The organism is Bacillus sp. B28, assembly GCF_029536185.1.
GTDB lineage: Bacteria > Bacillota > Bacilli > Bacillales > Bacillaceae > Bacillus > Bacillus halotolerans.
This window is the reverse complement of the sequence record NZ_CP120511.1, coordinates 1,092,186-1,149,454: the sequence shown is the minus strand read 5'-3', so window position 1 is coordinate 1,149,454 and position 57,269 is coordinate 1,092,186. Positions and strand designations below refer to the sequence as shown.

The following is a 57,269-nucleotide window of genomic DNA, read 5'->3' as shown; positions in this document are numbered from 1 at the left end:
TTACATCATCGCCTACGGCTGTCTGGCCTATATTCTTTCTTATTGGCTCCTGCCGGCGGTATGGTCCTATGCGAAACAGCATAAGCTGATGTCGCAGTCCGATTTTTTCATCAAAAAGTACAACAGCCCGCTGCTTGGCGTGCTCGTCTCACTTGTCGGCATCGCCGCGCTTATTCCTTATCTTGTGCTGCAGCTGAAAGGGCTTGGATTGATTGTATCGGAAACGTCTTACGGAAAAATTTCTCCTACTGCTGCCATTTGGATCGGCGTCATTTCAATCACAGTTTACGTTATGGTATCCGGCATCCACGGGTCCGCCTGGATATCCGTTGTCAAAGACATCATGATTTTGGCCGTCGTTTTATTCTTAGGCGTATATCTGCCGATTCATTACTACGGCGGATTTCAAGACATGTTTCAGCAGATTGAAAACGCAAATCCCGGTTTTATTACCCTGCCCGAAACAGGGCAAAGTGCTGCATGGTTCAGTTCAACCGTGCTGCTGACGGCGCTGGGCTTTTATATGTGGCCCCATACGTTTTCCGCTTCCTATTCAGCAGAAAACCCAAAAGTCTTTCGAAAAAACGCCATTATTATGCCTTTATACCAGCTGGTCCTTCTATTTGTCCTTTTCGTCGGCTTTGCGGCTATCCTGCAAGTTCCCGGTCTGAAAGGCGCAGACGCGGATTTATCACTTTTGAGACTGTCTCTTCAAACCTTTGATCCTTGGTTTGTCGGAGTCATTGGGGCAGCCGGACTGCTGACAGCGCTTGTGCCGGGTTCCATGATTTTAATGTCGGCCTCCACTTTGTTTGCCAAAAATGTTTATCAAGTGTTTGCTCCCCGCACGACGGAACAGCAGGTGTCATTATTGGCTAAATGTTTAGTGCCTGTGATTGCGCTGATTGCTGTGTACTTTACATTCAAAGGCGGGAACACAATCGTTACGCTTCTCCTTATGGGATACAGCCTCGTCACACAGCTATTTCCGGCCCTGCTGTTCAGCCTGTTCAAGCATAAGATCGTGACCAAACAAGGAGCCTTTGCCGGCATTATAACGGGAGTCGGAGCGGTTTCTTATATTACCGTTACAGAAACAACAATCGGCACTTTATTTCCGGCGCTGCCGCAAGCGGCGAAAGACTTAAACGTCGGCATTGTCGCTTTGCTGCTGAATGTTACGGTCATGATGGCGGTCAGTCTTATGACAAGAAAAACAAAAAGCGCAGCTGCTGATCAAGCCGCTTAAACAAAAAAAAAGCAATCTGGGCAACAGATTGCTTTTTTGATTAGCGTTCGCAGGCGATAAAATCTTTATCACGGTCGCTCTTTTTATTGGCATCATAAAGCGCCTTAGATACGTAAGGCTTGTACTTCGTTTTTCCGCCTTTATTTTTCACCTTGGACGTACGGGCTACCCCGCCTTTGTACACTTTGTTTAATTCCTTGCAGTTCTTATAAGTCTTTACCTTCGTTTTGGCTTCCGCCACATGGTCAGCTCCGTATGAAAAACCGAAAACGAGACCGAGTGAAAGCAAAAGCGCCGCGGCTTTTTTCATGACAATATACTCCCCCATACCCAATATTTAGTTGTTTTATAGCGATTTTATCATAATTCAATTCGGCATATTTTACAAGATAAATATGGAAGGAGCGGCAGTTTTTTTGCTTTCTTTGTCTTGCAGAGATGCAAACTGCCAAAACATGTTTTTCTCACTTTGCTCAAGGGTACACATACGAATGTACACCACACAAAAAGGAGCGTTAATGATGTCTGATACAAAACGAAACAATCCTTTAACAGCATTTTTTCACGATGAATTTCCTGAACAATACCAAGAACCGCCCGGCTTGCAGCAAAAAATGAAGCCGATTCCGGACTGCGGAGAAAAAAGCTATAAAGGAGCTGGCAAACTAAATGGCCGAAAAGCTCTTGTCACCGGCGGTGATTCCGGTATTGGCCGCGCTGCCGCCATCGCTTATGCCCGGGAAGGCGCCGATGTGGCAATTAACTATTTGCCCGCGGAACAGCCTGATGCAGAAGAAGTAAAGGAACTGATTGAAGCAGAAGGACGCAAGGCAGTCCTGATTCCAGGTGATCTGAGTGACGAATCGTTTTGTCACGATTTAGTCAAACAAGCGCATAACGAACTCGGCGGGCTGGATGTGTTAGCGCTCGTTGCCGGTAAACAGCAAGCAGTGCAAAACATCGAAGACCTTCCTACTGAACAAATCTATAAGACGTTTGAAGTGAACGTCTTCTCGCTATATTGGGTTGTTAAAGCGGCGCTTCCGTATTTGCCGGAGGGCGCGTCTATTATTACCACAACTTCAGTTGAAGGCTACAACCCAAGCCCGATGCTGTTAGATTACGCGGCGACGAAAAACGCCATTATCGGCTTTACCGTTGCGCTCGGAAAACAGCTGGCGCCCAAAGGCATCAGAGTGAACTCTGTTGCGCCAGGACCAATCTGGACTCCGCTGCAAATTTCCGGCGGACAGCCAACTGAAAACATTCCGAAATTCGGCAAAGGGACGCCGCCGTCACCATTAAACCGCGCGGGACAGCCGGCGGAACTGGCAGATGTTTATGTATTCTTAGCTTCAGAGAATTCAAGCTATGTGACATCTCAAATATACGGCATCACCGGCGGAATTCCGACGGCCTGATCGTTAGAAGGAGCTGCCCTGTTTGGTCAGCTCCTTTCTATTTTCTAATACCGCTCCCCAAGCTCACGCAAAATAAAATCATAAATCATCTTCGTCCGCTCTTCCTTCGGATACAGCATAAATTCCTGCCGTTTCGGGACACGGTGTTCGATTCTGTCCTGAAATTTGGTTCTGAGCCAGGCTGTCCGGTATACCTGATTCTCGAACGAATTGCAGGAGACCGGCAGTTCCATCTTTTTTCCGTTTGAAAACGTCACTTCCGTATCGTCGAATTCAGTCGGTTTGAATTCTTTTACATGCACATGGGAAATCCAGCCGCATTGGGGTCTAGTCGAAGAAAGTGTAGGGAATAAAAAGATTTGGTTCGAAGGGTCCACCATGATTGGCGGTTTGTGAGAAATTTTTGTCACTTCATAAGTTCCCGCTTTTCTTCCCGCGTAGCTTGATCCGAAAAATCGGCAGCTTCGGTCGACAATTTGCAGCGGCTTCATGCTGACGTAAAACATACAGTCTTTTTCAATGATTTTTGAACAGATTTTGCCGTCGATTTCTTCTGGCAAAACGGCAATTGTTGCGCTGTTTACTTCATACGATTCTAATGGTGTGTCAGTTTTCTGACTCATGTTATGTCCTCCATCCTTTTTCTGCAAAATTTATACTAATAATCTATCATCTGTGTTTATAAAACGACAGGATTTTTTAACAAATGAACTAAAATCATCTTTTATTTATATTTTTTAGTTCTATTTTACTATTAATAAAGCGATTTTACTTTACTGCATGATCTCAGATCACAGCATTTCGCAGGATATGTCGATAGATTGCCAAGTATTAGTTGTCTAAAGATTATAAAAATTTATTGATTTTTTCGACCGTTATCCATATACTATAAAAAAGGCATTGGGGGGATTCTTTATGAAAGAGAAAAAGTCGTACACTGAGCTCATGAAGTCCCGCAACACGCAAAAAACAAAAGAATTTGATGGAACAATGATGGATATTTACATTCAAATGGTGCTCGATGAATCCTTGTTTAAGCGTCGGTTGACCATGCTGACTGACCAAATCAACAAAGCCTTGGACGAAAAAGATAAAGATGCGTTTCTTACGCTCTCTAAAGAATATGCAGCGCTCAAACAGAGCGAATAAGCCAATCCTTAAGGATTGGCTTTTTTAATTACCCATTTACAATCGTTCCCCCGTTGACATGAATGGTCTGGCCGGTGACGTAAGTGGAATCATCGCTGGCAAGATATAAATAGCTCGGCGCCACTTCCACCGGCTGGCCCGGCCGTTCCATCGGCACATCCGAACCAAACACTTCCACATCTTTTGCAGCAAAGCTGGCCGGAATGAGCGGTGTCCAGATTGGCCCCGGCGCAACCGCATTGACTCGAATGCCTTGCTGAACAAGCGATTGGGAAAGGGATCTTGTAAATGTGACAATGGCTCCTTTCGTCGCTGAATAATCGATCAATGTTTTATTGCCTTTGTACGCGGTGATCGATGCTGTATTGATAATACTGCTTCCTTTTTTCAAATGAGGCAGCACAGCCTTCGTTAAATAAAACATAGAAAAAATGTTCGTCTGAAAGGTTCTGATCAGCTGGTGGCTAGTAATTTTTTCAATGCTCGGCTGCACATGCTGCTCAGCGGCATTATTAACCAAAATATCTATGGTTGGAAAAGCCTGGCTGGCCTGTCTTACCACTTCATTACAAAAAGCTTCATCTCCGACATCTCCTGCAATCAGCAGGCACTTCACCCCTTCTTTCTCTACATACTCCTTTGTTTCTTCGGCGTCCTGATGTTCATTAAAATATACAATGACCACATTCGCCCCTTCTTTTGCGAATAACACCGATACAGCACGTCCGATCCCGCTGTCTCCGCCTGTAATAATGGCCGTTTTGCCCGCTAGTTTTTTTGCCTTCTTCGGCTTATCAAATACCGGACGGGGATCCATCAGATATTCGAATCCCGGCTGCTGGTCCTGATGCTGCGGCGGCAATGTTTTCTTTTTCTCATTCGCCAATGCAATCACTCCTTTTCAACCCTATTATGGTATGACCAAAGCCTGCTTCCTATGTATGAAAAGATAGAAAATGGAAAAATTAAGAATAAGTGATATTGGAGGTACAATGGTTTGACTAATCAACCTTTTTCAAAAGAAGCTCCCGAAACATATTGGAGAACATCGGCGGACTTGCCTTCTTTTCCGGCGCTGCAAGAGGATACGGAATGTGATGTCACCATTATTGGAGGAGGCATTACAGGAATCACGACGGCCTACGAGCTGTCCAAAAGAGGCTTCCGAGTCGTTCTGATTGAAGCGAATCAGGTTCTCAATGGCACAACGGCCCACACAACGGCAAAAATTACAGCGCAGCACGACATGATTTATGATGAATTTATCCGCAATTTCGGACTGAACCACGCAAGGCTTTATTATGAAGCGAACCAGAATGCAATTGATTATATAAAAGGAATTGTTGATGAACTTCAGATCGATTGCGAATGGACCGAACAAGACGCTTACCTTTACACAGCAAGTGAAGATGCTGTACAAAAAATCCGCACTGAGCATGAGGCATACACAAAACTCGGGATTGAAAGGGATCTCATAAAAGATCTTCCGCTTCCCGTCGGCTCTAAGCTGGCGCTTGTGATGAAGAATCAGGCCCAATTTCACCCGCTTCACTTTTTAACCGCGCTCCTTGATCAGATCGTGCAAAAGGGCGGACGGATTTATGAAGAGACTGTTGCGCTTGATATTAAAAAAGGAGAAATGCCTGAAGTTGTTACAAAAAGCCGGCACGCCATTAAAAGCCGATTTATCGTATGCTGCTCCCATTTCCCTTTTTATGACGGGGGCGGATTATATGCAGCAAGAATGTATTCTGACAGATCCTATGTCCTCGCCGTCAAGCCGAAGATCGACTATCCTGAGGGCATGTATTTAAGTATAGACCAGCCGTCAGTTGCGCTTCGCTACACCATTGTAAACGGAGAAAAGCTGATTCTCTTCAGCGGAGTAAGCCATAAAACAGGCCAAGGCAAAGACATGTCGACCCATTACGAAACGCTGAGACAATTGGCAGAAAGCACAATTGGAATCGAAAGCATTCCCTATTACTGGTCCACACAGGATCTCGTGACCATCGATAAAATCCCATTCATCGGGCCTATGTCTGAAAACGAAGACAATATTCTCGTTGCGACCGGCTTCAAAAAATGGGGCATGACATCATCAGCTGTCGCAGCTCAGCTTTTGTCAGACCTTGTGGAGAAAAAAGACAATCCATATGAGAGCATTTTTACACCGTCTCGTTTCCATCTGAATCCCGGCTTGCAAAAGGTGATTTCTTACAATGCAGATGTGGCTAAGCATTTCATTAAAGGGAAGCTTGAAAAACCGGACGTCGAGTTTGAAGAGATCGCGCCAGGTGAAGGAAAAGCCGTCACCATTAACGGCAGACGCGCGGGGGCATTCAGAGATGAAACGGGCTGCCTGCATCTTGTTGATACAACCTGCACCCATTTAGGCTGTGAAGTGGAATGGAACGATGGAGAGCACACATGGGATTGTCCGTGCCACGGATCACGCTTTAAACCAACTGGCGAGGTAGTCGAAGGACCGGCCATCAAACCACTAAAACAAATTGACCTTGATTAAACCGTTCATATAACTGAACGGTTTTTTTATAAATAATTTCTATCTGCCGTCTTCATTCGTGCTTCCCTTGACCGATAAAAAAGAAAAAGGCTTAAAAAGCCAAAAGATAAAATTATATTTTCCCAAGGGGGATCACTGTATTGTTATTTAAAAAAGATAGAAAAAAAGAAACGGCTTATTTTTCAGATTCAAACGGCCAGCAAAAAAACCGCATTCAGCTCACAAACAAGTTCTCAGATGTGAAAAAACAGCTCAAAATGGTCAGGCTGGGAGATCCAGAGCTGCACGTGCTGCAAGAGCTGCAGCCCTTAATCCAAGAACACATTGTTTACATTGTTGACGCTTTCTATAAAAATCTTGATCATGAAAGCTCATTAATGGATATCATTAACGACCACAGCTCAGTTGACCGCTTAAAACAAACGTTAAAACGGCATATTCAGGAAATGTTTGCCGGTGTCATTGATGATGAATTTATTGAAAAACGAAATAAAATTGCTTCTATCCATTTACGAATCGGCCTTCTGCCAAAATGGTACATGGGGGCGTTTCAGGAATTGCTTCTATCAATGATTGACATTTATGAAAAGTCAATTACAGATCACCAGGAACTGCTGAAAGCAATCAAAGCGACAACTAAAATCTTGAACTTAGAACAGCAGCTTGTCCTTGAAGCATTTCAAGCTGAATACAACCAAACCCGCGATGAACAAGAAGAAAGAAAAAATCTTCTGCATCAGAGAATCCAAGAAACCTCCGGGTCGATCGCAAATCTGTTTTCAGAAACGAGCCGATCCGTTCAAGAGCTTGTTGACAAATCTGAAGGCATTTCCGAAGCATCCAAAGCCGGCACAGTGACATCCAGCACCGTTGAAGAAAAGTCGATCGGCGGGAAAAAAGAGCTTGAAATCCAGCAAAAACAGATGAACCAGATCGATACAAGCCTCGTCCAAATTGAAAAAGAAATGGTCAAGCTGGATGAAATCGCACAGCAAATTGAAAAAATCTTCGGCATCGTCACAGGCATCGCCGAACAAACGAATCTTCTGTCGCTAAACGCATCTATTGAATCAGCCCGTGCAGGCGAACACGGCAAAGGCTTTGCCGTTGTGGCAAATGAGGTGCGAAAGCTGTCTGAAGATACGAAAAAAACCGTTTCTACAGTGTCCGAGCTTGTGAACAACACCAATACACAAATCAACATCGTGTCGAAGCATATCAAAGACGTGAACGGGCTTGTTAGCGAAAGCAAAGAAAAAATGACACAAATTAACCGTTTATTCGATGAAATCGTTCACAGCATGAAAGTCAGCAAAGAACAATCAGGAAAAATTGACGTCGATCTGCAGGCCTTTCTTGGAGGGCTCCAGGAGGTCAGCCGCGCCGTTTCTCATGTGGCTGCTTCTGTTGATTCGCTTGTCATTCTTACAGAAGAATAATCATCAAAAACCGGCCGACCGCATGGCCGGTTTTTTTGCACGCATTTGTAAACTCTAATTAAAATTAAGTTGACATAAAAGCTGTCTGCATTTATTGTATAACCATATTTTATTCGTTAGTTGGAGGATTTCATATGAAATTACTAGACATGATGCACATTGCAATCTTTACTGCGCTGATGGCAGTGCTTGGTTTTATCCCCCCTCTTTTCTTATCCTTTACACCTGTTCCCATTACACTGCAGACGCTCGGTGTCATGCTGGCCGGCAGCATTCTCAGACCCAAAGCCGCTTTTTTAAGCCAGCTTGTCTTTTTGCTGCTCGTCGCCTTTGGAGCGCCGCTATTGCCCGGCGGCCGCGGAGGGTTTGGCGTTTTTTTCGGACCGAGCGCGGGTTTTCTGATTGCTTATCCGTTCGCCTCGTGGCTGATCAGCCTAACCGTTCACAGACTGCGTAAGGTGACAGTGTTCCGTCTCTTTTTCATTCATATTGTCTTTGGCATCATCTTTATTTACCTGCTGGGCATTCCTGTACAGGCTTTTATCATGCATATTGATCTGTTACAGGCCGGTTTTATAAGTCTTTCATTTGTGCCCGGCGATTTATTAAAAGCGGCAGCATCTGCGCTGCTTGCCATTAAGATCACCCAAGCCTTGTCTCTTTCTGATACGATGTATACAAAAGGAGGCTAACATTCTGTGACCATTACACATACTTATCTATCCTTTGCCAATAAAAATCCAAGCCGGATTGCGATCCAGACTGAATCTGAACATATTACATATCGGGATTGGAACCGGCTCGTCACCCAAACTGCCAATTGGCTGCGGGCGCAGCCAAACGTTCCAAAACGTGTAGCCATCCTGCTCCCAAACAGCCTTGCATTTTTACAGCTGTTTGCCGGAGCTGCCGCGGCCGGATGTACGGCGGTTCCCATTGATACACGCTGGAGTGCCGCTGAATGCGGTGAGCGGCTGGCATTAAGCGGTGCTGATTTTGTGGTGGCTTCATCTCTTTTTAAAAACAAACTGACAGATTGTCTGACACCCGTAGTTTGGCTGGAAGACTGTATGGCGCATATCGCTGAGGCATCCGCTGCCCCGGTCCCAGCCGTTGACCCGGAGCTTCCCTTTTATATGGGCTTTACGTCAGGCTCAACAGGCAAGCCGAAAGCATTTACGCGCTCTCATCGCTCTTGGGTTGAAAGCTTTCATTGTACAAAAACTGATTTTTTGGTCTCTTCAAATGACAAAGTTCTGATTCCGGGGACATTACTGTCCTCTCACTTTTTATACGGTGCTGTCAGCACTCTGTATCTCGGGGGAACCGTTTGTTTGCTTAAAAAATTCATTCCCGCTCAAACGAAGGAGTGGTTAACACAGAAATCCATCAGCGTACTCTATACCGTACCGACAATGACAGATGCCCTCGCCAACATTCACGCTTTCCCTGACAGCTCCGTTAACATCATTTCTTCGGGAGCGGACTGGCCGGCAGCATCCAAGGAGAAGCTTGCATCCAAATGGCCTCATTTGAAGCTGTATGATTTTTACGGCACATCTGAGCTTAGCTTTGTTGCGTATCTCTCACCAGAAGACAGCAAACGAAAACCTCATTCAGCGGGCCGCCCTTTTCATAATGTCCGCATAGAGATCCGCAGCGCCGCCGGGGACCTCTGTCAGCCGGGGGAAATCGGGAAAATATTCGTCAAAAGCCCGATGAAGTTCTCAGGCTATGTAAACAGCCGCACACCAGATCAACCGGAATGGATGACAGTAGATGACATGGGCTATGTTGATGAAGAGGGATTTCTGTACATAGCAGGACGGGAAAACGGAATGGTCGTATATGGCGGATTAAATATTTTCCCTGAAGAAGTTGAGCGCGTGCTTCTCTCCTGCCCAGAGGTTGAAAAAGCAGCTGTGGCGGGCATTCCGGACGAGTATTGGGGAGAAATCCCCGCGGCCGTCATTTGCGGGAATACAGATGCCAAAAAGCTGAAAGCCTGGTGCAAGCAGAAACTGGCATCCTACAAAATCCCGAAAAAATGGGTATTTACAGACAGTATGCCGGAAACAAGCAGCGGCAAAATTGCCCGTTCCAGCGTAAAAAAATGGCTGCGGGGTATGGTGGATTGAACGCGGTTATTGCAGATGCCAAACGAACGATTTTCGGAAAAGAAAACGGTCTGCTGAAGCAGTTTCTGCCGGAGGATTTGGCCGCTCCTCTCATCAGCTGTCTCAGCCGAAAGCTAGAGGATCCAATTGACGAGGTGATTTTGGGAAACGCCACTGGCAGAGGCGGCAACCTCGCCCGGCTGTCAGCACTTCAAGCTGGACTCCCTTTATCTGTTCCCGGCATGACGATTGACAGACAATGCGGCTCCGGGCTTGAAGCAGTGCGTTCCGCATGCAATCTTATCAAAGCGGGTGCCGGAAACATTTATATCGCAGGCGGCGCAGAAAGCAGCAGCCGATCACCTTTTTCAGAAAGAGCCCGCTTTTCGCCGGACACTGTTGGTGATCCCGATATGGGCATGGCGGCCGAATATACAGCAGCACGTTATGCCATCCCAAGAAGCATGCAGGACGAATACGCGCTTCTCAGCTATCAACGCAGCTGGAGTGCTCATACCGAAGGATTGTACCGTGAAGAGATTGTTCCTCTCGGGGAGTTGGAAACAGACGAAGCTTTTCTGAAAAGACGGCCGATGGAAGCGATCATTTCTCGTGCAAAGCCGGTGTTTGACACCAGCTCCGGAACGGTTACAGCCGCCAATAGCAGCGGCATTTCAGATGGAGCGGCTGCACTCCTTGTCATGGAAGAGAAAAAAGCTGCATCCCTCGGCTATAAACCTGTGCTGCGCTTTATCGGAAGCGCCGTTAGCGGCATTCATCCCAACTATCCGTCCGCCGCGCCGGTTGAAGCGATCAAAAAGCTTTTAGCTGCAAACGCATTGACAACTGACGATATCGGTTTATACGAAATCAACGAAGCCTTTGCCGTTAAAATATGTGTCTGCTCACAAGAACTTGGCATTCCCTATACGAGGATCAATGTGCGGGGCGGCGCATTAGCTCTCGGCCATCCTTACGGCGCTTCCGGGGCGGCACTGGTCACCAGATTGTTTTATGAGGCGCAGAGACGGACAGGCTGTCAATATGCTGTTGCCGCCATCGGAAGCGGCGGCGGAATCGGCATGGCTTTATTATTTGAGGTTTTGACATAGGCTTTTTCATAGGATGCATGCCTCTGATTTAGTATAATAGCGATAAGATCAAAGTCAGGAAGGGGATTTTATGACAGCCGTTTGCTTAGTAAGACACGGAGAAACCGATTGGAACCTGCAGCAAAAATGCCAAGGAAAAACAGATATCCCGCTGAACGCGACAGGCGAACGCCAAGCAAAAGAAACCGGAGAATACTTAAAAGATTTTTCTTGGGATATCATTGTCACCAGCCCGCTGAAAAGAGCCAGAAGAACCGCGGACATTATTAATGAATACCTCAATCTTCCTCTCGTCGAGATGGATGACTTTAAGGAGCGTGATTACGGGGACGCGGAGGGCATGCCGCTTGAAGAACGGACAAAGCGCTATCCGGACAAGAACTATCCAAACATGGAAACACTAAAAGAGCTCACGGACAGGCTGATGGGCGGATTGGTGAAAGTAAACCGCGCATATCCAAATCAAAAGGTGCTGATTGTCGCACACGGCGCAGCAATTCATGCACTGCTGACAGAGATTTCCGGCGGTGATGCCGAGCTTCAAAATACGCGCCTTGTCAATGCCTGCCTCAGTAACATTGAATTTGCAGAAGAAAAATGGAAAATTAAAGATTATAACATCAATAGCCACTTATCCGGTTTTATTCAATAAGAAAAGACAGGCGTTTGCCTGTCTTTTCTTATTTATTTTCTGCTGTCATATCATTTTGAAGCTCATCTAAAATCGCATTCGCTCCGTCCACACTGCGGCGCAGAGACCATACCTGACGGTCAACATGGTACACATGTCCGTTTTTCACTGCCTTCAGCTTCTTCCACAGAACATTTTTTTCGATCGGGCGTTTGCCGTCCGCGTCAATGTCGTCTGTTTTTCCTGTCATCAGTATGATTACATCCGGGTCTGTTTTCAGCAGCTGCTCAAGTGTCATTTTCATGTTCACAGAGTCGCCGCCATTACCGGTTTTTTTGTTATCGGACGTGCTGATCGCATATTGATAGCCGACTTGTGTTAAAAGTCTCGATGTGAAGAAATTTTCATCTCTGGCCATAATCGTATCATTTGTATTTCCAATCAAAAGCACAGATTGGCTGTTCGCACTGATCTTTCTCTTTGTTTCATTCACTTTTTCTTCATGCGCTGTCAGCTTTTTCTCCATTTCCTTCTCTTTGCCGACTGCTTTGGCAATGGTAAGAGAAGCGTCTATTGTATCCTGATAATCAGCATTTAAATTATGAAGCGCGACCGTCGGCGCGATTTTTTTCAGCTGATCATATATCTTCTTATGACGGGTCGTGTCTGCAATAATCAAATCCGGTTTTAGCGAAGCGATTTTTTCCATGCTTGGCTGTGACCGTGTGCCGACAGATGTGTAGCCGTCAATTTTTTTCAGTACATCCTTGTTGATCAGCTGCTTTGCTTTATTGTCATCCGCCACTCCAGCAGGCGTAATGCCGAGATCAAGCAAAGTGTCGATAAAGCCAAGCTCAAGCACAACGACCCGCTTCGGATGCTCAGGCACGTTCGTTTTCCCTAAATCATGTGTTACCGCTGCTTTATTTTCTTCACTGTTTTGATGGCCGGCTGAAGAAGAACAAGCCGCAGTCAAAACAGAAAGAAGTAAAACTGTAAGAATAATCAGTGTTTTTTTCATAACATTGCAGTCTCTCCTGTATGTAGTTTCTCAATTAAGATGTCCAAAAGATAGTATAACACGGAATGATAATCATTATCACTATTATTATTGAAAATCAGTATAGAAAGTTTCACATCGAAGGAACGTTTAAAATAACGAAGCATTGGATTCACTTGCATATTCTAGAATCAAACAAAAAAGCTTGCAGAAAAAGCATCGTGTTTTCTGCAAGCTGAAACTTCAATTTTACAGTTTTACAAGGACTCTTCCTTGAATGTGATTTTGCAAAATATCTTTTAACGCATCAGGTGCTTCTGTTAATGAGACTTCCTTGTCTATGATTGTCAGGAGCTGTTCAGGCTTAAGATCGGATGCCATGCGCTCCCAAACCGCCGCTCTAAGATCCATTGGACAATAGACTGAGTCTATGCCCAGCAGGCTGACTCCGCGAAGAATAAACGGATACACCGTTGCAGGAACCTCTCCCCCGCCCGTTAAACCGCTCACCGCGACAGATCCGCCGTATTGGATTTTGCTTAAAAGCGAGGCAAGCTGCTTCCCGCCGACAGGATCAACGGCTCCTTGCCATTGCTGCTTGGACAGCGCCTTACGTTTACCGTCATAGACATCTTCCCTGCTGATTACTTCATTAGCACCAAGCTGCTTCAAATAGTCAGTCGCCTCCCGGTTTCCTGTGCTTGCGACCACGTTATAGCCGCGTTTGCTGAGCATCGTTATTGCAATTCCGCCGACACCGCCGGTTGCTCCGGTGACAAGCACGCTCCCTTTTTCAGGTGAGAGTCCGTTCTGTTCAAGACGATGCACAGATAACGCCGCTGTAAACCCCGCCGTTCCGTACGCCATCGCTTCCTGCAGCGAAAGGTTCTTTGGCAAAGGCACCAGCCAGTCGCCAGGCACTGAAACATATTCGCTTAATCCGCCATGACGTGAGACACCAAGCTCATAGCTTGTCGCAATGACTTCATCCCCTTCGGCAAAACGCGGATCATTTGAAGAGACAACCGTGCCTGCAGCATCAATGCCTAAAATAAGCGGATATTCTCTGACAATATTGCCGCCCGCTTTTCCGGCCAAGCCGTCTTTGTAGTTGATGCCTGAATATGCTGTTTTAATCAGCACGCCGTCTTTCGGCAAATCCTCTGTTGATATGGTTTTGATATTGACTGAAACATCATCTGCATTTTTTTCTGCCAGCAATGCTTGAAATAACGTTGACATTCGGCACACTCCTTTTCATCTTTATCGTAACCGAACATCGGCCAAAAAACCAAATCATGAGACCTCTATTTTCACTTCTCCGGCACATTAAGGCTATAATGCACAAATGCGGTTTCCTCTTCATAGCCGTTTTGCTCATATAAACTTCTTGCCGTCCGGTTGTGATGTTCCGTCTGCAGCTTTACACATTTCGCTCCGTTTTCCGCGGCATAATCCTTTGCAGCGGAAAGCAGCCGCCGGCCAACTCCCTTTTTTCGTACAGAAGAAGCGACGAATAAATCATTTAATATGTAGATTCTTTTCATAGCCACGGAAGAAAAGGCTGGATAAAGCTGTGTAAAACCAATGAATTCCCCATTTTCTTCTGCGATAAAAATAACAGACTCTTCATTTTCCAGGCGTGCTTTCAAAAAAGCCTCCGCTCCTTCCAGATCCGACGCCTGCTTATAAAATTCCCGATACTGATGAAACAGCGGTGCTATAGCTGCCGCATCTGCTGGTAAAGCTTGACGAATGTTCATCTCGTTTCCTTCTCTCTATATGCTGTTAAGAATTATATTTTATATTTAATAGAATTTTCTGTAAACCATATTGATCAGAATACTTTTTTCAGCATGCTTGGAAAAAATATCACGATAATATCCATTGATCTCATAGAAAAACATGCAGGTCAATGGAACTGATTTATTCGACAGGTTTTTTTCTGGTCGCGGGAGGATTTAACCTGAAAAAATATGAAATTTCAACATAATGATTATTTACTCATGTCTATTTTCGTTCTTTTCTGTATGAATGCAGTTATTTCGAGTCTCTATAGAAATAACGAGAGATGATATACCTAAATAGAAATAAAACAATCTCAAAAAAATAGGTCTACTAAAATAGCATCCAATCTATTACAATAAATTCACAGAATAGTCTATTAATAGGCTGCTCTGAAATTGTAAAGGAGAGGGTAAAGAGTGAGAAGCAAAAAATTGTGGATCAGCTTATTGTTTGCGTTCACGCTAATCTTCACGATGGCATTCAGCAACATGTCTGCACAGGCTGCCGGAAAAAACAATGAAGAAAAGAAGTACATTGTCGGATTTAAACAGACAATGGGAGCTATGAGCACCGCCAAGAAAAAAGATGTTATTTCTGAAAAAGGCGGTAAAGTTCAAAAGCAATTTAAGTATGTAAATGCAGCCGCAGCAACATTGGATGACAAAGCTGTAAAAGAACTGAAAAAAGATCCGAGTGTTGCTTATGTGGAAGAAGATCATGTTGCACATGAATATGCGCAATCTGTTCCTTACGGCATTTCTCAAATTAAAGCGCCGGCTCTTCACTCTCAAGGCTACACAGGCTCTAATGTAAAAGTAGCTGTCATCGACAGCGGAATTGACTCTTCTCATCCTGACTTAAACGTTCGAGGCGGAGCAAGCTTCGTACCTTCTGAAACAAACCCATACCAAGACGGCAGTTCTCACGGCACGCATGTAGCCGGTACAGTTGCCGCTCTTAATAACACAATTGGTGTTCTGGGCGTAGCTCCTAGCGCATCGTTATATGCAGTCAAAGTGCTTGATTCTACTGGAAGCGGCCAATACAGCTGGATTATTAACGGTATTGAATGGGCAATTTCTAACAACATGGATGTCATCAACATGAGTCTTGGCGGACCTACTGGGTCTACAGCGTTGAAAACAGTAGTCGATAAAGCGGTTGCAAGCGGTATCGTCGTTGTTGCCGCAGCCGGAAACGAAGGAAGTTCAGGCAGCACAAGCACAGTCGGCTACCCTGCAAAATATCCTTCTACTATTGCAGTAGGCGCAGTAAACAGCAGCAACCAAAGAGCTTCTTTCTCAAGCGCAGGTTCTGAGCTTGACGTTATGGCTCCAGGCGTGTCGATCCAAAGCACACTTCCTGGCGGCACATACGGCTCTTATAACGGAACCTCAATGGCGACGCCTCACGTTGCCGGAGCAGCAGCTTTAATCCTTTCTAAACATCCGACTTGGTCAAATGCACAAGTCCGTGATCGTTTAGAAAGCACTGCGACAAATCTTGGCAGCTCTTTCTACTATGGAAAAGGGTTAATCAACGTACAAGCAGCTGCACAATAAGATTAAAGAGAAGCAGGTCACTCCATACCTGCTTCTTTTTTTATTGGTCGTCCTCCTGTTCTGAGGCGGGGTGTTCTGAGGTATTCTCTTCGGTTTCCGCATGTTGAATCCGTTCCATGATCGAAGGATGGCTCCCTCTGAAAAGTTTCACGAGAAAAGGCGGATCAACCTGGCTCAGCCCCGTAACAGCCAAATCTTGAAACGTTCTGACTGCGGCTTCGCTGTCCCCTGTCAGCTCAATTCCATATTGGTCAGCCTTATTTTCCTGATAACGGGAAACGGCATTAGAAAAAGGCGTAACAGCAAAGCTCAAAACAGACACGATAAGCAATAACAGCGGCAATGCCCCAAGATCACGCCGGCCCTCTACATGAAACAGATTGCGTGCAAAGTGTACCCCCCTCTTGTAAAGCTTATCAACCACATAAAATCCCGCTAGCGACACAATTAAATAGCCAGCCAATCCGATATACACGTGCTTCATGACATAATGGCCCATTTCGTGCCCCATAATAAAGAGAATTTCCGAATCATCAAGTTTATTCAGCGTCGTATCCCATAGAACAATCCGCTTATTAGCCCCAATTCCTGTCACATAGGCATTAAGCGCGTTTGTTTTCTCTGACATATTCACTTCATACACATGATCAGCCGGAATATCGGCTTCTTCGGCCAGAGCTAAAATTTTGCTTTCCAGCTCTTTGTTTTTGAGCGGATAAAAATCATTGTATAAAGGATCAATAATCACCGGCTGAATAAAAAACAGAAACAGCGAAAACGGCACTGTTAACAGCCAGGCGTAAAACCACCATTTTTTTTCATGCTTTTTGATCAGCCAATAAAACACCAGCACGCAAAGTGTAAAGATCGGAAAACTGATCCAAAAATCAATGACTTGATCTTTAGCCCAGCTGGAGGCTGTCTGCGTCGAAATATTGTAATCAAGCGATACCTGATAGCCTATCCAATCCAAAGGCAGTGTCACAAGAGCCGTGATCAGCGAAAGCACAAACACAAAACCGATGATCTGCAAAAAACGAAAACGCACAGCCGCTTCCATCCATTGCTTGATTTTCTTTGAAACACCGCTGATCAGCAATACAAAAAACAGAAACCAATCAAGAGGAATACTGATAAAAAATAAAAAGTTCTTCACGTCAGAATACTGTTCGGCGACAGCCAATTGAGACGGCTTCATGAAAGAAGCCGGGTCAGCCTGTGTTCCTTTCACGGCCTCCGGCACAGCGGAATCGCCGGACATAAAGAAATACCAATAGAAAAAAAGCCCATACAGCACATATGCAAGCCCTGCACCCGCAATCCACTTGCGCATATTCGCCTCACTCCTCACATCTAGACCCATTACTTCTATTGTAATCATAAATTCAATTTCTTAGAACCAAGCTGTGAGTTCGGACTTTTTCGCATGGAATCGCCCTTTGCTGGAGAAACTAGCAAATGTTTGGAGTGATGCAGATGAAAAAAATAGTAGCAGCCATCGTGGTTATCGGTCTTGTGTTTATTGCATTTTTCTACCTTTACAGCCGGTCAGGCGATGTATATCAATCGGTTGATGCGGAATTGATCACCCTGTCTTCAGACGGGCGGGAAAAGATTGAAATCGAAAAAAGACAGCACGTCAAAGATATGCTGGACATTATGAATCAGGGAAAACAGCTGAAAACGGAAAAAACATCAGCTCCTGATTACGAAGGCACGATTAAATTTCATAAAGACAGATTTGACTCATTCAGATTATGGATTGACGACAGCCAACAGGCCATTTTTTTGAAAGACGGCACGTATTACAAATTAACGCGAAACGATACCAAAGCGCTGCAAACGATCATTAAAAAAGAAGCAAAGGATTAACAATGAAAAAAGCGAAGCTCACTGGCTTCGCTTTTTTACATTAATGAGGCAGCATATCTTTCAGCGCCCGTCTGAGCATTTTGCCTGTCGCATTTTTCGGAATCTCATCAAGAAAGATGATCGCGGCAGGCCGTTTATATTTTGCCAGATGTTTTTCGCAATGCGCCATCATTTCTTCTTCTGTGACACCAGACCGTTTCGGTACGACATATCCCTTTACCGCTTCGCCGCTTTCAGCATCAGGCACGCCGATGACAACAGCCTCCTTTACGTCCGGGTGGCTGTACAGCACCTCTTCCACTTCACGCGGATACACATTGTAGCCGCCTACAATAATCATGTCTTTTTTCCGGTCAACAATGTAAAAATAACCGTCCTCATCCCGCCTTGCCAGGTCTCCCGTATAAAGCCACCCGTCCTTTAAAGCGTGCTTCGTTTCCATCGGCATATTATAATAGCCCTTCATCACATTGGGCCCTTTTACGATCAATTCGCCCACCTGGTGATCAGGGACCTCACGTCCGAGCGGATCAACGACCTTGTTTTCGACATGCAAAATACTTGTCCCGATGGAACCTGGTTTTCTCCCTCTGTCAAACGGGTTAAAGCATGTGACAGGCGATGCTTCCGAAAGCCCGTAGCCCTCCAAAATGGTAACGCCGAATTTCTCTTCAAATGCCGTAAGCAGCGCGACCGGCATGGCCGCACCACCCGAGATGCACAGGCGAATAGAAGAAAAATCATCTGCCTTGCCTTCTTCATGCTGGAATAAATAGTTATACATCGTAGGCACACCCGCAAAAATGGTTGCCTGCCGCTGCTTTACAAGCTTAAAAACAGAGGCGGGACTGAACTGCGGTTCAATCAGCACACATGCGCCGCTCATCAGCGGAGCATTCATGCAGACAGTTAAGCAAAAAACATGAAACATCGGAAGAGCGCAAACCACATTGTCTTTCTCATCCATTCCCAAATACCCGGCGACATCGTTTGCATTGCTGAACAAATTCTGGTGGGTCAGCATCGCGCCTTTCGGTTTTCCCGTTGTTCCTGACGTATATAAAATGACCGCAGTGTCATCAGGCACAAGCTCTGGATGGCGTGCATCACCGGGTGTCGGACGCAACATTTTTGTAAACGTTGTCATTTTCATTCTGACCTCGGGATCTGAAGCTTCCGGCTCAGTTTCTCCCGTCCGGCATAAAATGACGAGTTCGACCTTTGGCAAAGATTCGTGCATGCTTTCATAAATCGGCAAAAGCTGATCTACTCCTACGATTGCTTTGACATCGCCGTTTGTCAGCATATAGCCGATTTCTGTCGGCGTGTACGTCGGATTGATCGGCACCACCACAATACCGGCCTTTAATGCGCCGAAAAATGCGATGACAAAATCAGGCGAATTGCCAAGCAGCAAAGCAAGGTGATCCCCTTTTTCCATACCCGCTTCCTGAAGGCCGTCCGCAAAACGCTGAATATTGTCATTCAGATCCTTGTAAGTAATCACTTGATCCCTAAACCTGCATGCGATGCTGTCCGGCTTCTCAGATGCTGTCTCTTCTAATTTTGAAACCAGATTCATTCTCCCACCCCTTAAAGTGAATGAGTAGTCATTCATTGTTGAAGATAAGCTTTCCTTTTCATTATAGAGAAACACAAAAAAACACTCAAGAGCAAAAAGCCCCGAGTGTCAGTACTGTTATAGATTCTTCAAAGCTTCGGCAATCGGTGTATCTCCTTCAGTGAGATCAAAAGCCCGATTTTCCGTGTTGGTTTCATCTAAAGAGGCAATGACTGCTGCCGCAACGTCATCACGTGATATATCACCCCGCTCTAGATCTGGGGCTGCGGAAACCGTTCCTGTTCCCGGTTCATTGCGAAGGCCTCCCGGACGTATAATCGTATAGGCTAAGCCGCTGGATTCCAGAATTTTATCAGCATAATGCTTGGCCGCGTAATAAGGTTTAAGTGCCTCATTCCAATTTTCACGGCGGTGGGCCTGCAGGGCGCTGACCATAATAAAACGTTTGATTCCCGCGATTTCCGCAGCCTCTATTGCTTTTGCCGCTCCGTCAAGATCCACCAGCAGCGTTTTATCATAGCCTGTGCTGCCCCCGGAGCCCGCTGTAAAAATAATCGCGTCACAGCCTTTTGCCGCGGCTGCGATTTCTTCCGGGCTTCCTTCTAGATTTGCTAGCACAGCTTCCGCGCCGGCCGCTTCCAAAGATGCTTTCTGTTCTTCTTTTCTGACCATCGCCCTGACGGAATGATCAGCATTCTCTTTGAATAAAGAAACAAGTCTTTGTCCGATTTGTCCGTTCGCTCCGATTAAAAACACTTTCATGTGAATCCCTCCTGCCTCCATTATTTCAAAACACAAATTTCCTTTCAAACAATGTGTTTCACATTAATAAATCAGATCAAGAAAATCTTCTTTCGTAATGTTCCCAAAATAATGCTTCAGATTCACATCAGCCAGCGCATCAGCGATCACACTGCGCTCATATTGTTTTCCAATCAGCAGGTTCTCGATTTCCGATACATCGCCCACACCGAAGAAATCGCCGAAAATTTTGCAGTCTTCAATTTTCCCTTTTTTTACTTCCAAACGCAGATCAATGGACCCGACCGGATAACGCTTTGAGTGGTTCAGGTTAAATTTAGGTGAGCGGCCGTAGTTCCAGTCCCAATTTTGATAGCGTTCTTCCGAGATTTTGCGAATGACTTCCCAATCTTTTTCAGTCAGCTTATACTCCGGCACATCTTGAATGTGATTTGTATTGAAAATATGTTTGAGCAAATGACTGCGGAAATCTTCGGTTGTCATTTTATCATCAAGAAACTCACTGATGTTTGCCACACGGCTTCTGATTGATTTGATGCCCTTTGATTCAATTTTATCCTTTTTGACTTTTAAAGCGGACACAACATGGTCAATGGCTGAATCAAACATGAGGGTGCCGTGGCTGAAGATGCGGCCTTTTGTGGCAAATTGTGCGTTACCTGATATTTTGCGGCCATTTACCACAATATCATTCCGGCCGCTTAATTCCGCTTCAACTCCGAGCTGATGTAGCGCTTGAATCACCGGCTCAGTGAATTTTTTGAAGTTATGAAAGCTGTCACCGTCATCTTTCGTGATAAAGCTGAAATTTAAATTCCCTAAATCATGATACACAGCCCCGCCGCCTGATAAACGGCGGACGACAATAATTCCGTTTTCCTCTACATACTTTGTATTGATTTCTTCTATTGTATTTTGGTTTTTTCCGATGATGATAGACGGCTGATTCACGTAAAAAAGCAAATACGGCTGTTCAGGGTCTAAATATTTAAGGCAATACTCCTCGATAGCAAGATTGATCCGCGGATCATTGATATTTTGATTGTCAATAAATAACATGGCGCTCCTCCTTTATCCTTCCCACACAAAACCAGATTTCGCAATGTTCACTTTCCCGTTAAAAACGGTCTTGGCTTCTTTGCGAAGATTGTCATGCACGCCGAAATGAGGCAGATGGGTCAGCAGCAGCTCGCCCGCTCCCGCTTCTTCTGCAATTCGCCCTGCTTCCAAGCTGTTCATATGGCCTGCGCTTGTCCCGTCTTGATCAGCATAAAAATTACATTCAGAGATCAATAAATCAGCGTTTTTCGAAAACGGAATAAATGAATCCTGATAGCTGGAATCAGCAGTATACACAACAGTATGGCTGCCGTCAGTAATCCGCATCGCATAACAAGTCACCGGGTGAACCGTCTTTAAAAAGGTGATCGTAAACGGACCGACAGTCAGCTGCTGATCAGGCTGATAGGCAACCCCTTTCGTATGCGTTTTATATGTAAGCTTTTGAAACTGTTCTATATCAGCATCATGTCCGTAAATCGGAAGCGAGTGCTCTCCTTTGCCGAGGAATGATCCGACTTGCTTCGCAAATTGCAGCGGCCCGATGTCGGCAATATGGTCATGGTGATAATGAGACAGAACCACCGCGTCCAGCTTTTCCGCCGGGACATATCCAAACAGCTTAGATAACACGGCACTTCCGCAGTCCACTAACAATGAAAAATCCCCCGATTGAAACAAGTATCCCGACGTCGCTTCATTTGCGGCCGGAAAACCGCCGTAGCATCCGATAACTGTAACTTTCATAATGTCCTCCTTCTTTTCAAAGAAAATTGATCCTCCTTCAATATACCCATTTTTCTAAAAAAAAGCATGTTTTAAACATTGTATCAAAACAGATGTTGAATTTTACCTTCTGTTATATTACAATGAAGACATTACAAAGGGGAAAGAGGGATTGGTTATGCTAGGGAAACTTACTGAATTTTTTAGAAACCTGCCTTCGAAAAAGTGTGCGGAATGCGGAAAAAAGATTGATGAGCAGCATGAGTGTTATGGTAATATTTGCAACGACTGTATAAAAGTAAGCGATATGTAAAGAGGCGAAAATCTCACGCATACAGTGTGAGATTTTCTTCATTCTTCTAACTTCTCTTTATATTGAAATAATAGTCAGGTTGGGTCAAAGCTCACCTGTTTTTAGATAATTCTGGTGATTCACTTTCTATTTTTGAATATTCTATATTTTCAAAATATAATTTACTATAGACGAACCTATTTCTTATCTATTATAATTTGATCTAATAGTGAGATTAAATATATGTCTATTCATGATATATGTTGATACTTTGTTTTTTGGGAGGTAATCTATGAAAAGAATTAGGTTTGGATTAGCCACGCAAATATTCGTTGGACTTATTCTAGGTGTTATTGCTGGCGTTATTTGGTACGGCAACCCAGCACTGCCTACTTATCTGCAGCCAATCGGGGATCTCTTTTTACGCTTAATCAAAATGATAGTGATTCCTATTGTTGTCTCCAGTTTAATCATCGGTGTAGCCGGAGCCGGAAATGGAAAGCAAGTTGGTAAATTAGGCTTCAGAACAATTCTGTACTTTGAGATTATTACGACCTTTGCCATTATTCTCGGACTAGCCCTTGCAAACATCTTCCACCCGGGTACAGGAGTTAATATACACGAAGCTCAAAAAACAGACATCAGTCAATATGTTGAAACAGAAAAAGAACAAAGCAATAAATCAGTGGCAGAGACATTCCTGCACATTGTGCCGACAAACTTCTTCCAATCCTTGGTCGAAGGGGATCTTCTTGCCATCATCTTCTTTACCGTACTATTTGCATTGGGAATTTCCGCGATCGGTGAAAGAGGCAAGCCAGTATTAGCCTTTTTTGAAGGCGTTTCCCATTCGATGTTCCATGTGGTAAACCTTGTGATGAAAGTAGCGCCATTCGGGGTTTTTGCTCTAATCGGAGTTACTGTCTCTAAATTCGGACTCGGTTCTCTTCTATCTCTCGGAAAGCTTGTCGGATTGGTATATGTCGCACTTGCTTTCTTCTTAATCGTCATTTTTGGGATTGTCGGAAAAATTGCCGGTATCAGCATCTTCAAATTCCTGGCTTACATGAAGGACGAAATTTTATTGGCGTTCAGTACGTCTAGCTCTGAAACCGTTCTTCCGCGCATCATGGAAAAAATGGAGAAAATCGGCTGTCCGAAAGGTATTGTATCTTTCGTTATCCCGATTGGATATACGTTTAACTTAGACGGCTCCGTTCTCTATCAATCTATTGCAGCGCTGTTTCTGGCACAGGTGTACCACATCGATTTGTCGATTTGGCAACAAATAACGCTAGTACTTGTGTTAATGGTGACGTCTAAAGGAATGGCTGCCGTTCCGGGAACTTCATTTGTTGTCTTGCTTGCGACGCTGAGCACGATTGGTGTTCCGGCAGAAGGACTTGCCTTTATTGCTGGGGTAGACCGCATTATGGACATGGCACGTACAGTTGTAAACCTGACTGGTAACGCACTTGCTGCCGTTGTCATGTCTAAATGGGAAGGCATGTTTAATCCTGCAAAAGCAGAAGCTGTCATGACCCAATCTAAAGCAGATCAAAACGCAACCATTTCCGGTTAATCAAAAAGCCTGCGGGGTTCTCAACGCCCCGCAGGCTTTTTTTAATCTTGGACAAGCTCAAACAGCTCTGTAATCAAAACAGTGTCCTCATTCAGTTCCATTTCGCCATTTTTGATCAGCTCCGCCCACGCTCTCCGATGGTCCTCTTGAAATTCATCAATTCGGTCTCCGTTGCCCTCTCCTTTGACTAACCTCGTATCAGGCGCTCCAAAGGTCGTTTCAAATACATCTGTCACTTTTATATTGCATCTCGGATGATCATGTTTATCATAAACGGTTACAAGCTGTCCCGCTGTTTGATATACATCACTCAGTTCATCTTTTGAATATAATGATTTCGGCGCGCAGGTGGCCGTTTTTTCTCCAGCAAGGATTTGCTGGATCAGCTGTTCTCCAAGACCTTCATCGCCTTCCCAGCCGAAAGTGCTTTTCAGTTCATAGATTTTCATTTATTTTCTCCCTCTTATACCATCGGTGATTGCACATAATAATACAGGAGCTTCGCTGTATGGCGGAGAGAAGACTTATGCGTGCGTTCAAAAGCGTGCGAAGCGTCAATTCCCGGCCCGATTAGGCCGTGCACAATATCATGCCCGGATTTGATCGCTGCTGAGGCGTCCGACCCGTAATACGGGTAAATATCAAGCTTATAGTCAATATGGTGCTTTTCAGCTAAATCGACCAAATGCTTTCTAAGCTGATAATGATACGGACCGCTCGAATCCTTCACACAAATCGAAACCGAATATTCGTCTGTCGCCTGGCCGTCACCGATAGCCCCCATATCCACCGCCAAGTATTCAACAGTTTCAGCAGGAATATTAGAGTTCCCGCCGTATCCGATTTCTTCATTATTAGAAATCAGAAAATGAGTCGTATACGGCAGTTCAATTTCTTCTGTTTGAATTTGATGGATTAAGCGAAGCAACAAGGCCACACTTGCTTTGTCATCTAAATGACGTGATTTAATGAATCCGCTGGATGTGATCTCAACACGGGGATCAAACGAAACAAAATCCCCGACGCCAATGCCAAGCTCTTCCGTATCCTTACGGCTGTGCACAGGCTCATCCAGGCGGATTTCCATATTCTCTTGATTGCGCTCCGCTTTTCCCGCGTCTTTGTACACGTGCACAGACGTTTGATGCATTAAAATGGTGCCCGTATACGTTTTCCCCGAAGCCGTTTCAATTTGGCAATACTCCCCTTCGATCGAATTGTAGCGGAAACCGCCGATCAAATCGATTTTCAGCCGGCCGTCAGCTTTAATTTCTTTCACCATCGCGCCCAAGGTGTCAACGTGCGCTGTCAGCATTCGATGACGGGATGTATCGCGGCCTGGAAGCGTGGCGATCAAACCGCCCTTATGGTTCAGAACCGTTTCGACCTTCCATTCTTTTAAAAGGTTTTCAACGTATTTGATCACCTCATATGTATTCCCTGTCGGACTTGGAATAGAAACGAGTTCTTTAATCAGCTCCATCGTTTTACGAACGGACGTCATAGGACATTCCTCCTTTTATTTTCTATTTAAAATATACTCTTTTCCTGATAGACCCGTCCAATCTTTTCCTATCAATCTAGCATATGCTGTAGAGAGCATGGGAAGAGGAGGGATATCTATGTGCTGTCGTCATTCACATGAACGGAAACATCATTGTAATTTTTGGTTTGATGATTTTTGGTTCTTTGACGAGTGGTTCGATAAGGATTTCCACGACCATTGCAAGAAAGAGAAAGAATGCCATGACCCTTGCGAGAAAAAGAAGAAAAAGAAAAGACATTGCTCTTGCAAAAAACGCTGCCACTCTTGCTGTCATTGCTAAGGACTGAATCAGAAATATTCTGATACCCATGCCTACACGAATATTTCATTCATATTTTTCCAAGCAGGCTGTTACTGCTGCTTGGATTTTTTATTGAAACAGCCTTTTTGCCTTTACAATCCAAACCACTGATGCCGCGGCTATCCCGGCAACGATGAGTTCAACAGCCGCCGCATGTTCTATCACTCCTTTTTGGTATAAAACCGCCGGTACATTAAACAGCCCGTGTAAGAGAATCGAATACAGCAAAAACAGCGGCCGGCGGCTTTTAACCGCATACAGCACAAGCAGGGACAGACCGATTTGAACAGAGAGGGCGCTGATTCTTTCAATTCCGCCGAGCAGCCATTCATACGAAGGTGTATTCAGCAGCTGCGCCTGAATCGGCATAAGTGCCTGCTTCACATCATGATTCATCAAAAGCTGTTCAAAAGTGCCGCTATTGATCGCAAAAGCGTACACGATAAGCGTAATGCTGGACAAGCCGGTTATTAATATCGCCTCCAGACCGCCGTGGCCCGCTCCGAAGGCCAGACCGTCCGCCCAAGAAAGACGGCGCTTCATAAAGAAACGCATCATGATATACCTTCCGCATTCCTCAAAAATCCCGGCCATCAAGCATCCGTAAATGGCATACCAGACTGGATGCTTCATCACTTCTTTCGTCGTTTCATTCATTTGCAGCACATAAACATGAACGCCGCCCTCCAACAGCTGAGCAAAGACAAAAAACGTAAGAGCGCCAATAAAAAACACCTTAATCGGAGCATGATACTTTCGCCTAAACCATATCATCAGTCCGATCGGCAACAAAAACGCAATAACCCCGGAAATAATCATAGAAGCTATCGCTCCTTGACTGACCATTTTTTTCCTCCTTTTCTGGTTTTCTACTGACAGTTTCTCTTTTTTTATCAAAAATCCTCTTTTTAGTACCAGATACTAATATCTAGTGTTATAATCTGATAATAAAAGGAGTTGTGTTATTATGTCAAAAGCAAACATTACAGCAATCGGCACCTATGCGCCGAGCCGGCGTTTAACCAATGCGGATCTGGAAAAAATCGTAGATACGTCTGATGAATGGATTGTTCAGCGCACAGGAATGAGAGAACGGCGGATTGCCGATGAGCAGCAGTTCACTTCAGACCTATGCATTGAAGCAGTCAAAGATCTCAAGAGCCGTTACGAAGGAACACTTGAAGATGTGGATATGATTCTCGTCGCCACAACAACAGCAGATTATGCCTTTCCGAGTACGGCTTGCCGGGTGCAGGAATATTTCGGCTGGGAGAACACCGGCGCGTTAGATATCAATGCGACATGCGCAGGACTGACATACGGTCTCCATTTGGCAAACGGATTGATTACATCCGGGCTTCATCAAAAAATTCTCGTCATCGCCGGAGAAACATTGTCAAAAGTGACTGATTATACAGATCGAACGACATGCGTTCTGTTCGGCGATGCTGCGGGCGCACTATTGATTGAACGAACTGAAGAGGCACCGGGATTCCTCGCCTCCGTCCAAGGAACATATGGAAAAGGCGCGGATATTTTGTACCGGGCAGGACTGCGGAACGAACTCAACGGCATGCCGCTTGCGGATTCCGGGAAAATGGTTCAAAACGGACGCGAAGTGTATAAGTGGGCCGCAAGAACCATTCCCCGTGAATTTGAACATCTTTTACACAAAGCAGGGCTCAGCCGTGATGATCTTGATTGGTTTGTTCCCCACAGCGCCAACTTGCGCATGATCGAATCGATTTGTGAAAAAACACCGTTTCCGATTGAACAAACACTCACCAGTGTGGAATACTACGGAAATACATCCTCAGTCTCTATTGTTTTGGCCCTTGATCTGGCAGTGAAAGCCGGGAAGCTGAAAAAAGACCAAACCCTGGTGCTTTTCGGCTTCGGCGGAGGATTAACGTATACCGGACTTCTGATCAAATGGGGATGTTAAATCAAAAAAGACCTTGTTTCCTGAGAAACAAGGTCTTTTTCATTAGGAAGCCGGCTGTTCTTCTGAAGTGTCTTCCTTCCGGCTTAAGATCGTAAAGTAGGTAATGCTCAGCGCGATCATGACTAGAGCAATGCCGATTAAGACACCGGCCATCTGCCACATGTAGCCGAAATCTCCGTTTGAAATCACCGCTCTGAACCCGTTTATGCTGTAGGTCATCGGCAGCGCGCCATGAATCACCTGATAGAAATTCGGAAGCAATTCTAACGGGAAGGTTCCTCCGCTGGCCCCGAGCTGCAGCACTAAAATAATGACTGCAATAAAACGGCCCGGATTGCCCATCGTCGTGGCCAAAAATTGAATCATTGCAAGGAAAGCGAGACTCGTAATGATCGTAAACACGTAAAATCTCCATGTGCTCTCCACCTCAAGCCCGATTCCCAGAAGAAGAACTGTCGCCACAATAAGCGATTGAATGATTCCCACCAGCATCATGACATTAAATTTACTGAAGAACCACTCAAATCCGTTTCTCGGACGGCCTGATGCTTCCTTCAGCGGGAATACGACCGTCAGCATAATGCCGCCGACATACAAGCCCATTGATAGGATATAAGGCGTCAGCCCTGTTCCGTAGTTAGGGACGGAATGAATCGCGTCGTCATTAGTTTTGACCGGATCCGCAAACATACCGTATGTTTTATCATCAGCGCTGATATCTCCTGTTTGATCAGCCGCGTCATTCAGCTTATTAGACAGCTGTCCTGTGCCGTCCAGTAGCTTGCCTAAACCTGTATCAAGTGATGCAGATCCGTCTGCAAGTTTTGATGATCCGCTTTGGACCTGTTTAGACCCGTCTAACAGCTTAAACAATCCGCCGGATACTTGGCTGCTTCCTGTCACCAATTGCTCTGAGCCCGCTTTTGCCTTTGCGAACTGCTTATTATATTCACCGATACCCGCTGTCAGTTTAGTTTGGCCATCTGTCACCTGCTGTGACGCATTGTATATTTTCTCAGATCCAGCAGTTAATTTGTCAATCGCGTCTTGAGTGGCTTTTGCGCCGTTATAAAGCTTAGAGGTAGCTTCCGGCAATGCCTTCACCTGGGCAACCTCCGCTTTCACATCTTCCAATGAGCTTTTTATCGTTGCTATGTCAGGCAGCTGATCAGCTGCAGGAAGTCCACTTAAAATTTCATCAAAATCAGGCGCATCAACTTTCGGAAGCTGCTTTTCAACAGAGCTGATCAGCTGGCTTTTTTGCTCTGCTGTTAAGAAATCACTCGAATTGATGAGATTTTTGAATGCCTGATCACGGTTTTTTAAGCTGTTTTCAAAGTCAGACAGCTGTTTTTTAAATTCCTTCATCGCAGTTTCTGACTTTTCCAGGTTGTTCACAGCTGTTTCAAGCTGTGTTAAATCGAGCGCATTTATGAGTTTTTCCGCTTTTGCTGCTTTTTCCGACTCTTCTTGCGCTTTACTGTTGAGCTGATCCAGCCCGTTTGTCAGATTAGGCAAGCCCTGCTGCACCTTTTGAAGGCCGGCATTCAGTTCATTCAGCTTGCCCGTTATCTTGCCTGATCCTGCTGCAAGCTGACCAGATTTATCATAAATCTGGTTGCTGCTGTCCTGGAATTTACCGAGCGAGCTGTCAAGCGATTGGATGCCGCTCGTCACCTGAGCCGCTCCATCTGCAAGCTGCGCTGTTTTGTCACTGATGGTAGCGGTGCTTTCCTTCAGCTTCGCCAGATTTTCTTTCAGCTGGGCGCTTCCGTTTTTCGCATCCTTAGTGCCGTCATCAATTTTCTTCGCTCCGCTGCTCGCGTCGCTCAAACCTTTTGCGATATCTTTAAAGTTATCAAAAATCACTTTCGTATATTGCTTGGTCACTTCTTTAGAAACAGAGGCTTTCAGTTTATCAATCGCTTTTTCGCCGATCGTTGCCCCTACATAGTTGGAACCTGCATTTGTATGGTATTTCAAATCCAGTTTTTTTGGATTTTTATCCATTACAGTGCTGGCGTTTTTAGAAAAGTCTTCTGGAATCTCGACTACTAAATAGTATTTTTGATTTAATAAGTCCTTTAACGATTGGTCGAGATCATTGGAAAAATGCCAGTCAAAGTTTTTATTATCCTTTAATTCTTTTACCAGATCATCACCGATTTGAAGCTTTTCTCCCTCATATGTCGTTCCTTTATCCTGGTTGACGACAACGACAGGCAGCTGGTCAACTGTGCCGTACGGGTCCCAATAAGCCTTTAAGAATACGCCGCTGTAAATAAGCGGGACAAACAAAATGGCGATAATGGGAATCAATAATTTTTTACTTGTTACGATGTCTTTCCACTGACTTCGTATTGTGTTCATCCTGATGCCTCCATTCTAAAACTGACTCATCATGAAAGATGGTCATTTTCTTGCAAAGAGAAAGGATTATCTAGTTGGCTGACAATCCTTTGACAACATACAATTCAAGCAGTCCCGCAATTGTCTCTTTATCAAGCGGGGGGTGTTGTTTTTCCCAGTCAAAAATGAGCGCAATATAAAGCTTCAGCATCACAAAGGCTGTCAGCTCAGGGTCGCACGGCTTGATTGCGCCGCTTTTGATCCCGTCTTCAATCTTACTTTTGATATAAGACAGTATGGCTCGCTCCATTTTCTGGATCACTTCCTGAACAGCCATTGTACCAATCTCGGCATTCTCTTGGAAAATTTTAATCGTCAGCTGATGTGTTTTCCTGAACTCCAGAATGGCAAACAGCGCTCTGTGCACATTTTCATGGAACGGAAGGTTCGGCTCCATCGCTTCATCCGCTTTTTGCTTCATTTCCTTTAATAAAGTAGTGAAAATCTCGTCAAACAGCTCTTCTTTGTTTTTGAAAAAAGTATAAATGGTTCCCTTCCCCACGTTCGCAAGTTTTGCGACAAGATCCATTGTCGTCGCTTTATACCCGAACTGCGTGAAAGACTTTGTAGCCGCCTCCAAAATGAGCTTTTTTCGATCTATTGACATTGTATTCACCTCGAAACTGACCGTTTGAACATTTTAGTCATTAAGTACATATGCAAATGTATCATACCATGCTGAACAATTCAAACATTTTTTACACAATATTGCCATCATCTTGACACAAAAAACCTCCGTACCGGGTACGGAGGTTTTCTAGTCGAATAAACATTTCAGCGCGTCTGACACAGCTGCTTTTCCTTGATCGATACAGTCCGGGATTCCAACACCCTCGAAGGATGCGCCAGTCATGTACACACCAGGATATGAAGAAGACAGCGCTTCACGGAGCTCATTGATACGGCGTTTATGGCCGACATGGTACTGCGGCATGCTTTCATGCCAGCGCGTAACACATGTCATTTCCGGCTCACCGTTGATTTTCATTACTTTCTTTAGGTCTTCCAGTACAATGTTGATAATGTCGTTATCTGAGAGGTCGACGATGGATTCGTCTCCGGCTTTTCCGACATATGCCCGAAGCAGTGTTTTGCCTTCCGGCGCTGCGTGCGGCCATTTTTTGTTCGTCCACGTACAAGCTGTGATCGCGAAATCACTGTTTCTTGAGATGACAAAGCCCGTGCCCTCATGTTCCATTTGGACGGCGCCTTCCGGGAAACCCAAGGCGACATTCGCCACAGATGTGGAATGCATATTTTTCAGATTTGCAACAGCCGGTAAATCTGAAAGCATTCCCGCGGCAGCTTTATGCGGTGCTGTTACAATCACTGATTCGGCATCAAGTGATACGCCGTTATCAAGATCAAGCGAGTAGCGCGTGCCCTCTCGGCTAATTTTGGTAACCTTTGTGCCTTTGTATACCTTTGTCAGCTTTAGTTGATTTTCGATCTCTTCGACAAGCGTCTGCAGGCCTGTTGTCAGCGTCTGAAACTGCCCTTGTTTTTTGGCTGTCAGCTGCTGGCCGGAGCCTTGAGGTCTTGTTTTTTTCATTCCCAGGATCAGGCTTCTGTGCTTTTGTTCCGTCTGATAGAATTGCGGGAATGTTGACATCAGGCTGAGTTTGTCGATATCACCTGCATAGATGCCTGATAAAAGCGGCTCGATTAAATTCTCGACAACTTCATCCCCGACACGTCTGCGGAAAAATTCTCCCAGTGACTGATCCTCTTTTGATTTACTTGCGGGCAGGATGAAATCCATTGCAGCTCTCGCCTTCCCTGACAGAGAAAACAGCCCCGTTGACACGAACGGCGCGATTTTTGTCGGTATTCCCATTACAGCCCCCTTCGGCATCGGATGCAAAGTGCGGTTGACAAGCACGTAAGATTGTCCGGTCGCATTGTTCACAAGCAGATGGTCAAGACCTAAGTCTTTGACAAGCTGCGGAGCGCTTTTTTTCCGTTCCAGGAATGAATCAGGCCCTCTTTCGATGATATAGCCGTCCTTCTTGACTGTCTGGATTTTTCCGCCTACTCTCGGACTTGCCTCAATAAGCGTCAGCTCAAGCGGCAAATCTTTGTCTCTGATTTCTTTTTCCATGTAGAAGGCGGCGGCTAAACCGGTAATGCCGCCGCCGATGATGACTACATGTTTTTTGCCGTCACTCATGTTCATCGCCTTCTTTAACGTCCTAATTTTTTCAAAACGACTGTTGCTAAAGCATCAATAAATGCCGGCTTAGCGTTTGGCATTTCCGGCCGGTAATAGCTGGCGCCGATATCGTCAGTCACCACTTTGCATTCATAGTCATTGTCATAAAGCACTTCTAGATGGTCCGCGACAAATCCGACAGGCACATATACAAATGCTTGATAGCCTTTTTGTTCAAATAAATCACGTGTCAGATCTTGCACGTCAGGTCCGAGCCACGGATCAGGCGTATTTCCTTCACTTTGCCAGCCGACAGCGTATTCAGATACGCCTGCGCCTTCAGCGATCAGCTTCGCGGATTCATGAAGCTGATCCGGGTACGGATCTCCGTACTCTTTAATTTTTTCCGGAAGGCTGTGCGCGGAAACGATGAGCATCGCGTTTTCTCTTTCTTCCTTCGGCATTGACGCGTACGTGTCCTTCACTTGGTCAACCCAATATTTCACAAACTTCGGTTCATCGTACCAGCTTTCGACAGACGTAATTGTTAAGCCTCCGAGTTTTTCAGCCTCTTCTTTCGCACGCTTGTTGTAAGACTGCACGCTGAATGTGGAGAAGTGCGGTGCCAATACAAGGCTGACCGCCTCTGTAATGCCGTCCTTATGCATCTCTGCCACAGCGTCTTCAATAAACGGCTCGATATGCTTCAGCCCGATATACGCTTTAAACGTAATCTCATCCTGAATCTCGTTTAGGTGCTGTTCAAGCTTATAAGCCTGTTCCTCTGTGATTTTGGCAAGCGGCGAAATGCCCCCGATTGCTTCATATCTGTCTTTCAGATCCTGAAGCATTTCAGGCTCAGGCTTTCTGCCTCTTCTGATATGTGTATAATAACGCTCTATATCTTCTTCTTTGTAAGGCGTGCCGTACGCCATAATGAGAAGCCCCATTTTCTTTTTACCCACTGTTTACACCCTCTTTAGATGATCTCTCACAAAACAATTTTGACAGGCTTTGATCCTGATACCAAAAAATATGCTCAGGAATATTGGCCTATTTTCTTTGATTGAGAATATTCATGTACAAATGCAGTCAGCTTTTTCAGCGCTTCCGGACTGACATCAGGAAATACGCCGTGTCCGAGGTTAAAAATGAAGCCGTCCGATTTTAAGCCTTGATCGAGAATCTCTTTTGTTCTCTTCTCGATCACTTCCCACGGAGCAAGCAAAATGGACGGGTCCAGGTTGCCTTGCACCGTTTTGGTGATGCCTTTTGATCTGGCTTCATCAATGCCAAGTCTCCAATCGAGCCCCACAACATCGAGAGGCAGGTCATGCCAATCCGTTGCTAAATGGCTGGCACCTACACCAAACATGATAAGCGGCACATTTTCCGATGCCAGCTCAGAAAAAATTCGGTTCATTACCGGTTTGATGTACGTTCTGTAATCCGCTTGATTCAGCGCGCCAACCCATGAATCAAAGATTTGAATGGCTTTTGCGCCCGCCTTCATTTGCGCTTTCGCGTACACGATAATCATGTCGGCAAGCTTTGTCATCAGCAGGTTCCAGGCATCCGGCATGCTGTACATAAAGGCTTTTGTTTTATTGTAGTTTTTCGAAGGCCCGCCTTCGATCATATAGCTGGCAAGCGTAAAAGGCGCACCAGAGAAACCGATTAGCGGGACGTCAAGCTGTTCATTGACAAGCAGTTTGATCGTTTCGAGCACGTACGGCACGTCCTGTTCCGGCTCAAGCTTGCCGAGCTTTTCAATGTCCTGCAGTGAACGAATCGGCTGATCAATCACCGGCCCGATTCCATTTTTAATTTCAACATCCACACCGATCGACGGAAGCGGCGTCATAATATCTTTATAAAGGATTGCAGCATCGACTCCGTATTGCTCGACCGGAAGTCTTGTGACGTACGCACACAATTCGGGCTGATGTGTAATTTCGAACAATCCGTATTTTTCCTTCAGCTTACGGTATTCCGGCTGCGAGCGCCCGGCTTGTCTCATGTACCAAACAGGCGTGTGATCCGCTTTTTCTCCCCGCGCAGCTTTTAAAAACGTCTCGTTAAACGTTTCTCGTTTCCTCATCTGATTTCCACCTTTCATACTGCAACCATACGTTCGTGTTCCTTGACCATTACACTATACCTCGTTTTGGACAAATGGTATAGAAATGCGGCTCAAAGTTCAAAAAATCGCCGAATTCCATTAAGAGGAAAACAGTTTCGGCTGAACGTAATCGGTTCCTTCTCCTTCTTTTTTTGTCTGTGTATTATAAGGCACCACTTTATAGGAAGCGCCCGAAAACAAATTGGCGTATGGGATCTCATAGCTTCCCTTTCCTTCAACAGAATCAAGGAGCGTTTCCTTGCCGTCCTTATTTACATAAATTCTGTACACTGCCCGATCATCCTCTTGCGCATCCCATTTTAATTCAATCGTAAACAGCCCCGCTGCCCTAAATGTATAGTCAGCCGTCAGCGTTTTAACAGGCTCAAGCTCAATAGGGCTTTCAAGTTCTTTTACTTTTTTAGGCTTCGCAAACGCAGAACCCGTTTCGCCAGCCTGTGTCAAAATATCCTTAAACATTCTGGTCGGATATGCGCTTCCGCCTTTTAAGTAATGATTCTGATCTGTTTTGTCATAGCCCATCCAGACAGCTCCCGTTATGTTCGGCGTATAGCCCGCAAACCAGGCATCCTTTGTTGCGCCGGAAACGGCTGTATATGAAGTAGAACCGGTTTTCCCGGCAAGATCGCCGTGATAGGTGCCGGACGTTGCTGTTCCCTTCTTAACCACCTGCTGAAGCATTCTCGTCATGTTCCAAGACGTCTGTTTGCTGAATACTCGTTTCCCTTCTTCTTTATGATCGGCTATTGTTTCCCCGTCTTCATCTGTTATGTTTGAAATAAAGTACGGCTCGGTGTATGTTCCATTCGCGGCAAACGTATGAAAAGCGCCGGCAAGCTGGAGGGGTGATACGCCTTTTTCCAAACCGCCGAGAGCCAGAGCAAGCCCTTCATCCGGTATATCAATGCCATTTGCCTTCAAATAAGATTTCCCCGTTTCCACACCGATCTCATTCAGCGTCCACACTGCCGGCGCGTTTTTGCTGTAAGTGATGGCATCAGACATCGTGACTTCTCCTTCATAACGGCCGTCATAGTTTTTCGGTGTGTAATCTCCGTAGGATTGTAATTCATCCTTTAACAGAGAGTACGGCTTAAATTTCTTTTCCTGCATCGCCGGTCCGTATACGGCCAGCGGCTTAAACGTTGACCCCGGCTGGCGCCCAGCTGTCACACGATTATATCCTTTAGCCGTGTAATCTCTTCCGCCGATCGCCGCTTCCACACCGCCCGTTTTATTGTTGATAAAGACTGCGCTTCCTTCAGCATCTTGATCTGTTCCGGGATAATAGCTGCCTTCCTTCATGACTTGATAAGCCGTTTTTTGCAGTTTTGAATCAAGCGGCACCTTAATCGTGTACCCGCCTTGAAGCAGCTGCTCTCCGGAAATGGAATACTTGTCCTCTGCTTCTTGGATCACAAGGTCAATATAGCTGTCAAACCAAGGTGTTTCCGACTGTTTTTTCACGTTCAGCCCGAGCGTCCTCCCCTGCGCGCTGACAGCTTCTTTCGCACTGATATAGCCTTGATCATTCATCATGCCGAGAATCGTATCACGCCGCTCCTTGCTTTTATCAGGATGCAAAACAGGAGAATACGTAGAAGGCGCCTTTGGAATAGCAGCCAAGACCGCGCCTTCTGACACGGTTAAATCTTTAACTTCCTTATTAAAATAATAGTGGGATGCAGCTTGAATGCCATAAACCCCGTGTCCGAAGTATAGCTGGTTCAGATACATTTCCAGCAGCTTGTCCTTGCTGTAATCCCGTTCAAGGTTGATCGCTATGATCACTTCTTTCGTTTTTCTTAAAAACGTTTTGTCATGTGTCAGAAAAATATTTTTGGCAAGCTGCTGGGTGATCGTGCTCGCGCCTTCTACTTTTCCTCCTGCTAATATATCGCGGTACACCGCTCTTCCGACAGATTTCACATCGATACCGTGGTGTTCATAAAATCTCTTATCTTCCACTGAGATAAACGCTTCTCTGACCTCTTTCGGAATTTCATTGATAGAGACCGGTTCACGATTTTCTGTATACAGACTTGCGACCTCATCCCCGTTTTGGTCAACAATTTTTGAAGATGCGTGAAGGATCAGCTTCTTTTCATCTATGACATAATGACCGAGAAAAATGATTGAAATATATCCTATTAAAGCGAGAAAAGCAGTTAACACTAAAATAATGATGGGAATGAAAAGTTTCTTTTTCTTTATCTTAAACATGAACTCACCTCGCCTTTCTAAAGGTAGTATGGGAAAAATTGTTTGGATTTATGTTTGAAGCAGTCGCCAATAGAAACTTATACCATTGTTTTGATATACTAGCAAGCAGGAGGTGGCTGATATGAAGGTTTATATTACATATGGGACAGCCGATTTTTTGAAAAACATCGTGCAAAAACATTCCTCGGAAAATATGCTTTTGATGCAGGGACAGGAAAATGCGATTTTAATTCATGAAACAAACGGAGAAACGGTTTTTCAGGCCCCCCATTCCTATGAAGTCATTGACCAAGTCGGGGACATGAAGCATCCCGGTTTCGCAGTATTGAACAATATAGCCGTCACACAGGAAGGACGGCCGCTGTTTGAAAACAGATTTAAAAACAGAGCGGGAAAAGTCGAAAACGAGCCCGGTTTTGAAGCCATTCGTGTCCTGCGTCCGCTTGACAGCGACACGTACGTCATTCTCACCTTATGGGAAACAGAAAGAGCCTTCCAAGACTGGCAGCAGTCAGGCTCATACAAAGAAGCCCACAAAAAACGCGGCACGTCTGCCGGGGTTGACACAACGTCCATTTTCTCCCGGCCTTCGTATGTCACCACATATGTTGCTGTCGAATAGCTGCCGGAATGTCCGGCAGCTTTTCTTATGGCAAGAAGCTAGATGAAGTATATTTGCCCAGTCTGCGGGTTTAAAGGGCTGACAGACCGGCATATGATGACCAAGGGAATCACTCCTATGAAATCTGTTCGTGCTGCGGCCTCCAATTCGGATACGACGATTTTGAAATGACGCGTGAGGACGGTTCATATTTAGAACCTTCGGAAAGCATAATCGCCTACCGAAAAAACTGGCTTGCTGTACCCGCAGCATAGCAGCAGGCTAAAAAAGTATTGAAGCACGAGTTGATCGAGCAGTTAACACATATTCATGTCTATCTGAAGTAATATCTGCGGTCAGATGCTATCTGTCCCGGCACCTTCCGCCCGCCTATGAATAATCTGTAGGAAGCGGAAGGAGTGATCAATGATGGAAATCGGGATTATGTCTGTTCATGTTCTTTATGTGTTTTTTATTGGAGCGATCATTCTTTTTATGCTGCTGCGAAAAGATACAACCTTTATTTCGTTATTTGGGATTTTCATCATTTCGTTATGGGCCAGCCATTCGCTTTCAGCTTCGGTCAGCAGTTTATTCCACAGCTTCATCTATGCGGCATCTGAGCTGCTTCCTACGATTTTCATCATCTGTTTTATCGTGTCTATGAGTGATGTGTTAACGAAAACAGGGATAAATGAAGCGATGATTTCTCCCTTTGTCCGTCTTGTTAAAGGTCCTGTAATTGCATACTGGCTGATTGGCGGACTGATGTTTGCCATTTCTCTATTCTTCTGGCCTTCGCCGGGTGTCGCTTTAATCGGCGCCGTTCTGCTTCCGGCAGCCTCCCGTGCCGGCCTGCCGCCTATCGCTGCCGCCATGGCAATGAATTTATTCGGGCACGGCTTTGCCCTTTCAGGAGACTTTGTCATTCAGGCAGCGCCAAAACTGACAGCTGATGCAGCAGGCATCCCTGTCGGTGATGTCATCTCAGCTAGCATTCCGCTCGTTCTGATTATGGGCGTGACCACAACAACTGCCGCTTTCTTTATGATTCAGCGTGAACGCAAAAAACAATTGCGGCCCGCTTCTTTTTCCCCGATGTCAGAAGAACATGACACTTCAATGTATTTGCCGAAACGTCTTCGGTCATTGCTGGCTCTTTTGATTCCTCTTGTATTTGCAGCTGATATCGCGTGTATGGTCATATTCAACCTTCAAGGAAATGATGCAACCGCGTTAATTGGCGGATCGGCCATTTGCATCCTGCTGATCGTCCATTTCCTTGTGTATAAACAGAAAGGGCTTGAAAAAATTACTGGATATTTTATCGAGGGGTTTCAATTCGGCTTTAAGGTTTTCGGTCCCGTCATTCCAATTGCCGCTTTCTTTTATCTTGGTGATTCCGGCTATGAGAGCATCTTGGGTACTGAACTCCCTAAACATTCACACGGCATTGTCAATGATCTCGGCATCGCCTTATCCCACGCCATGCCTATGTCTAAGGAGCTTGCCGCCGCAGCCTTGACTGCCGCTGGAGCCGTAACCGGGCTCGACGGTTCAGGTTTTTCAGGCATTTCCCTCGCCGGCTCCATCGCCAAGCTCTTTTCATCCGCTCTCCATGCTGATCCAGCCGTCCTGACCGCACTCGGGCAAATATCAGCCATCTGGGTGGGCGGCGGTACGCTTATTCCATGGGCGCTCATTCCCGCTGCAGCCATTTGCAAGGTCGATCCATTTGAGCTTGCCAGAAAGAACTTCCTCCCCGTTGTGATCGGACTTTCGGTGACAACCATTGCAGCGATGATCATGCTTTGAAACCCGACCAATTGAAATATTCAGACTTTTTCTATACAATCATGGAAAAGCTTAGAAAAGGGGGAAGGGGCTTTGTCCATAAAGATGCTGCAAAAAGAGATAAACAAACAGCTCGACAGCTGTTTCGATGAAATGGTGGAAATCAGGCGCCATTTCCATATGTACCCTGAACTGTCCAATCAGGAAGAAAAAACTGCCGCTTTTATTGCTTCCTATTACGAATCGTTAGGAGTCCCGATCCGCACCAAAGTCGGCGGCAATGGGGTTCTGGCTTATATTGAAGGCAGCGAACCCGGTCCTGCTGTCGCATTGCGGGCCGATTTTGACGCCCTTCCCATCCAGGATGAAAAAGATGTTCCTTACGCCTCCAAAGTGCCCGGTGTCATGCATGCATGCGGCCATGACGGCCATACAGCGGCTCTGCTTGCCGTCGGAAAGGTGCTTTATCAGAACAGGCATGATCTGAAAGGAACGTTTATTATGATCCATCAGCACGCTGAGGAGTACGCGCCAGGGGGCGCAAAACCGATGATTGAGGACGGCTGTCTTGAAAACGCAGACGTCATATTCGGCACCCATCTTTGGGCGACTGAGCCGATCGGAACCATTCTCTGCCGCTCCGGCGCCGTAATGGCCGCAGCTGACAGATTTACAATCAGCATTCACGGAAAGGGCGGCCATGGCGCTCACCCCCATGATACAAAAGACGCCGTCCTGATCGGCTCGCAAATCGTTTCCTCGCTGCAGCATATTGTCAGCCGCAAAGTCAATCCGATTCACTCCGCTGTCATATCGACAGGCTCTTTCATGGCTGATAACCCGTTTAATGTGATTGCAGACCATGCAACTCTCATTGGCACAGCTCGTTCGTTTAATGAAAATGTCCGCGACATTCTGGAAAAAGAAATCGAAGCTGTTGTAAAAGGTGTGTGCAGCATGCACGGCGCTTCCTATGACTACAACTATGAACGCGGCTACCCGGCGGTAGTCAATCACCCTGCGGAGACCGACCATCTGGTAAACGTCGCAAAAACCACAGACGGCGTTCAACAGGTTCTTCAAGGTGAACCGCAAATGGGCGGCGAAGATTTTTCTTATTACTTACAGCATGTCAAAGGAACCTTTTTCTTTACCGGCGCCGCTCCTGAACAGCCTGAAGATATCTTTTCCCACCACCACCCGAAATTTGATATCAATGAAAAAGCGATGCTGACTGCTGCCAAAGTGCTTGCGGGCGCTGCAATTACTTACCATTTATCTTAAAAAAACAGCCGGAGTTTTACTCTCCGGCTGTTTCCTTTAATATTCTCAGATGAAAAACATGTCTTGCTGTATCTCCAAGCTGAGCAAGCAGTTTATAATTGGCAATTCCGCCGACTGCGGCCCCTACCCCTGGTAAAAGCTGAAAAAGCTTGACGACATCAATATAATCGCGATACTCCTGCTGAAACACTCTCCAGTCAATATCCTTTTTCTCCGTCTCCCAGTTTTCAATGACAGAAAAAAACGCTTTGCGGCAGTCATCACTTGAAAAAGCAAGCTGAAATACTAGAAGCAAAAACATCCTTTCATCTGCATTCTTCACATCAAAACCGTATATCGAGGACAAAGTGAATAAACATTTCATCTTAATGGAAAGCAGCAGCGGGAAATCGGCAATACCTAAAAAAATGCCGCCCGCCCCTGTGCCGACTCCTTCAGCAGCCGCCACTTTCTGATAAGAAGCAATCGTTTTTTTCGCAAGCTCGTTTTTTTCACTGAGTGAAAGCGTGCTTGTATCCTTCTTATAAGTGATGATATTAGATCCTGCCATCGTGGCTTCCACCATTTTTTTCACGCTTTCAGTTACCGTTGCATGAATTTTTTCAGGTATTCGTTCATTCACCTTTGTTTGCACACGCTTTGAGAAGCGTTCAAACATGGAATCCTTTCGCAATAAATGCATTTTCCATTGAAGAGCTTCCTGCATCAGCAGATTCTCGCTCATTTGACCTACCCCTTTTTTCAGCTCACAGCTTTCCGTGTTTTTTTAATCTGGCGGTCATGTAAGACGGCAGAATGACAAAGATCAAGACGGCAGAGCCGATCAGCGCGTACAGAAAACCTGCAGCGCCCGCAGCATACGCAGAGGCGGCTGCCATGAGCAGAGCCTGCACGCTAAGCGCAGTTTTTAATAGAGAGAAATAGCTTTTCAGCTTCGCTTCCTTTTTGACAGGATATAGCTCTTGAAGCGCCAGATGGTCAAAGTGGCCAAACAGCGGCAGAAGCTGAATGCCTGTGATAAATACGGTAAACACAGTCAAAATCCCTGCGATAATCGGGCTTGCAGACGCATACATCATAATCAGCGCGAAAATAACGGTTAATCTGACTTGAATGCCCAGATAATCACTTGAACGCAAAAACGCGCGGGCAAACATATAGGCAAACGTTTTACGCTGTTCAAACGGCACAAACCGCAGCAAAAAGTCGAGATACGCTCTCCGTTTCGCTTGTTTCTTTAAATGCGGCACATCTGTAAACAGGTTGGCAATCCGGTAAAAACGCTGCTTGCGTCTCAATTCGTGTTCTATATGGCTTTCCCATTTAAATGTTTTTCCTTTTGCAGCGGAAGACACATAAAGATAAAGAGCCGCCATAATGATATAGATCACAAGCGCATACACATAAACCGACTGAAAAACAAAATACAGAACGAGTGTATTAGCGGCAAAACGAATGACAAGATCCATCTGTTTCATGCTTCTGTCATTTTGAAACGTCATACGCCATTCCAAGGCCTGATTCCACGCTTTCAGCAGCAGAAGCTGTACAAATACCGCCGCGTACGACACGAGCGATGCTCCCGGCGTGACAGCGAAATAAAGCGGCATCGCTACGAGGCTCAATGCAATCAGCGGAAACAGCTGGGACACATAGCTGTAAACAAACGCCTGTCTCAAATACGGCTCCATCTTAGCCTCAAGCGGCAATAAGAAGACAAGGTCAGCCTCCTTTAAAAGCGTCCGCACATAAGATCCAGTCAGAACGAGTGAAAACAGAACGGCCATCACCCAAAAGGACGGAAAGTGAGCGGGAATGTCCCGTATCCATTTGCTGTACCAGCTCGCCGCACCTGCGATAAAAAAGATCAAAACGATAACGAGGTGATCGTTGAGCATATATTTCATGTACATTCTTGTTTCTTTAATATGCTCCTGCAGCCGTGACTGCCAAATATCCAGCATGTTATTCATGGCCAGCGTCTTCCTTTGTGAGCTCTAGATATAAATCATCCAGCGCCGCGTCCTTCATTCCAAACTGCTCTCTGAGCTCGGACAGCGTGCCGCGCGCCCGCACTTCGCCGTTATGTAAAATGATAAACGAATCACAATAGCGCTCCGCCGTTGCCAGGATGTGCGTTGACATCAGCACGCTCGCCCCGCTTTTCTTCGCTTCATTCATCCGCTCAAGCAAAGCATTGATTGCCAGCGGATCAAGTCCCAGAAACGGCTCATCAATGATGTAGAGCGCAGGCTCTGCTAAAAACGCACACATGATCATAACCTTCTGCTTCATCCCTTTAGAAAAATGCGCCGGGAACCACTTCAGCCTCTTTTCCATTCGGAATTCCTTTAACAGCGACGGCAATCTTTTTTCCATCGTTTCTTTTGATAGGCCGTATGCCATCGCCGTCAATTCAAGGTGTTCCATCAGCGTCAGTTCTTCATATAAAACGGGTGTCTCAGGAATATAAGTGAATTGGGACCGATAGCCTTCCCGATCCTCAGCAAAGGTTTTCCCGTTTAACTCAATAGATCCTTTATGCGGGTCCATCAGCCCGATGATATGTCTGATTGTTGTACTTTTACCTGCACCATTTAAACCGATTAAACCGACAATTTGGTTCGGTTCAAGGGTGAATGACACGTTTTTCAAAACCGGATTTCTCGTATAACCGCCGGTTAAGTCTTTTACCGATAGCAGAGACATAGTTTCTCCCCTTATATTGTTTTTCTTCATAGTACCAAAAACAAAGCCTGATTTGAAACAATTCCCTTTTAACAAATGATGAATTTGCTGTCATAAAGAGACAAGTTTCTGGACAATATAATCGTTGTAGAGGAAAAAGCATATCAACTGAAAAATGAGGTGTTTGTCAAAGACGTCTTAGGCACAGTTGGATAGAAAATAAACATGTCCTATGCTCAAACCTTTTTGCATTCACTGAATTGATGAATCTTCATTTCTGAAGCTGACTATCAAATGAGGTGTTTATCGCAGGAATCGTTAAGCATTAAACAAGTCTTCATTTTATTGACAAATGAGGTGCTTACCAAAGGCATATCACATTTTCTTCATAAAGCTGATTCCTCTGCATTCAGGGTGAACGCTCCGCCGTTCATCCTGTTTTCTATTTTCTTCATTTCTGTGGTACGATGAGTTTATACATAAAAAAACAATTTCATAAGGAGGAACCCTCATGCATAGTGCAGAGAATTGTATCTTTTGTAAAATTATCGCCGGCGAAATCCCGTCAGCAAAGGTTTATGAAGATGAACATGTGCTGGCATTTCTTGATATCAGTCAAGTGACGAAAGGCCACACCCTCGTTATCCCGAAAACCCATATTGAAAATGTTTACGAATTTACAGACGAATTAGCGAAACAATATTTTCACGCCGTTCCGAAAATTGCCCGCGCCATCAGGGATGAATTTGAGCCGATCGGCTTAAATACGTTAAACAACAACGGCGAAAAAGCAGGACAATCTGTTTTCCATTACCATATGCATATTATCCCGCGCTACGGAAAAGGAGACGGATTCGGAGCAGTGTGGAAAACACATGCGGATGATTACAAACCGGAAGATCTCCAAGACATTTCTTCATCCATTGCCAAACGCTTGGCCTCATCATAAAGATGAGGTTTTTTTATTTGTGAACAATTCGCAAATATTCGTCATTTTCTTTTGATAATTCTAATTTTTTATCAAAAAAACTGAATTTTTGTGATAGGATAATTGTATTATTTATTACATTAACGTGGAAAACAGGGAGAGATCACGATGGAACGTACAACGAATTTTAACGCAGGTCCTGCAGCGCTGCCATTAGAAGTTCTGCAAACAGCACAGAAAGAGTTTATTGATTTTAATGAATCCGGCATGTCCGTTATGGAGCTTTCCCACCGCAGTAAAGAATATGAAGCGGTGCATCAAAAAGCGAAAAGCTTGCTGATTGAACTGATGGGCATCACGGAAGACTATGACATTCTGTTTCTTCAAGGCGGGGCAAGCCTTCAATTCTCAATGCTTCCGATGAACTTTTTAACACCTGAAAAAACCGCTCATTTTGTGATGACAGGCGCTTGGTCTGAAAAAGCGCTCGCTGAAGCGAAACTGTTCGGAAACACATCTGTAACGGCGACAAGCGAATCAGACAATTACAGCTACATTCCCGAGGTTGACCTTACAGATGTAAAAGACGGCGCATATTTACATATTACATCTAACAATACGATTTTCGGCACACAGTGGCAGGAATTCCCGAATTCTCCAATTCCGCTCGTCGCTGACATGTCCAGCGATATTTTAAGCCGAAAAATCGATGTATCCAAATTTGACGTCATTTACGGCGGTGCCCAAAAAAACCTTGGCCCTTCAGGTGTTACTGTTGTCGTAATGAAAAAATCATGGCTGCAAAATGAAAATGACAACGTTCCGAAAATCCTTAAATATTCAACACATGTCAAAGCGGATTCTCTTTACAACACTCCGCCTACATTTGCCATTTATATGCTGAGCCTCGTCCTTGAATGGCTGAAGAAAAACGGCGGAGTTGAAGCCGCTGAACAGCGCAACGAACAAAAAGCACAGGTTCTTTACAGCTGCATTGACGAAAGCAATGGCTTCTATAAAGGCCATGCCAGAAAGGACAGCCGTTCACGCATGAACGTTACCTTTACGCTCCGTGATGACGAATTAACGAAAAAGTTCGTTCAGGAGGCAAAAGAAAGAAAAATGGTAGGCCTTGGCGGACATCGTTCAGTAGGAGGCTGCCGTGCTTCCATTTATAATGCGGTGTCACTGGAAGACTGTGAAAAATTAGCTGCGTTCATGAAGAAATTCCAGCAGGAAAATGAGTAAAAAGTCTGGCTGTGCAAACCATTCGTTTGGTATACTGTTTGCATAATAAATTCTTTAAGCCTTCGCAATAAATGATGAGCATATTATTGGAGGGCAAAAAGCTTAGCAGAGGAGAGCATAGTTATGAAAACAAAAGAGTTAGTCATTATGGCTCTGTTTGCCGCAATCGGCGCAGCGCTCCATTCCATTATTCCGCCCTTTTTAGGCGGGATGAAACCAGATATGATGCTGATCATGATGTTTATGGGCATCCTTCTGTTCCCGCGGGTGCAAAATGTACTCGTTATCGGGATTGTGACCGGAATCATTTCAGCTCTTACAACCGCGTTTCCGGCCGGACAGATTCCGAATATCATTGACAAACCTGTATCAGCGTTTCTGTTTTTCTTCCTGTTCCTTCTGGTCAGAAAGAGCCAGAAAACAGCTTCAGCCGCAGTGCTGACAGTCATCGGCACCATCTTATCAGGAACTGTATTTTTAACGTCAGCTTTATTTATCGTCGGTTTGCCTGGCGGTTTCGCCGCATTATTCGCCGCAGTCGTTCTTCCGGCAGCTGTATTGAATACAATTGCCATGATCATGATGTATCCCATTGTGCAAACCATTTTAAGACGCTCAAGTTTTATGGAAGCTGCAAAATAAATGTGACACAAAACCTCTTCCGCTTCCGGGAGAGGTTTTTTTAAAAAAAGAGCCCGCAGCATGTCAGCATGTTTTAAGCGAGGAGTTTTGTGAAAAAGATAAGACATAGTGTAAAGGCGGTTCCGGTTGAACAAACAAGCGCTTTCTGCCGGATGACTTTCTTCGGCGGATAAGAAGCAGCCTGGCTGAGAAGTCTGATATAGTAAATGGCGCCTGTTGCAAAGGCAAGGGTGATGCAGGATAACACAATCATAAAGACAGACAACCTTCTCCCTCCTTTTCACTTAAAAAATATGCTAAAATAAAGCAAGCTATGTATAGAAGTTCATTCTTCGAACAAAATTGAAAAAGTTGCATGTATCATATTTCAAGAAAAAAACGGGGTGATTTTAATGGCGGACGGACGTTCTCTATTAACAGGACTATTCGTGGGCGGCATCATCGGAGGTGCTGCAGTTCTTCTATCAGCACCTTCTTCAGGTAAACAGCTGCGTGAAAAAATCAAAACCAATTGCGATTCTTTTGAAGAAACGATCAAGCGCTTAAAATCAGACGGCTTAACTTTAAAGGACCAGCTAGTGAAAGCGGCAAAAGAAAGTGCAGATGTCATTAAAGACGTGAGCGGTGAACTGCAAACCTCAATTAAAAAATGGCAGGAAGAGATCAAACCTCATCAGCAGGATCTTCAAAAAGAAATCGCCGATATTGAAGAAAAAATCAAACAGCTGGAGAAAACCTTACAAAACTAATATCCTATTCAAAGGAAAAAAGTGCGGGTCAAAACATGACCTGCACTTTTTTTATTCGCAAAAGCCTTTCCTAGCAATGGCTCAAGAATTTATTAAAAAATTCTTACATTTTCATCTTTATTAATCTTTATTTTATTGGCATAATAGAGAAAAAGATAAAGAGAAGCAGGTGACGTAATGAATCAAGTGGAACCGCCTTATGATGTGAAAGAGGCTCTGGTCTTCACCCAGAAAATGGCTCAGCTTAGCAAAGCTCTTTGGAAATCGATTGAGAAGGATTGGCAGCAATGGCTCAAACCGTATGACCTGAATATTAATGAGCACCATATTTTATGGATTGCTTATCAGCTGAATGGAGCTTCCATTTCTGAAATTGCAAAGTTCGGAGTCATGCACGTTTCAACGGCATTTAACTTTTCAAAAAAGCTTGAAGAACGCGGGTATTTAAGGTTTTCAAAACGGCTGAACGATAAACGAAACACATATGTTCAGCTGACTGAGGAAGGAACTGAGGTATTCTGGAGCTTGCTTGAAGAATTTGATCCGACGCGCAACGCGGTTTTTAAAGGGTCACAGCCTCTGTATCATTTATTCGGAAAGTTCCCTGAAGTGGCAGAAATGATGTGTATGATCCGCCATATATACGGCGATGATTTTATGGAAATCTTTGAAACATCACTCACAAATATCGACAACGACTTTGAAAGCGTAAACGGAAAACTGAAGAAAAAAGCAACGGACACTGCTGCGGATGAATCAGCCGAAGAACTTGAACCTGTAAACAGTTAATCAAAGTGTCTGATAATGTCTATAAAAACTTCCATCAGTTCTTTATAAAGCCCCTGCTCATACAGGGCAAAAATCGTTTCATGAACATCTAATTTTTCGTTCAGCTGTCCGGCAAAAAGCGCAAGGAGCTTATCAAAGGTTACAAATCCTTGCGCTTTTTGTGCTGCCAGCTCCTCCGACAATTCACCGCATATGCGCACAACCTCTTCCCCTTCTTCTCTGCTCAGCCCTTTATCAATCAGCAGCGCATAGAAAGGGTACCTGTCCATATCCACTGTTTTCACTAATAATTGTATGTAATATTCCAATCGCTCAATGCGATGATCCATCGAATCCATCCACACCACTTCTTTCTATCTTTAATCTTATTTTAGCTGATAATTCACTGAGAAGAAAGTTCTAACCCCATATTTCATAGATTGTTTGCTCCTTTCAAAAAAATACCTATTGAAAGATATTTTTTCTTAAAAAAGCATTGATTTTTTTTCTTGGGAGGAGTAAATTATTTTGAGATTCTATTCAAGATGTACGGAAGGATGACTTTGATGAATTGCTGGAAAACCATAAATCTGATGAAAGATTATGGTGCCGTTCGCATAATATTGATTGCTGTGTGTTTCATGATTATGGTTTTTATATCTAACTTCTTAGCATTTGAGCTGTTGCGGCCTAAAACAAGCTTGAGCGATGAATATGTACCGCTGTTCGGCGTTTTGCTCGTCGTTATTTTATTTGTACATAAAGTCATCCATGTCCTGCCGATCATCTGCAAAAAAAGAAAAATAGAAAAAAAGATTTATATATGGCGTATGCGAACGTGGAAACGAATACCGAAAACGACGATGCTGATTTCACTGTTAAGCCCTTTTATGCTGATAACACCTGTATTATTTTACGCCGCGCTGGCGTTTCCGAATCACGCCCATTACTTCTGCATGATTTCAGGCATTCATGCAGGCTACTGTCTGCCGGACTTTTTGCTGGCTCTGAAGCTGATGCAAGCACCGAAAGCATGCTTTATCGATCAGGAAGCAGACGGTTTTGATATTTTGGTCGAAAAGTAGCTGACGCTTGGCGCTGTACCGATTTTTCAGTTTACATTCTATCTTTTTTGATAAATATTTGGTAATGTAATATGGGAGCAGTTCAGAGAGAGGGGGAATCTCCCATCATTTTATTCTATTTTATCGTGACTGCCTTGTTTATTGTTTACTTTATAAACAGGCTCACCAATACATTATGCCTTGTCAGAGAGATTCCTGAAGAGCGCCAGGATAAGGTATTTCGATTTATCAATGTATGTATATTAATTTTACTGATCTCTTCATTTGTGGAGATATCCTTTACTGTTTAAATATGAAGGAAGTAAAGAAAGCATAGCTGCCGGTCTCTGTAGAACCGGCAGCTATGCTTTTTTGCATTGATTAGTAAAGCCAAGAAGCGCCGATGATAATCAACAAGATAAATAAGACGACCAATAAAGCGAAACCGCCTGCAAATACTTCACCCATCTTAAAAAGCACCTCCTGTAAAAAGCTTTATTTTCCAATTACATCTTATGCAGTTAATTGATGAAACGATTAGGCGCTTGTGAAAGCAAAGGATCGCTTATTCAACAAGCGATCCCTTTTGCTGCTTAGTAGATGTAAGCTGCACCTACAATGATAAGCAAAATGAACAGTACAACAAGCAAAGCGAAACCGTTTGAATATCCTCCGCTCATGTTACATACCTCCTTTTCTTGATCAATATATTTGTATGTCATCAGCGAAAGTTTGACTAGACGAATGCCCTTTATTTAAAATCTTTTTACAGAAAGCCACAATATGTTATGATACGCATAGGCAATTCAATTTGGAATGATTAGGAGTGTTTGAAAACAATGAAGAAAATCGCAATAGCAGCTATCACTGCTACAAGCATCCTCGCTCTCAGTGCTTGCAGCAGCGGCGACAAAGAAGTCATCGCAAAAACAGACGCAGGCGATGTGACAAAAGGCGAACTTTACACAAACATGAAAAAACAAACTGGAGCGAGCGTCCTCACTCAGCTGGTGCAAGAAAAAGTTTTGGACAAGAAATACAAAGTATCAGATAAAGAAATTGACAACAAGATGAAAGAATACAAAACACAGCTCGGCGATCAATATACTGCGTTAGAAGATCAATATGGAAAAGATTACCTCAAAGAACAAGTTAAATATGAATTGCTTACACAAAAAGCAGCTAAAGATAACATCAAGGTTACAGATGACGAAATTAAAGAATACTGGGAAAACTTAAAAGGCCAAATTCGCGCAAGCCACATCCTTGTCGCTGACAAAAAGACAGCTGAGGAAGTAGAGAAAAAGCTGAAAAAAGGTGAGAAATTTGATGCCCTTGCGAAGGAATACTCTACAGACACAGGCTCAGCTAAAAACGGTGGCGAACTTGGCTGGATTTCAAAAGATAACGAACAACTGGATTCCACATTCAGAAAAGCTGCATTTAAGTTGAAAACAAACGAAGTCAGCGACCCTGTGAAAACACAATTTGGCTACCATATCATTAAAAAGACTGAAGAACGCGGAAAATATGAAGATATGAAAAAAGAGCTGAAATCTGATGTTCTCGACCAAAAACTTAATGACAACACAGCTGTGCAGGCAGCCGTTCAAAAAGTAATGAAAAAAGCTGACATCGATGTGAAGGATAAAGATTTGAAGGATACATTTAAAACTTCTGCTTCTACTAGCGGTTCTTCAAACAGTTCTAAATAATAAAAAAAGCTGTGCAGGCTCACTGAGCTGCGCAGCTTTTTTTATGCGATGGAATGATTTTGGTTTTCTTCCTCACGCTGCTGGGACGTGCGGCGTTCTTTTTCTTTTTCCATCCTTTCAATATAAACCTGACCTTCTTTTTCAATAAAAGACTGGTCTAACTTATCTTCCTCTTTGGCTGCTGAAACCAGCTTATATGCACTGAAAATGATACCCACAATACAAAGATATACCCACCATGGAAAAAACAACACGGGCTTCTCCCCCTTTTGCATAGATTCTTTATTTTTAACCTTATGCAGGAATGAGACAGGTTATGAGCGGGAAAAGCATGTAAAAAAGGACTGAGCTGAACATGTCAGCTTCAGTCCTTTTTGATTATTGATGAAAAGTCGGTTTATAAAAGGAACGGTTTTCAAGTGCAAATACACGTTCAGTGTACTCACCCGGCTTCACGCGCTCCAGCGCTCTGTCCATCATATTCATTTTCGCATCCAGATTATCAATATAGTGCAAAATTTCCGCTTCTTTTACCATCGGCGGTTTTGGGCTGCCCCACTCTGCTTTGCCGTGATGGCTCAGGATCAAGTGCTGAAGAATCAACACCTCTTCAGAATCGATTTGAAGCTCCTCAGCCGCTTTGGACAGCTCTGTGACCATAATGGAAATATGGCCAAGCAGATTGCCTTCTACTGTATAGGAAGTGGAAACGGGCCCGGACAGCTCTTTCACTTTTCCGAGATCGTGAAGGATAACTCCTGCATAAAGAAGATCACGGTCAAGAGACGGATATAAATCAGCAATTGCTTTTGCCAGATTCAGCATAGAGACGACGTGATACGCTAAACCTGAGACAAACTCGTGATGATTTTTCGTAGCCGCCGGGTAATCCATAAATTCTGCTTCGTGCTTTTTGACCAAATATCTTGTTATCCGCTGGATATTTGGATTTTTCATTTCAAATATATATTGAGTGATGGTATCCAGCATTTCATTTTTCGGAATCGGCGCAGTTTCCAAAAAATCATCAATATTGACGTTTTCATTCTCGCTCACCGGTCTGATATTTCTCAGCTTCAGCTGGGTGCGTCCGCGGTAATGGTGGACATCCCCCACAACCTTAACGATCGTCTGCGGCGCATAGGTTACTTCATCACTTTGCTTGGCATCCCACAGCTTGGCTTCAATATCACCTGACTGGTCTTGAAGCATCAGAGTTAAAAACGGTTTTCCATTGCTTGCAATCCCTTTTGTTAAGGATTTGATCAATAGATATTGGTCAACCTGTTCGCCAACCTCATGTAGCATAATCCCTTTAGCCATACTATTAAAGCTCCCTCCGTATCTTACATAATATCAGTATATCACATACCGATTTTCAGCTATATAACCTCATTTATGATACTAAATGGATGATTTGATCACTTTGAAACGCATTTTTTACATGTTCATGGCATGTAAAATAGAAAATCTGCCGTTCTCCTCCTGATAAAACAGCAAGCATTTCCAGCACACGGTTCAGACGTTTCTGATCGAAATGTACAAAGCTGTCGTCGAGCTGGAATGGCAGCATTGCCCCATCCTGACGAGTAACGGCCAGAGCGAAACGAATTGCTGTATACAGCTGTTCACACGTGCCCTGAGACAGCTCTTCCGCCTGAAATACCGTTCCAGCGCTGTTCATGACCATGATGGAATCATCTGTTTCGGAAAAATAAATCGATTGATAGCTGCCGTCAGTCAGCGGGCGGAAGAATTCTCCAGCCGTCTCCAAAAGACGCGGCAGGCCGACTTTTTTATGCCGCTCCATTTTGTTTCTGATCACATGTCTGACCATTTGAATCGATGCCCATTTTTTTGCAGATTCTTTCACACGCTCTTTTTGCATTTCGGTTTGCAATTTGAGATCCGAGACCAATCCCGAAGCCTCTAGCTGTTCCTGTTTGACCAAAACCATTGCGATTTGAGCGCGCAGCTGTTTCGTCTCCTCATCGAGCCGTTCTTTTTTTTCATGTTCCTGCAGTCGTTTTTGTTCCAATTCAGAAAGAGTGCCGGAGCCCGCCAGATGAAGTTCTGCTGAGCTGACACCTTGAAGCTGCGCATTTACGTTATACAGCTTTGTGTCAATATCCTTCAATTTCTTGCTGATATCGGCTATGGCGAAAAACTCATTTCTGTCTTTTGCACCCGCCTCAGTGAATAATTGTTCGATCTGCGCTTGGAAATACCGTATTTCTTGCTCCAGCTCCAGCACCTGCTCTTCGTGAAATTGGATATCTGTTTCAATTTCTCTTTTTTGCTTCTCGATCTCTTTTTCGCGTTCCGCATTTTTCCGCAGTGCGTGAAGGACATCAGCCACGGGGGTTTGAGAATCGTTTTTGTCAGGATGCAGCATTCTGACGCGTTCCTCAAATGTCCGCCGATGCTTTTGAAGTCTCCCGGCTTCGATCGTTAGCTCATGTTTTTTCTTCACTTCTTTTTTTACATCCTTCATTACATTGTAAGCATCCAGCAAGAAGGAAGGGTCTTCCTTAAATCCGAGTTCATTCATGAATTGCTCAGCTTGGCTGAAGGAGGGAGCCATATCGGCCTCCCATTGTTCGAATTGCTGGATGATCCTTTCATAAGCCGCCTCTTTCTGCTGGAGCTCTGCCCGCAACGATGTGAGGTGCTGTTTATTGCGGTCATCCTCCCATAACGCTTCTCTAATCGCTTCGGCTTCTCGCGGAGAAATATCCGTCTCTGGCTCTTTCCTCTCCCTTACTTCTTCAGAAGACAGCAGCTTTCTGCCAGTTGTAAAGGCATACAGCATGAGTGCAGCGCCGACACATATGGCTGGAATCCATTGCCCCAGCAGCAGAAAGAGAACCATGAAGAGAATGCCTGCCGCAATCACGATCTTCTTTTGTTTCGCCTGCTGCCTTTCGAAGAACTTCAGCTGTTCCCTCAGTTTCATCTGCTCTTGATGCTGTCCCTGTGCTTCATCATATGCTGTAAGAGCGGCTTCTTTTTCTTTTCTTTGGCTGTTTTCAAGTATAGCGGAAGATACGTCACGAACTGCCCTTTCAGCGTCTTCCAGCTCGCGCCGCGCCGCTTCAAACGCTTCGTCAAGCTGTCTTTTTCTGTCTCTTGCCTGCACGTAATGCCGCACCGCCTGCTGGAGCTGCCATTCATAGTCATAGGACGTGTTCATATTCATCAGTTCATTTTCATCTGTTTTATTCAGCTGCTCCAGCCCGGCCGCTGCCTGTGAAGAGGACTGGCGCAGCTGAGCCTGGATGGCGGCAAGCTGTTCCCCGTAGGATTGGTACATATGATATGCTGATGATAGCTCTAGAATAAGCGCTTCATTCGCCAATATATCCTCATTCGGGTTAAGCTTTTGCAGCTGTTTGTCCAACTCTGCAAGCTTTACCCGAAGCGCCTCCAGCTGTGCGGATTTCGGATGAAGATGGGATTCATACTTTTCTAATCGATGTAATCCGTCAGCAGGGAATTGCCCCGCATGCTCCGGATATTGTCCAACCGCCTGTTCCAGCACAGTTTTTTCGATTAGCACCGGCTTCAGTTCAATGGCTCTGTCGATGTTTCGAATATGTTCCGCAGTCTCTTTCAGCTCTGTTTCAGCAGCAGCAAGACGGGATTCGAGCGTTCTTTTCTCCTCAAGTAGCTGATGATAGCCCGCCTCCTCCGCTTCAGCCTGCTTCAGCTTTGCTGCCAGCTGCTTCAGCGTTTCCAGCTCCTGATTCAAATGAGGGTTTCGGCCGTTTGGTTTAAAGAGCCTTTCGCTTTCCTTCATCAGTCTTGAATCAAGCTTTGATACGGCTTCAGCGCCAAACAGACTGGAAAACAGCAGGAATTCTCCAATCTTGTCCCGATTAAAGGCGTGAATTTCCTGCAATCCGAATACGTCAAACGAATAAATGGCTTTGTACAGCGCCCTGTCCGTACCCTGGAACAGCTGCTTCAGAAAATCTTCCTGCTTTACTTCTCCGGTTTCTGTGTACACCCTTACCTTCTCAGCGGTTCCTTTCGTCCGTTCAATCTTCATCACGCCGTATTCAGGGTGCTCAGCCTCAAGAACACCGCCATACACACCGCCTGATTTCGGTTCATATTTTTTCGATTTCGGAAAACCAAACAGCATGCTTTCGATAAATGACATCATCGTCGTTTTTCCTGCCTCATTTAATCCGTAGATTAATTGGACAGGCGAGGCGGAAAAGTGAAAGGTTCGATTTGAAAATTTTCCGTATTGGTAGATATGTATTGATATGATTCGCATAACTTTCACCGCCTCATGACTCAAGCACCTTAAGCTGTCTTTTCAATAAAACCTGTGCCTGCTCTTTTATTTCCTTTATCTCCTCTTGACTAAACCGGTCTGCGTGTCTCCTATATACAGGATGCCGCTCAAGTCCTTCAAGCACACCTGCAAGATCAGTCTGTTCAATGTCTTCCAATAAACCGCCGAAAAAAGGATCAAGGCTCTTAAGCTCTGCTTCATTTTCCGTCTCATCTTCCAATGAGAGCGGCCATATAAAATTCTCCTCGTCCACCTCTTGCTCCTGAAAGGCTTCAAGGAGCTCGTCCAGTGAACCTCTCGGCGCATCCGATAACCATTCTGGCGCGGTCCCCTGTAATACGAGCTTCACACAAGCAGGAGTCCCTTTTTTCCGCAGCTTTGAAAACGTGTCCTCGACAATTTGAAAGAGCGCGGTCATATTCTCTATCGCTGACACATCAACTTCTGCTTTCTCCCACAGGACGTCATGCGCTTTCTTAAATTCATAGGAAATATCTCCGCGCTCCACTCGGACAAGATAAAAGCCTTTATCTCCTGTCTCCTTCATATGGCGCGCTTGAGGATTTCCCGGATATATCACGGCCGGATTCCCGGCAGAAAGAACCTGGCGTTTGTGAATATGGCCAAGCGCCCAATAATCCATCCCGCTTTTCACAAGATCATCCTGAGTAAACGGGCAATATGGATCGTGTCCTTCAGATCCTGATAACGTGCCGTGGAGCATCCCGATATGAAAGGGCGCGTCAGTTGATCTCCGGTAGCGGGCGGCTTGGTTTTCCGTCACAGCTCTGGTCTGATAGCTGAAACCGTAAATGCTTGCTGCGCGCCTGCCATCCTTATAAAACGATTTTTCTTCAGGGACTGGGGATGTAAACATGTGAACATTCTCCGGCCATTCAATCGGCGTCCATTCTCCGCCGAGATGATCATGGTTCCCAAAAATCACATAGACTGAAATCCCGTACTCTCTAAGTCTATCGAACTGTTTTTTCAAAAAGAGCTGCGCCTTTAAACTTCGATTGGCCTCATCAAACAAATCCCCCGCCAGCAAAACGAAATCAACGTTCTCTGTGATTGCAGCGTCTATGATATGTCTCACGCTTGAAAACGTGCTTTCTTTGATCCGGGCAAAAATGGGTTCCGGCAGATGCGATATCCCGTAAAACGGGCTGTCGAGATGAAGATCTGCCGCATGAATAAAGGTTAGATCAGTCAACATTCTGCTCCTTTCCAGGATGAAGTACCCTTATTTTAGCACCGATTTCTTACGAATGCACGTTCTGTCAAAACGAATACAATCAAAAACAGCCTGAGCATCCCCAGGCTGTTTTTCCAATCAGCTTTTTGACAAACGCAGCGCTTGTTTGATTGCTTTAAACGCGCTTGAGTTGCCGTAAATCAAGACGCCGCCTTTATAAATTCTGGCGCCAATGACGGCAAGTATGATAATGGTGAGCAGTGTTATCCCGATGCCGGCAGCCGCCTGCCAAAACGGAATATCAAGCATGCCGACGCGTAAGAACATAATCATCGGCGTAAAGAACGGGATAAACGATGTGACCGTAATAAATCCTGCGTCCGGAGCGTTTAGTCCGAACATGGCAATCATAAAACCGGCAACCACCAACAGCGTCATCGGTGTGATCGTTTGCTGCACGTCCTCTATTCTGCTGACGACGCTGCCAAGAAACGCGGCCAGTGTCGCATATAAAAAGTAACCGAGCAAAAAGAAAATAACAGCATATATCACGGTAGAAACGGGAACGTCGGTCAGATTAAGAAAACCGCCGACAGATGAAGCCGTTTCGCTCGTTTTGTTCAGCTTCAGCGATAGATATCCGGCAGAAATAATGACAGCAAGCTGTGTTATTCCGACGAGCCCGATGCCTAACAGCTTTGCAAACATTTGCTGGATCGGCGGCATGCTTGAGATGAGGATTTCCATGACACGCGAAGATTTTTCGGTCGCAACCTCCATCGCAATCATGCTGGCATACATAATAACGGAGAAATATATGACAAACAGCATAATGTAAACAAGTCCCATCGCCTGCCCCAGCTCTTCCTCAGACTTTGCACCCTCTTTCAGCGCCTCCTGCCCGACAGTGACAGGCGCATAGAGGCTGCTGATGGTTTCCTGCGAAACGCCGAGCTCCTCTGTTCCAACAGCGGTTTTTGTTTGTGTTAACGCCTGCTGCAGTGTTTGATACGTGCTTTCATCCGAAATCGTTAACGCTTTGTACGTCCCTGAGATCGTCCCTTTTTCATCTCTTTTGATAATGAGCATCCCATCAAGCGTTTCCTCTTTGACTTGCTTTATAACCTTTTCCTCTGATTGCTTAGACTGCTCCACATCAAGATCGCTGTCAGTATCGACTGCTTTCAGCTGCTTAGAGAAAATCGGATATAATTCGTTTGTTTCATCAATAACAGCAATTTTCTCTTTTGTATCTTCTCCTTGAAACATGGAAATGATCGATTCTAAATTGGTGACAGCCAATACAAGCAGAACCGTAATGACAGTAGAAATAATAAAAGACTTTGCCATAATCTTATTTTTGTATGTATGAGAAAGCATGATCAAAAATTTATTCATAGACGGCCCCCACCTTTTCTATAAAAATATCATGGAGTGACGGCTCTTCAAGCTCAAACTTTCGAATAAATCCTTTTCCTTGGAGCATGGCGAAGATCTCTTGAGAGATGTCTTCATTGGCAATTTGCAGCTTTACGCCGCCGGCCGTTTCTTTCCATTGCGTAATTCCTTCATGCCCCTGTAAAAAATGTAGATCGTCATCGGAATGAATGGTCACATTCTTTTTGCCGAATGAACGTTTAATTTCCTTCAGTCTGCCTTGCACAACAGGTTTCCCTTTTTGCAAAATACAAAGGT

Annotated in this window: 59 protein-coding genes and 1 pseudogene (2 of these 60 cut by a window edge); 26 read left to right on the top strand and 34 right to left on the bottom strand. The window is 44.8% G+C overall.

Annotated features, from left to right (window positions below):
* Window positions 1-1,249, top strand: partial view of a sodium:solute symporter family protein gene (locus P3L57_RS05625; protein WP_069486340.1) — the 3' portion only. Its footprint begins 221 nt before the window's first position; 1,249 of the gene's 1,470 nt are visible here — the last part of the coding sequence; its start codon lies beyond the left edge, outside the window; it ends in the stop codon at window positions 1,247-1,249.
* 40 nt (window positions 1,250-1,289) lie between these two features.
* On the opposite strand, the gene P3L57_RS05620 is transcribed toward P3L57_RS05625, so the two are convergent.
* On the bottom strand, window positions 1,290-1,559 hold the full coding sequence (locus P3L57_RS05620) for an excalibur calcium-binding domain-containing protein (RefSeq protein WP_010333640.1): 270 nt from the start codon (window positions 1,557-1,559) through the stop codon (window positions 1,290-1,292).
* A gap of 211 nt (window positions 1,560-1,770) precedes the next feature.
* Here P3L57_RS05620 and P3L57_RS05615 point away from each other — a divergent pair, with 211 nt between their 5' ends.
* Window positions 1,771-2,670 carry an SDR family oxidoreductase gene (locus tag P3L57_RS05615; RefSeq protein ID WP_044156505.1) on the top strand — a complete coding sequence of 300 codons (900 nt, stop codon included), beginning with the start codon at window positions 1,771-1,773 and terminating at the stop codon, window positions 2,668-2,670.
* A gap of 44 nt (window positions 2,671-2,714) precedes the next feature.
* Here the strand turns inward: P3L57_RS05615 and comK are convergent, their stop codons facing one another.
* Window positions 2,715-3,293 carry a competence transcription factor ComK gene (gene comK / locus P3L57_RS05610; RefSeq protein ID WP_044156506.1) on the bottom strand — a complete coding sequence of 193 codons (579 nt, stop codon included), beginning with the start codon at window positions 3,291-3,293 and terminating at the stop codon, window positions 2,715-2,717.
* 292 nt (window positions 3,294-3,585) lie between these two features.
* Between comK and P3L57_RS05605 the strand changes: the two genes are divergently transcribed.
* Window positions 3,586-3,819 (top strand): IDEAL domain-containing protein, encoded by a 234-nt coding sequence (locus P3L57_RS05605; protein ID WP_044156508.1) that lies wholly within the window; start codon window positions 3,586-3,588, stop codon window positions 3,817-3,819.
* Window positions 3,820-3,847: 28 nt separating this feature from the next.
* On the opposite strand, the gene P3L57_RS05600 is transcribed toward P3L57_RS05605, so the two are convergent.
* Window positions 3,848-4,705 (bottom strand): SDR family oxidoreductase, encoded by an 858-nt coding sequence (locus P3L57_RS05600; RefSeq protein ID WP_059293097.1) that lies wholly within the window; start codon window positions 4,703-4,705, stop codon window positions 3,848-3,850.
* Between the two features lie 111 nt (window positions 4,706-4,816).
* On the opposite strand from P3L57_RS05600, the gene P3L57_RS05595 reads away from it, so the two are divergent.
* The 7 genes and pseudogenes from P3L57_RS05595 to P3L57_RS05570 all read left to right on the top strand — a co-directional run bounded on the left by P3L57_RS05595 (window position 4,817) and on the right by P3L57_RS05570 (window position 11,666).
* Window positions 4,817-6,346, top strand: coding sequence for an FAD-dependent oxidoreductase (locus P3L57_RS05595; RefSeq protein ID WP_044156510.1), 1,530 nt, complete (start codon window positions 4,817-4,819; stop codon window positions 6,344-6,346).
* A gap of 257 nt (window positions 6,347-6,603) precedes the next feature.
* Window positions 6,604-6,981, top strand: a pseudogene (locus P3L57_RS20720) (protoglobin domain-containing protein); the annotation flags it as partial.
* Between the two features lie 288 nt (window positions 6,982-7,269).
* Entirely contained in the window at window positions 7,270-7,785 is a 516-nt protein-coding gene (locus tag P3L57_RS20715; protein ID WP_369810943.1) for a methyl-accepting chemotaxis protein, read from the top strand.
* Between the two features lie 134 nt (window positions 7,786-7,919).
* Complete coding sequence (locus P3L57_RS05585) at window positions 7,920-8,477, top strand: biotin transporter BioY (RefSeq protein ID WP_044156513.1); 558 nt, start codon at window positions 7,920-7,922, stop codon at window positions 8,475-8,477.
* A 6-nt stretch (window positions 8,478-8,483) separates the two neighbouring features.
* A complete protein-coding gene (locus tag P3L57_RS05580; RefSeq protein ID WP_069486339.1) occupies window positions 8,484-9,923 on the top strand; it encodes an acyl-CoA synthetase in 1,440 nt (479 codons plus the stop codon).
* Entirely contained in the window at window positions 9,920-11,014 is a 1,095-nt protein-coding gene (locus tag P3L57_RS05575; protein ID WP_059336354.1) for an acetyl-CoA C-acyltransferase, read from the top strand. The genes P3L57_RS05580 and P3L57_RS05575 overlap by 4 nt, the downstream gene beginning before the upstream one ends.
* A 70-nt stretch (window positions 11,015-11,084) precedes the next feature.
* Window positions 11,085-11,666, top strand: a complete 582-nt coding sequence (locus tag P3L57_RS05570) for a histidine phosphatase family protein (RefSeq protein WP_059352638.1) — start codon at window positions 11,085-11,087, stop codon at window positions 11,664-11,666.
* A 28-nt stretch (window positions 11,667-11,694) separates the two neighbouring features.
* Here the strand turns inward: P3L57_RS05570 and P3L57_RS05565 are convergent, their stop codons facing one another.
* The 3 genes from P3L57_RS05565 to P3L57_RS05555 all read right to left on the bottom strand — a co-directional run bounded on the left by P3L57_RS05565 (window position 11,695) and on the right by P3L57_RS05555 (window position 14,408).
* Window positions 11,695-12,666 (bottom strand): ABC transporter substrate-binding protein, encoded by a 972-nt coding sequence (locus P3L57_RS05565; RefSeq protein WP_069486338.1) that lies wholly within the window; start codon window positions 12,664-12,666, stop codon window positions 11,695-11,697.
* 228 nt (window positions 12,667-12,894) lie between these two features.
* A complete protein-coding gene (locus P3L57_RS05560) occupies window positions 12,895-13,887 on the bottom strand; it encodes an NADPH:quinone oxidoreductase family protein (protein ID WP_069486337.1) in 993 nt (330 codons plus the stop codon).
* A 71-nt stretch (window positions 13,888-13,958) separates the two neighbouring features.
* A complete protein-coding gene (locus P3L57_RS05555) occupies window positions 13,959-14,408 on the bottom strand; it encodes a GNAT family N-acetyltransferase (RefSeq protein WP_044156522.1) in 450 nt (149 codons plus the stop codon).
* Between the two features lie 441 nt (window positions 14,409-14,849).
* On the opposite strand from P3L57_RS05555, the gene aprE reads away from it, so the two are divergent.
* Window positions 14,850-15,995 (top strand): subtilisin AprE, encoded by a 1,146-nt coding sequence (gene aprE, locus P3L57_RS05550; RefSeq protein WP_069486336.1) that lies wholly within the window; start codon window positions 14,850-14,852, stop codon window positions 15,993-15,995.
* 40 nt (window positions 15,996-16,035) lie between these two features.
* Here the strand turns inward: aprE and P3L57_RS05545 are convergent, their stop codons facing one another.
* The gene (locus P3L57_RS05545) at window positions 16,036-17,328 is read right to left on the bottom strand and encodes a M48 family metallopeptidase (protein WP_069486335.1); all 1,293 of its coding nucleotides are present in this window, start codon (window positions 17,326-17,328) and stop codon (window positions 16,036-16,038) included.
* 143 nt (window positions 17,329-17,471) lie between these two features.
* On the opposite strand from P3L57_RS05545, the gene P3L57_RS05540 reads away from it, so the two are divergent.
* Window positions 17,472-17,867 carry a YhfM domain-containing protein gene (locus P3L57_RS05540; RefSeq protein WP_024120804.1) on the top strand — a complete coding sequence of 132 codons (396 nt, stop codon included), beginning with the start codon at window positions 17,472-17,474 and terminating at the stop codon, window positions 17,865-17,867.
* Window positions 17,868-17,907: 40 nt separating this feature from the next.
* Here the strand turns inward: P3L57_RS05540 and P3L57_RS05535 are convergent, their stop codons facing one another.
* From P3L57_RS05535 to P3L57_RS05520, 4 genes are all read right to left on the bottom strand, one after another.
* Window positions 17,908-19,449 carry a fatty acid--CoA ligase family protein gene (locus P3L57_RS05535; protein WP_069486334.1) on the bottom strand — a complete coding sequence of 514 codons (1,542 nt, stop codon included), beginning with the start codon at window positions 19,447-19,449 and terminating at the stop codon, window positions 17,908-17,910.
* A gap of 117 nt (window positions 19,450-19,566) precedes the next feature.
* Complete coding sequence (locus tag P3L57_RS05530) at window positions 19,567-20,211, bottom strand: SDR family oxidoreductase (RefSeq protein WP_024120802.1); 645 nt, start codon at window positions 20,209-20,211, stop codon at window positions 19,567-19,569.
* A 63-nt stretch (window positions 20,212-20,274) separates the two neighbouring features.
* Window positions 20,275-21,270, bottom strand: coding sequence for a lipoate--protein ligase (lplA, locus tag P3L57_RS05525; RefSeq protein WP_059293108.1), 996 nt, complete (start codon window positions 21,268-21,270; stop codon window positions 20,275-20,277).
* Between the two features lie 12 nt (window positions 21,271-21,282).
* Window positions 21,283-22,017, bottom strand: coding sequence for an MBL fold metallo-hydrolase (locus P3L57_RS05520; protein ID WP_059293109.1), 735 nt, complete (start codon window positions 22,015-22,017; stop codon window positions 21,283-21,285).
* 157 nt (window positions 22,018-22,174) lie between these two features.
* Here P3L57_RS05520 and yhfH point away from each other — a divergent pair, with 157 nt between their 5' ends.
* Together yhfH and gltT are read left to right on the top strand one after the other, a co-directional pair.
* The gene (yhfH, locus tag P3L57_RS05515; protein WP_069486333.1) at window positions 22,175-22,309 is read left to right on the top strand and encodes a protein YhfH; all 135 of its coding nucleotides are present in this window, start codon (window positions 22,175-22,177) and stop codon (window positions 22,307-22,309) included.
* Window positions 22,310-22,580: 271 nt separating this feature from the next.
* Window positions 22,581-23,870 carry a glutamate/proton symporter GltT gene (gltT, locus tag P3L57_RS05510; protein ID WP_044156533.1) on the top strand — a complete coding sequence of 430 codons (1,290 nt, stop codon included), beginning with the start codon at window positions 22,581-22,583 and terminating at the stop codon, window positions 23,868-23,870.
* Window positions 23,871-23,911: 41 nt separating this feature from the next.
* Here the strand turns inward: gltT and P3L57_RS05505 are convergent, their stop codons facing one another.
* From P3L57_RS05505 to P3L57_RS05490, 4 genes are all read right to left on the bottom strand, one after another.
* Window positions 23,912-24,319 carry an ASCH domain-containing protein gene (locus P3L57_RS05505; protein ID WP_059336369.1) on the bottom strand — a complete coding sequence of 136 codons (408 nt, stop codon included), beginning with the start codon at window positions 24,317-24,319 and terminating at the stop codon, window positions 23,912-23,914.
* A gap of 14 nt (window positions 24,320-24,333) precedes the next feature.
* Window positions 24,334-25,374 (bottom strand): M42 family metallopeptidase, encoded by a 1,041-nt coding sequence (locus P3L57_RS05500; protein WP_059352630.1) that lies wholly within the window; start codon window positions 25,372-25,374, stop codon window positions 24,334-24,336.
* A gap of 133 nt (window positions 25,375-25,507) precedes the next feature.
* Window positions 25,508-25,690 carry a hypothetical protein gene (locus P3L57_RS05495; RefSeq protein WP_081638270.1) on the bottom strand — a complete coding sequence of 61 codons (183 nt, stop codon included), beginning with the start codon at window positions 25,688-25,690 and terminating at the stop codon, window positions 25,508-25,510.
* Between the two features lie 96 nt (window positions 25,691-25,786).
* Window positions 25,787-26,563: a YhfC family intramembrane metalloprotease gene (locus P3L57_RS05490; RefSeq protein ID WP_059336373.1), complete on the bottom strand. Its 777-nt coding sequence runs from the start codon at window positions 26,561-26,563 to the stop codon at window positions 25,787-25,789.
* Between the two features lie 121 nt (window positions 26,564-26,684).
* Here P3L57_RS05490 and fabHB point away from each other — a divergent pair, with 121 nt between their 5' ends.
* On the top strand, window positions 26,685-27,662 hold the full coding sequence (gene fabHB, locus P3L57_RS05485) for a beta-ketoacyl-ACP synthase III FabHB (protein WP_044156538.1): 978 nt from the start codon (window positions 26,685-26,687) through the stop codon (window positions 27,660-27,662).
* A gap of 42 nt (window positions 27,663-27,704) precedes the next feature.
* Here fabHB and P3L57_RS05480 read toward each other — a convergent pair whose 3' ends face one another.
* The 6 genes from P3L57_RS05480 to P3L57_RS05455 form a co-directional block, all read right to left on the bottom strand.
* A complete protein-coding gene (locus P3L57_RS05480; RefSeq protein WP_059293114.1) occupies window positions 27,705-30,032 on the bottom strand; it encodes a YhgE/Pip domain-containing protein in 2,328 nt (775 codons plus the stop codon).
* Window positions 30,033-30,102: 70 nt separating this feature from the next.
* A complete protein-coding gene (locus P3L57_RS05475) occupies window positions 30,103-30,678 on the bottom strand; it encodes a TetR/AcrR family transcriptional regulator (RefSeq protein ID WP_014479348.1) in 576 nt (191 codons plus the stop codon).
* Between the two features lie 150 nt (window positions 30,679-30,828).
* A complete protein-coding gene (gene hemY, locus P3L57_RS05470; protein WP_069486332.1) occupies window positions 30,829-32,241 on the bottom strand; it encodes a protoporphyrinogen oxidase in 1,413 nt (470 codons plus the stop codon).
* 14 nt (window positions 32,242-32,255) lie between these two features.
* The gene (hemH, locus tag P3L57_RS05465) at window positions 32,256-33,188 is read right to left on the bottom strand and encodes a ferrochelatase (RefSeq protein WP_010333609.1); all 933 of its coding nucleotides are present in this window, start codon (window positions 33,186-33,188) and stop codon (window positions 32,256-32,258) included.
* 74 nt (window positions 33,189-33,262) lie between these two features.
* The gene (gene hemE, locus P3L57_RS05460) at window positions 33,263-34,324 is read right to left on the bottom strand and encodes a uroporphyrinogen decarboxylase (protein ID WP_069486331.1); all 1,062 of its coding nucleotides are present in this window, start codon (window positions 34,322-34,324) and stop codon (window positions 33,263-33,265) included.
* Between the two features lie 120 nt (window positions 34,325-34,444).
* Entirely contained in the window at window positions 34,445-36,589 is a 2,145-nt protein-coding gene (locus tag P3L57_RS05455) for a transglycosylase domain-containing protein (protein ID WP_202647143.1), read from the bottom strand.
* 121 nt (window positions 36,590-36,710) lie between these two features.
* Here P3L57_RS05455 and hmoB point away from each other — a divergent pair, with 121 nt between their 5' ends.
* From hmoB to P3L57_RS05440, 3 genes are all read left to right on the top strand, one after another.
* Complete coding sequence (gene hmoB / locus P3L57_RS05450) at window positions 36,711-37,211, top strand: heme-degrading oxygenase HmoB (protein WP_044156545.1); 501 nt, start codon at window positions 36,711-36,713, stop codon at window positions 37,209-37,211.
* Between the two features lie 405 nt (window positions 37,212-37,616).
* Window positions 37,617-39,005 carry a hypothetical protein gene (locus P3L57_RS05445; RefSeq protein WP_083244445.1) on the top strand — a complete coding sequence of 463 codons (1,389 nt, stop codon included), beginning with the start codon at window positions 37,617-37,619 and terminating at the stop codon, window positions 39,003-39,005.
* Between the two features lie 72 nt (window positions 39,006-39,077).
* A complete protein-coding gene (locus P3L57_RS05440) occupies window positions 39,078-40,268 on the top strand; it encodes a M20 family metallopeptidase (RefSeq protein ID WP_069486329.1) in 1,191 nt (396 codons plus the stop codon).
* Window positions 40,269-40,284: 16 nt separating this feature from the next.
* Here P3L57_RS05440 and P3L57_RS05435 read toward each other — a convergent pair whose 3' ends face one another.
* Genes P3L57_RS05435 through ecsA form a run of 3 tightly spaced genes read right to left on the bottom strand, consistent with a single transcriptional unit; the run spans window position 40,285 to window position 42,977 of the window.
* Window positions 40,285-40,992 carry an EcsC family protein gene (locus P3L57_RS05435; RefSeq protein ID WP_069486328.1) on the bottom strand — a complete coding sequence of 236 codons (708 nt, stop codon included), beginning with the start codon at window positions 40,990-40,992 and terminating at the stop codon, window positions 40,285-40,287.
* A 22-nt stretch (window positions 40,993-41,014) separates the two neighbouring features.
* Window positions 41,015-42,241, bottom strand: a complete 1,227-nt coding sequence (locus P3L57_RS05430) for an ABC transporter permease (RefSeq protein ID WP_069486327.1) — start codon at window positions 42,239-42,241, stop codon at window positions 41,015-41,017.
* Window positions 42,234-42,977 (bottom strand): ABC transporter ATP-binding protein EcsA, encoded by a 744-nt coding sequence (gene ecsA, locus P3L57_RS05425; RefSeq protein WP_069486326.1) that lies wholly within the window; start codon window positions 42,975-42,977, stop codon window positions 42,234-42,236. Before ecsA ends, P3L57_RS05430 begins: the two co-directional genes overlap by 8 nt.
* Before the next feature lie 490 nt (window positions 42,978-43,467).
* Between ecsA and P3L57_RS05420 the strand changes: the two genes are divergently transcribed.
* The 3 genes from P3L57_RS05420 to P3L57_RS05410 all read left to right on the top strand — a co-directional run bounded on the left by P3L57_RS05420 (window position 43,468) and on the right by P3L57_RS05410 (window position 45,774).
* On the top strand, window positions 43,468-43,905 hold the full coding sequence (locus P3L57_RS05420; RefSeq protein ID WP_003327743.1) for an HIT family protein: 438 nt from the start codon (window positions 43,468-43,470) through the stop codon (window positions 43,903-43,905).
* 147 nt (window positions 43,906-44,052) lie between these two features.
* A complete protein-coding gene (serC, locus tag P3L57_RS05415; protein ID WP_069486325.1) occupies window positions 44,053-45,132 on the top strand; it encodes a 3-phosphoserine/phosphohydroxythreonine transaminase in 1,080 nt (359 codons plus the stop codon).
* A 123-nt stretch (window positions 45,133-45,255) separates the two neighbouring features.
* On the top strand, window positions 45,256-45,774 hold the full coding sequence (locus P3L57_RS05410) for a tryptophan transporter (RefSeq protein WP_044156554.1): 519 nt from the start codon (window positions 45,256-45,258) through the stop codon (window positions 45,772-45,774).
* A gap of 73 nt (window positions 45,775-45,847) precedes the next feature.
* Here P3L57_RS05410 and yhzF read toward each other — a convergent pair whose 3' ends face one another.
* The gene (yhzF, locus tag P3L57_RS05405; protein ID WP_024120779.1) at window positions 45,848-46,039 is read right to left on the bottom strand and encodes a membrane protein YhzF; all 192 of its coding nucleotides are present in this window, start codon (window positions 46,037-46,039) and stop codon (window positions 45,848-45,850) included.
* 127 nt (window positions 46,040-46,166) lie between these two features.
* Here yhzF and P3L57_RS05400 point away from each other — a divergent pair, with 127 nt between their 5' ends.
* Window positions 46,167-46,523, top strand: a complete 357-nt coding sequence (locus tag P3L57_RS05400) for a YtxH domain-containing protein (RefSeq protein ID WP_024120778.1) — start codon at window positions 46,167-46,169, stop codon at window positions 46,521-46,523.
* Between the two features lie 177 nt (window positions 46,524-46,700).
* A complete protein-coding gene (locus P3L57_RS05395; protein WP_024120777.1) occupies window positions 46,701-47,312 on the top strand; it encodes an HTH-type transcriptional regulator Hpr in 612 nt (203 codons plus the stop codon).
* Here the strand turns inward: P3L57_RS05395 and P3L57_RS05390 are convergent.
* Entirely contained in the window at window positions 47,309-47,650 is a 342-nt protein-coding gene (locus P3L57_RS05390; protein ID WP_024120776.1) for a YhaI family protein, read from the bottom strand. The genes P3L57_RS05395 and P3L57_RS05390 overlap by 4 nt on opposite strands.
* A gap of 207 nt (window positions 47,651-47,857) precedes the next feature.
* Between P3L57_RS05390 and P3L57_RS05385 the strand changes: the two genes are divergently transcribed.
* A complete protein-coding gene (locus P3L57_RS05385) occupies window positions 47,858-48,376 on the top strand; it encodes a DUF3267 domain-containing protein (RefSeq protein WP_044156556.1) in 519 nt (172 codons plus the stop codon).
* A gap of 71 nt (window positions 48,377-48,447) precedes the next feature.
* Window positions 48,448-48,666: a hypothetical protein gene (locus P3L57_RS05380; RefSeq protein WP_081638266.1), complete on the top strand. Its 219-nt coding sequence runs from the start codon at window positions 48,448-48,450 to the stop codon at window positions 48,664-48,666.
* Between the two features lie 70 nt (window positions 48,667-48,736).
* On the opposite strand, the gene yhzE2 is transcribed toward P3L57_RS05380, so the two are convergent.
* A complete protein-coding gene (gene yhzE2 / locus P3L57_RS05375; protein WP_003155248.1) occupies window positions 48,737-48,823 on the bottom strand; it encodes a sporulation protein YhzE2 in 87 nt (28 codons plus the stop codon).
* A 125-nt stretch (window positions 48,824-48,948) separates the two neighbouring features.
* Window positions 48,949-49,035, bottom strand: coding sequence for a sporulation protein YhzE1 (yhzE1, locus tag P3L57_RS05370; RefSeq protein ID WP_003327753.1), 87 nt, complete (start codon window positions 49,033-49,035; stop codon window positions 48,949-48,951).
* Window positions 49,036-49,194: 159 nt separating this feature from the next.
* Here yhzE1 and P3L57_RS05365 point away from each other — a divergent pair, with 159 nt between their 5' ends.
* Window positions 49,195-50,070: a peptidylprolyl isomerase gene (locus P3L57_RS05365; protein ID WP_277617510.1), complete on the top strand. Its 876-nt coding sequence runs from the start codon at window positions 49,195-49,197 to the stop codon at window positions 50,068-50,070.
* A 41-nt stretch (window positions 50,071-50,111) separates the two neighbouring features.
* On the opposite strand, the gene P3L57_RS05360 is transcribed toward P3L57_RS05365, so the two are convergent.
* From P3L57_RS05360 to P3L57_RS05335, 6 genes are all read right to left on the bottom strand, one after another.
* Window positions 50,112-50,324, bottom strand: coding sequence for a sporulation YhaL family protein (locus P3L57_RS05360; protein WP_044156559.1), 213 nt, complete (start codon window positions 50,322-50,324; stop codon window positions 50,112-50,114).
* A gap of 124 nt (window positions 50,325-50,448) precedes the next feature.
* Window positions 50,449-51,393, bottom strand: coding sequence for a 3'-5' exoribonuclease YhaM (gene yhaM, locus P3L57_RS05355; RefSeq protein ID WP_024120773.1), 945 nt, complete (start codon window positions 51,391-51,393; stop codon window positions 50,449-50,451).
* A 73-nt stretch (window positions 51,394-51,466) separates the two neighbouring features.
* Window positions 51,467-54,364 (bottom strand): ATP-binding protein, encoded by a 2,898-nt coding sequence (locus P3L57_RS05350; protein WP_095532965.1) that lies wholly within the window; start codon window positions 54,362-54,364, stop codon window positions 51,467-51,469.
* 4 nt (window positions 54,365-54,368) lie between these two features.
* Window positions 54,369-55,595 carry a metallophosphoesterase family protein gene (locus P3L57_RS05345; protein WP_069486323.1) on the bottom strand — a complete coding sequence of 409 codons (1,227 nt, stop codon included), beginning with the start codon at window positions 55,593-55,595 and terminating at the stop codon, window positions 54,369-54,371.
* Between the two features lie 117 nt (window positions 55,596-55,712).
* On the bottom strand, window positions 55,713-56,972 hold the full coding sequence (locus P3L57_RS05340; RefSeq protein ID WP_069486322.1) for an ABC transporter permease: 1,260 nt from the start codon (window positions 56,970-56,972) through the stop codon (window positions 55,713-55,715).
* Window positions 56,965-57,269, bottom strand: partial view of an ABC transporter ATP-binding protein gene (locus P3L57_RS05335; RefSeq protein ID WP_044156564.1) — the 3' end only. The gene runs 592 nt beyond the window's last position; only the last 305 of its 897 coding nucleotides appear in the window; its start codon lies off the right edge, out of view; it ends in the stop codon at window positions 56,965-56,967. The genes P3L57_RS05340 and P3L57_RS05335 overlap by 8 nt, the downstream gene beginning before the upstream one ends.

Coding starts and splice junctions, on each gene's coding strand:
- yhfH (WP_069486333.1), top strand. CDS start 22,175: ATGCTAGGGAAACTTACTGAATTTTTTAGAAACCTGCCTTCGAAAAAG.
- P3L57_RS05345 (WP_069486323.1), bottom strand. CDS start 55,595: ATGTTGACTGATCTAACCTTTATTCATGCGGCAGATCTTCATCTCGAC.
- P3L57_RS05495 (WP_081638270.1), bottom strand. CDS start 25,690: ATGACAGCAAGAGTGGCAGCGTTTTTTGCAAGAGCAATGTCTTTTCTT.
- P3L57_RS05555 (WP_044156522.1), bottom strand. CDS start 14,408: ATGAACATTCGTCAAGCTTTACCAGCAGATGCGGCAGCTATAGCACCG.
- fabHB (WP_044156538.1), top strand. CDS start 26,685: ATGTCAAAAGCAAACATTACAGCAATCGGCACCTATGCGCCGAGCCGG.
- P3L57_RS05400 (WP_024120778.1), top strand. CDS start 46,167: ATGGCGGACGGACGTTCTCTATTAACAGGACTATTCGTGGGCGGCATC.
- hmoB (WP_044156545.1), top strand. CDS start 36,711: ATGAAGGTTTATATTACATATGGGACAGCCGATTTTTTGAAAAACATC.
- P3L57_RS05615 (WP_044156505.1), top strand. CDS start 1,771: ATGTCTGATACAAAACGAAACAATCCTTTAACAGCATTTTTTCACGAT.
- P3L57_RS05410 (WP_044156554.1), top strand. CDS start 45,256: ATGAAAACAAAAGAGTTAGTCATTATGGCTCTGTTTGCCGCAATCGGC.
- P3L57_RS05385 (WP_044156556.1), top strand. CDS start 47,858: ATGAATTGCTGGAAAACCATAAATCTGATGAAAGATTATGGTGCCGTT.
- P3L57_RS05445 (WP_083244445.1), top strand. CDS start 37,617: ATGATGGAAATCGGGATTATGTCTGTTCATGTTCTTTATGTGTTTTTT.
- P3L57_RS05365 (WP_277617510.1), top strand. CDS start 49,195: ATGAAGAAAATCGCAATAGCAGCTATCACTGCTACAAGCATCCTCGCT.
- P3L57_RS05605 (WP_044156508.1), top strand. CDS start 3,586: ATGAAAGAGAAAAAGTCGTACACTGAGCTCATGAAGTCCCGCAACACG.
- hemE (WP_069486331.1), bottom strand. CDS start 34,324: ATGAGGAAACGAGAAACGTTTAACGAGACGTTTTTAAAAGCTGCGCGG.
- gltT (WP_044156533.1), top strand. CDS start 22,581: ATGAAAAGAATTAGGTTTGGATTAGCCACGCAAATATTCGTTGGACTT.
- P3L57_RS05530 (WP_024120802.1), bottom strand. CDS start 20,211: ATGAAAGTGTTTTTAATCGGAGCGAACGGACAAATCGGACAAAGACTT.
- P3L57_RS20715 (WP_369810943.1), top strand. CDS start 7,270: ATGAACCAGATCGATACAAGCCTCGTCCAAATTGAAAAAGAAATGGTC.
- P3L57_RS05545 (WP_069486335.1), bottom strand. CDS start 17,328: ATGCGCAAGTGGATTGCGGGTGCAGGGCTTGCATATGTGCTGTATGGG.
- yhaM (WP_024120773.1), bottom strand. CDS start 51,393: ATGGCTAAAGGGATTATGCTACATGAGGTTGGCGAACAGGTTGACCAA.
- hemY (WP_069486332.1), bottom strand. CDS start 32,241: ATGAGTGACGGCAAAAAACATGTAGTCATCATCGGCGGCGGCATTACC.
- lplA (WP_059293108.1), bottom strand. CDS start 21,270: ATGTTATTTATTGACAATCAAAATATCAATGATCCGCGGATCAATCTT.
- P3L57_RS05520 (WP_059293109.1), bottom strand. CDS start 22,017: ATGAAAGTTACAGTTATCGGATGCTACGGCGGTTTTCCGGCCGCAAAT.
- P3L57_RS05500 (WP_059352630.1), bottom strand. CDS start 25,374: ATGACGTCCGTTCGTAAAACGATGGAGCTGATTAAAGAACTCGTTTCT.
- yhzE2 (WP_003155248.1), bottom strand. CDS start 48,823: ATGGGTGAAGTATTTGCAGGCGGTTTCGCTTTATTGGTCGTCTTATTT.
- P3L57_RS05475 (WP_014479348.1), bottom strand. CDS start 30,678: ATGTCAATAGATCGAAAAAAGCTCATTTTGGAGGCGGCTACAAAGTCT.
- P3L57_RS05490 (WP_059336373.1), bottom strand. CDS start 26,563: ATGGTCAGTCAAGGAGCGATAGCTTCTATGATTATTTCCGGGGTTATT.
- P3L57_RS05540 (WP_024120804.1), top strand. CDS start 17,472: ATGAAAAAAATAGTAGCAGCCATCGTGGTTATCGGTCTTGTGTTTATT.
- P3L57_RS05505 (WP_059336369.1), bottom strand. CDS start 24,319: ATGAAAATCTATGAACTGAAAAGCACTTTCGGCTGGGAAGGCGATGAA.
- serC (WP_069486325.1), top strand. CDS start 44,053: ATGGAACGTACAACGAATTTTAACGCAGGTCCTGCAGCGCTGCCATTA.
- P3L57_RS05565 (WP_069486338.1), bottom strand. CDS start 12,666: ATGAAAAAAACACTGATTATTCTTACAGTTTTACTTCTTTCTGTTTTG.
- P3L57_RS05395 (WP_024120777.1), top strand. CDS start 46,701: ATGAATCAAGTGGAACCGCCTTATGATGTGAAAGAGGCTCTGGTCTTC.
- P3L57_RS05430 (WP_069486327.1), bottom strand. CDS start 42,241: ATGAATAACATGCTGGATATTTGGCAGTCACGGCTGCAGGAGCATATT.
- P3L57_RS05340 (WP_069486322.1), bottom strand. CDS start 56,972: ATGAATAAATTTTTGATCATGCTTTCTCATACATACAAAAATAAGATT.
- P3L57_RS05435 (WP_069486328.1), bottom strand. CDS start 40,992: ATGAGCGAGAATCTGCTGATGCAGGAAGCTCTTCAATGGAAAATGCAT.
- P3L57_RS05620 (WP_010333640.1), bottom strand. CDS start 1,559: ATGAAAAAAGCCGCGGCGCTTTTGCTTTCACTCGGTCTCGTTTTCGGT.
- P3L57_RS05585 (WP_044156513.1), top strand. CDS start 7,920: ATGAAATTACTAGACATGATGCACATTGCAATCTTTACTGCGCTGATG.
- ecsA (WP_069486326.1), bottom strand. CDS start 42,977: ATGTCTCTGCTATCGGTAAAAGACTTAACCGGCGGTTATACGAGAAAT.
- P3L57_RS05535 (WP_069486334.1), bottom strand. CDS start 19,449: ATGAATCTGGTTTCAAAATTAGAAGAGACAGCATCTGAGAAGCCGGAC.
- P3L57_RS05420 (WP_003327743.1), top strand. CDS start 43,468: ATGCATAGTGCAGAGAATTGTATCTTTTGTAAAATTATCGCCGGCGAA.
- P3L57_RS05480 (WP_059293114.1), bottom strand. CDS start 30,032: ATGAACACAATACGAAGTCAGTGGAAAGACATCGTAACAAGTAAAAAA.
- comK (WP_044156506.1), bottom strand. CDS start 3,293: ATGAGTCAGAAAACTGACACACCATTAGAATCGTATGAAGTAAACAGC.
- P3L57_RS05455 (WP_202647143.1), bottom strand. CDS start 36,589: ATGTTTAAGATAAAGAAAAAGAAACTTTTCATTCCCATCATTATTTTA.
- yhzE1 (WP_003327753.1), bottom strand. CDS start 49,035: ATGAGCGGAGGATATTCAAACGGTTTCGCTTTGCTTGTTGTACTGTTC.
- P3L57_RS05570 (WP_059352638.1), top strand. CDS start 11,085: ATGACAGCCGTTTGCTTAGTAAGACACGGAGAAACCGATTGGAACCTG.
- P3L57_RS05560 (WP_069486337.1), bottom strand. CDS start 13,887: ATGTCAACGTTATTTCAAGCATTGCTGGCAGAAAAAAATGCAGATGAT.
- P3L57_RS05380 (WP_081638266.1), top strand. CDS start 48,448: ATGGGAGCAGTTCAGAGAGAGGGGGAATCTCCCATCATTTTATTCTAT.
- P3L57_RS05390 (WP_024120776.1), bottom strand. CDS start 47,650: ATGGATTCGATGGATCATCGCATTGAGCGATTGGAATATTACATACAA.